The 54,351-nt window shown below is 74.2% G+C and carries 56 protein-coding genes, 1 pseudogene and 1 riboswitch (2 of these 58 only partly in view); of the genes and pseudogenes, 25 read left to right on the top strand and 32 right to left on the bottom strand.

Translation table 11 applies throughout. From position 1 onward, the window contains the following. Both ACIGW4_RS07795 and ACIGW4_RS07790 read right to left on the bottom strand, forming a co-directional pair. On the bottom strand, window positions 1–172 hold the start of the coding sequence (locus ACIGW4_RS07795; protein WP_399579066.1) for a glycoside hydrolase family 5 protein. It extends 1,715 nt beyond the left edge of the window; the window shows 172 of its 1,887 coding nt (coding positions 1–172); its start codon is at window positions 170–172; its stop codon lies beyond the left edge, outside the window. 35 nt (window positions 173–207) lie between these two features. After that, on the bottom strand, window positions 208–1,479 hold the full coding sequence (locus ACIGW4_RS07790; protein WP_398713803.1) for a YncE family protein: 1,272 nt from the start codon (window positions 1,477–1,479) through the stop codon (window positions 208–210). A gap of 196 nt (window positions 1,480–1,675) precedes the next feature. Between ACIGW4_RS07790 and ACIGW4_RS07785 the strand changes: the two genes are divergently transcribed. After that, on the top strand, window positions 1,676–2,278 hold the full coding sequence (locus tag ACIGW4_RS07785; protein ID WP_123458464.1) for a CBS domain-containing protein: 603 nt from the start codon (window positions 1,676–1,678) through the stop codon (window positions 2,276–2,278). Between the two features lie 235 nt (window positions 2,279–2,513). On the opposite strand, the gene ACIGW4_RS07780 is transcribed toward ACIGW4_RS07785, so the two are convergent. The 3 genes from ACIGW4_RS07780 to ACIGW4_RS07770 all read right to left on the bottom strand — a co-directional run bounded on the left by ACIGW4_RS07780 (window position 2,514) and on the right by ACIGW4_RS07770 (window position 4,224). Beyond that, window positions 2,514–2,813, bottom strand: coding sequence for a DUF1876 domain-containing protein (locus tag ACIGW4_RS07780; protein WP_030692230.1), 300 nt, complete (start codon window positions 2,811–2,813; stop codon window positions 2,514–2,516). A gap of 100 nt (window positions 2,814–2,913) precedes the next feature. Continuing rightward, the gene (locus ACIGW4_RS07775) at window positions 2,914–3,741 is read right to left on the bottom strand and encodes a maleylpyruvate isomerase family mycothiol-dependent enzyme (protein WP_399579064.1); all 828 of its coding nucleotides are present in this window, start codon (window positions 3,739–3,741) and stop codon (window positions 2,914–2,916) included. A 48-nt stretch (window positions 3,742–3,789) separates the two neighbouring features. Continuing rightward, entirely contained in the window at window positions 3,790–4,224 is a 435-nt protein-coding gene (locus ACIGW4_RS07770) for a MerR family transcriptional regulator (RefSeq protein WP_398713800.1), read from the bottom strand. 118 nt (window positions 4,225–4,342) lie between these two features. Between ACIGW4_RS07770 and ACIGW4_RS07765 the strand changes: the two genes are divergently transcribed. Beyond that, window positions 4,343–5,155 carry a methyltransferase domain-containing protein gene (locus ACIGW4_RS07765; protein ID WP_399579063.1) on the top strand — a complete coding sequence of 271 codons (813 nt, stop codon included), beginning with the start codon at window positions 4,343–4,345 and terminating at the stop codon, window positions 5,153–5,155. 7 nt (window positions 5,156–5,162) lie between these two features. On the opposite strand, the gene ACIGW4_RS07760 is transcribed toward ACIGW4_RS07765, so the two are convergent. Then, window positions 5,163–6,101, bottom strand: a complete 939-nt coding sequence (locus ACIGW4_RS07760; RefSeq protein WP_398713830.1) for an NADP-dependent oxidoreductase — start codon at window positions 6,099–6,101, stop codon at window positions 5,163–5,165. Between the two features lie 88 nt (window positions 6,102–6,189). Here ACIGW4_RS07760 and ACIGW4_RS07755 point away from each other — a divergent pair, with 88 nt between their 5' ends. The 4 genes from ACIGW4_RS07755 (at window position 6,190) to ACIGW4_RS07740 (ending at window position 10,294) form a co-directional block, all read left to right on the top strand. Beyond that, entirely contained in the window at window positions 6,190–7,170 is a 981-nt protein-coding gene (locus tag ACIGW4_RS07755; protein WP_123458466.1) for a GlxA family transcriptional regulator, read from the top strand. Between the two features lie 10 nt (window positions 7,171–7,180). Then, a complete protein-coding gene (locus ACIGW4_RS07750; protein ID WP_398713797.1) occupies window positions 7,181–8,110 on the top strand; it encodes a LysR family transcriptional regulator in 930 nt (309 codons plus the stop codon). Window positions 8,111–8,151: 41 nt separating this feature from the next. After that, complete coding sequence (locus ACIGW4_RS07745; RefSeq protein WP_398713795.1) at window positions 8,152–8,511, top strand: DUF952 domain-containing protein; 360 nt, start codon at window positions 8,152–8,154, stop codon at window positions 8,509–8,511. A gap of 325 nt (window positions 8,512–8,836) precedes the next feature. Beyond that, complete coding sequence (locus ACIGW4_RS07740; protein WP_398713793.1) at window positions 8,837–10,294, top strand: multicopper oxidase family protein; 1,458 nt, start codon at window positions 8,837–8,839, stop codon at window positions 10,292–10,294. 22 nt (window positions 10,295–10,316) lie between these two features. Here the strand turns inward: ACIGW4_RS07740 and ACIGW4_RS07735 are convergent, their stop codons facing one another. Beyond that, a complete protein-coding gene (locus ACIGW4_RS07735; RefSeq protein WP_399579061.1) occupies window positions 10,317–10,802 on the bottom strand; it encodes a VOC family protein in 486 nt (161 codons plus the stop codon). A gap of 287 nt (window positions 10,803–11,089) precedes the next feature. Between ACIGW4_RS07735 and ACIGW4_RS07730 the strand changes: the two genes are divergently transcribed. After that, window positions 11,090–11,662 carry an antibiotic biosynthesis monooxygenase gene (locus tag ACIGW4_RS07730; protein WP_399579059.1) on the top strand — a complete coding sequence of 191 codons (573 nt, stop codon included), beginning with the start codon at window positions 11,090–11,092 and terminating at the stop codon, window positions 11,660–11,662. 10 nt (window positions 11,663–11,672) lie between these two features. Here the strand turns inward: ACIGW4_RS07730 and ACIGW4_RS07725 are convergent, their stop codons facing one another. Together ACIGW4_RS07725 and ACIGW4_RS07720 are read right to left on the bottom strand one after the other, a co-directional pair. Then, complete coding sequence (locus ACIGW4_RS07725) at window positions 11,673–12,458, bottom strand: SAM-dependent methyltransferase (protein WP_123458472.1); 786 nt, start codon at window positions 12,456–12,458, stop codon at window positions 11,673–11,675. A gap of 64 nt (window positions 12,459–12,522) precedes the next feature. Then, the gene (locus ACIGW4_RS07720; RefSeq protein WP_359590663.1) at window positions 12,523–13,503 is read right to left on the bottom strand and encodes a helix-turn-helix domain-containing protein; all 981 of its coding nucleotides are present in this window, start codon (window positions 13,501–13,503) and stop codon (window positions 12,523–12,525) included. 74 nt (window positions 13,504–13,577) lie between these two features. Here ACIGW4_RS07720 and ACIGW4_RS07715 point away from each other — a divergent pair, with 74 nt between their 5' ends. Next, window positions 13,578–14,423, top strand: a complete 846-nt coding sequence (locus tag ACIGW4_RS07715) for a dienelactone hydrolase family protein (protein WP_399579055.1) — start codon at window positions 13,578–13,580, stop codon at window positions 14,421–14,423. 15 nt (window positions 14,424–14,438) lie between these two features. Here the strand turns inward: ACIGW4_RS07715 and ACIGW4_RS07710 are convergent, their stop codons facing one another. After that, the gene (locus tag ACIGW4_RS07710) at window positions 14,439–15,005 is read right to left on the bottom strand and encodes a GNAT family N-acetyltransferase (RefSeq protein ID WP_399579052.1); all 567 of its coding nucleotides are present in this window, start codon (window positions 15,003–15,005) and stop codon (window positions 14,439–14,441) included. 194 nt (window positions 15,006–15,199) lie between these two features. Between ACIGW4_RS07710 and htpX the strand changes: the two genes are divergently transcribed. After that, window positions 15,200–16,117 (top strand): zinc metalloprotease HtpX, encoded by a 918-nt coding sequence (gene htpX, locus ACIGW4_RS07705; protein ID WP_399579050.1) that lies wholly within the window; start codon window positions 15,200–15,202, stop codon window positions 16,115–16,117. Window positions 16,118–16,122: 5 nt separating this feature from the next. Further along, on the top strand, window positions 16,123–16,836 hold the full coding sequence (locus tag ACIGW4_RS07700) for a hypothetical protein (RefSeq protein ID WP_399579048.1): 714 nt from the start codon (window positions 16,123–16,125) through the stop codon (window positions 16,834–16,836). A 25-nt stretch (window positions 16,837–16,861) separates the two neighbouring features. Here the strand turns inward: ACIGW4_RS07700 and ACIGW4_RS07695 are convergent, their stop codons facing one another. From ACIGW4_RS07695 to ACIGW4_RS07685, 3 genes are all read right to left on the bottom strand, one after another. After that, window positions 16,862–18,583 (bottom strand): PP2C family protein-serine/threonine phosphatase, encoded by a 1,722-nt coding sequence (locus ACIGW4_RS07695; protein WP_399579045.1) that lies wholly within the window; start codon window positions 18,581–18,583, stop codon window positions 16,862–16,864. A gap of 594 nt (window positions 18,584–19,177) precedes the next feature. Beyond that, window positions 19,178–19,300 carry a hypothetical protein gene (locus tag ACIGW4_RS07690; RefSeq protein ID WP_399579042.1) on the bottom strand — a complete coding sequence of 41 codons (123 nt, stop codon included), beginning with the start codon at window positions 19,298–19,300 and terminating at the stop codon, window positions 19,178–19,180. Between the two features lie 106 nt (window positions 19,301–19,406). Beyond that, the gene (locus tag ACIGW4_RS07685) at window positions 19,407–19,538 is read right to left on the bottom strand and encodes a hypothetical protein (protein ID WP_399579041.1); all 132 of its coding nucleotides are present in this window, start codon (window positions 19,536–19,538) and stop codon (window positions 19,407–19,409) included. 139 nt (window positions 19,539–19,677) lie between these two features. Between ACIGW4_RS07685 and paaI the strand changes: the two genes are divergently transcribed. After that, window positions 19,678–20,121: a hydroxyphenylacetyl-CoA thioesterase PaaI gene (gene paaI, locus ACIGW4_RS07680; protein WP_399579038.1), complete on the top strand. Its 444-nt coding sequence runs from the start codon at window positions 19,678–19,680 to the stop codon at window positions 20,119–20,121. Window positions 20,122–20,161: 40 nt separating this feature from the next. On the opposite strand, the gene ACIGW4_RS07675 is transcribed toward paaI, so the two are convergent. The 10 genes from ACIGW4_RS07675 to ACIGW4_RS07630 form a co-directional block, all read right to left on the bottom strand. After that, window positions 20,162–21,418: an AMP-binding protein gene (locus ACIGW4_RS07675; protein WP_123458478.1), complete on the bottom strand. Its 1,257-nt coding sequence runs from the start codon at window positions 21,416–21,418 to the stop codon at window positions 20,162–20,164. Beyond that, entirely contained in the window at window positions 21,418–22,317 is a 900-nt protein-coding gene (locus tag ACIGW4_RS07670; RefSeq protein ID WP_399579035.1) for an SDR family NAD(P)-dependent oxidoreductase, read from the bottom strand. Before ACIGW4_RS07670 ends, ACIGW4_RS07675 begins: the two co-directional genes overlap by 1 nt. Further along, window positions 22,314–23,615, bottom strand: a complete 1,302-nt coding sequence (locus ACIGW4_RS07665) for an MFS transporter (RefSeq protein WP_185094875.1) — start codon at window positions 23,613–23,615, stop codon at window positions 22,314–22,316. Before ACIGW4_RS07665 ends, ACIGW4_RS07670 begins: the two co-directional genes overlap by 4 nt. Then, a complete protein-coding gene (locus ACIGW4_RS07660; RefSeq protein ID WP_399579122.1) occupies window positions 23,612–24,829 on the bottom strand; it encodes a phenylacetate--CoA ligase family protein in 1,218 nt (405 codons plus the stop codon). Before ACIGW4_RS07660 ends, ACIGW4_RS07665 begins: the two co-directional genes overlap by 4 nt. A 5-nt stretch (window positions 24,830–24,834) precedes the next feature. Further along, window positions 24,835–25,920, bottom strand: a complete 1,086-nt coding sequence (locus ACIGW4_RS07655) for a RimK family alpha-L-glutamate ligase (RefSeq protein ID WP_399579032.1) — start codon at window positions 25,918–25,920, stop codon at window positions 24,835–24,837. Further along, on the bottom strand, window positions 25,917–27,347 hold the full coding sequence (locus tag ACIGW4_RS07650; RefSeq protein WP_123458482.1) for a KamA family radical SAM protein: 1,431 nt from the start codon (window positions 27,345–27,347) through the stop codon (window positions 25,917–25,919). Before ACIGW4_RS07650 ends, ACIGW4_RS07655 begins: the two co-directional genes overlap by 4 nt. A gap of 11 nt (window positions 27,348–27,358) precedes the next feature. Continuing rightward, window positions 27,359–29,017, bottom strand: a complete 1,659-nt coding sequence (locus ACIGW4_RS07645) for a class I adenylate-forming enzyme family protein (protein WP_399579029.1) — start codon at window positions 29,015–29,017, stop codon at window positions 27,359–27,361. A gap of 517 nt (window positions 29,018–29,534) precedes the next feature. Then, complete coding sequence (locus tag ACIGW4_RS07640) at window positions 29,535–30,845, bottom strand: flavin monoamine oxidase family protein (RefSeq protein WP_399579027.1); 1,311 nt, start codon at window positions 30,843–30,845, stop codon at window positions 29,535–29,537. 62 nt (window positions 30,846–30,907) lie between these two features. Continuing rightward, window positions 30,908–31,204: a phosphopantetheine-binding protein gene (locus tag ACIGW4_RS07635; protein WP_123458484.1), complete on the bottom strand. Its 297-nt coding sequence runs from the start codon at window positions 31,202–31,204 to the stop codon at window positions 30,908–30,910. After that, window positions 31,194–32,744, bottom strand: coding sequence for an amino acid adenylation domain-containing protein (locus ACIGW4_RS07630; protein WP_398713765.1), 1,551 nt, complete (start codon window positions 32,742–32,744; stop codon window positions 31,194–31,196). Before ACIGW4_RS07630 ends, ACIGW4_RS07635 begins: the two co-directional genes overlap by 11 nt. A gap of 397 nt (window positions 32,745–33,141) precedes the next feature. On the opposite strand from ACIGW4_RS07630, the gene ACIGW4_RS07625 reads away from it, so the two are divergent. After that, window positions 33,142–33,282 (top strand): hypothetical protein, encoded by a 141-nt coding sequence (locus tag ACIGW4_RS07625; protein WP_185094876.1) that lies wholly within the window; start codon window positions 33,142–33,144, stop codon window positions 33,280–33,282. Window positions 33,283–33,293: 11 nt separating this feature from the next. Here ACIGW4_RS07625 and ACIGW4_RS07620 read toward each other — a convergent pair whose 3' ends face one another. Then, window positions 33,294–34,112 carry an SDR family NAD(P)-dependent oxidoreductase gene (locus ACIGW4_RS07620; RefSeq protein ID WP_399579025.1) on the bottom strand — a complete coding sequence of 273 codons (819 nt, stop codon included), beginning with the start codon at window positions 34,110–34,112 and terminating at the stop codon, window positions 33,294–33,296. A 185-nt stretch (window positions 34,113–34,297) separates the two neighbouring features. On the opposite strand from ACIGW4_RS07620, the pseudogene ACIGW4_RS07615 reads away from it, so the two are divergent. Both ACIGW4_RS07615 and ACIGW4_RS07610 read left to right on the top strand, forming a co-directional pair. Next, window positions 34,298–34,609, top strand: a pseudogene (locus ACIGW4_RS07615) (GNAT family N-acetyltransferase); the annotation flags it as partial. Window positions 34,610–34,679: 70 nt separating this feature from the next. Continuing rightward, complete coding sequence (locus ACIGW4_RS07610) at window positions 34,680–35,738, top strand: substrate-binding domain-containing protein (RefSeq protein WP_399579022.1); 1,059 nt, start codon at window positions 34,680–34,682, stop codon at window positions 35,736–35,738. A 28-nt stretch (window positions 35,739–35,766) separates the two neighbouring features. On the opposite strand, the gene ACIGW4_RS07605 is transcribed toward ACIGW4_RS07610, so the two are convergent. From ACIGW4_RS07605 to ACIGW4_RS07575, 7 genes are all read right to left on the bottom strand, one after another. Then, entirely contained in the window at window positions 35,767–36,477 is a 711-nt protein-coding gene (locus ACIGW4_RS07605) for a sulfite exporter TauE/SafE family protein (RefSeq protein ID WP_123458488.1), read from the bottom strand. Next, entirely contained in the window at window positions 36,474–37,895 is a 1,422-nt protein-coding gene (locus ACIGW4_RS07600) for an amidohydrolase family protein (protein ID WP_399579019.1), read from the bottom strand. Before ACIGW4_RS07600 ends, ACIGW4_RS07605 begins: the two co-directional genes overlap by 4 nt. Next, window positions 37,892–39,220: a uracil-xanthine permease family protein gene (locus ACIGW4_RS07595; protein ID WP_399579120.1), complete on the bottom strand. Its 1,329-nt coding sequence runs from the start codon at window positions 39,218–39,220 to the stop codon at window positions 37,892–37,894. Before ACIGW4_RS07595 ends, ACIGW4_RS07600 begins: the two co-directional genes overlap by 4 nt. Window positions 39,221–39,772: 552 nt before the next feature. Further along, on the bottom strand, window positions 39,773–40,450 hold the full coding sequence (locus ACIGW4_RS07590; protein ID WP_399579017.1) for a hypothetical protein: 678 nt from the start codon (window positions 40,448–40,450) through the stop codon (window positions 39,773–39,775). Further along, window positions 40,443–41,018 carry an RNA polymerase sigma factor gene (locus ACIGW4_RS07585; RefSeq protein ID WP_399579117.1) on the bottom strand — a complete coding sequence of 192 codons (576 nt, stop codon included), beginning with the start codon at window positions 41,016–41,018 and terminating at the stop codon, window positions 40,443–40,445. Before ACIGW4_RS07585 ends, ACIGW4_RS07590 begins: the two co-directional genes overlap by 8 nt. Before the next feature lie 2 nt (window positions 41,019–41,020). Further along, on the bottom strand, window positions 41,021–41,260 hold the full coding sequence (locus ACIGW4_RS07580; RefSeq protein WP_185094878.1) for a hypothetical protein: 240 nt from the start codon (window positions 41,258–41,260) through the stop codon (window positions 41,021–41,023). A 204-nt stretch (window positions 41,261–41,464) separates the two neighbouring features. After that, window positions 41,465–42,199 (bottom strand): translation initiation factor IF-2, encoded by a 735-nt coding sequence (locus ACIGW4_RS07575; RefSeq protein WP_399579014.1) that lies wholly within the window; start codon window positions 42,197–42,199, stop codon window positions 41,465–41,467. A 192-nt stretch (window positions 42,200–42,391) separates the two neighbouring features. Between ACIGW4_RS07575 and dhaK the strand changes: the two genes are divergently transcribed. The 9 genes from dhaK to ACIGW4_RS07530 all read left to right on the top strand — a co-directional run bounded on the left by dhaK (window position 42,392) and on the right by ACIGW4_RS07530 (window position 50,471). Further along, window positions 42,392–43,384, top strand: coding sequence for a dihydroxyacetone kinase subunit DhaK (gene dhaK, locus ACIGW4_RS07570; RefSeq protein ID WP_123458493.1), 993 nt, complete (start codon window positions 42,392–42,394; stop codon window positions 43,382–43,384). Between the two features lie 26 nt (window positions 43,385–43,410). Beyond that, complete coding sequence (gene dhaL / locus ACIGW4_RS07565; RefSeq protein WP_123458926.1) at window positions 43,411–44,031, top strand: dihydroxyacetone kinase subunit DhaL; 621 nt, start codon at window positions 43,411–43,413, stop codon at window positions 44,029–44,031. Further along, window positions 44,028–44,453: a PTS-dependent dihydroxyacetone kinase phosphotransferase subunit DhaM gene (locus ACIGW4_RS07560; RefSeq protein ID WP_398713750.1), complete on the top strand. Its 426-nt coding sequence runs from the start codon at window positions 44,028–44,030 to the stop codon at window positions 44,451–44,453. Before dhaL ends, ACIGW4_RS07560 begins: the two co-directional genes overlap by 4 nt. A 50-nt stretch (window positions 44,454–44,503) precedes the next feature. Next, window positions 44,504–44,740: riboswitch (cobalamin riboswitch) on the top strand. A gap of 28 nt (window positions 44,741–44,768) precedes the next feature. Then, the gene (locus ACIGW4_RS07555; protein WP_123458495.1) at window positions 44,769–45,467 is read left to right on the top strand and encodes an energy-coupling factor ABC transporter permease; all 699 of its coding nucleotides are present in this window, start codon (window positions 44,769–44,771) and stop codon (window positions 45,465–45,467) included. Beyond that, complete coding sequence (locus ACIGW4_RS07550; protein ID WP_399579011.1) at window positions 45,464–46,087, top strand: energy-coupling factor ABC transporter substrate-binding protein; 624 nt, start codon at window positions 45,464–45,466, stop codon at window positions 46,085–46,087. Before ACIGW4_RS07555 ends, ACIGW4_RS07550 begins: the two co-directional genes overlap by 4 nt. A 5-nt stretch (window positions 46,088–46,092) precedes the next feature. Further along, a complete protein-coding gene (cbiQ, locus tag ACIGW4_RS07545; protein ID WP_399579009.1) occupies window positions 46,093–46,842 on the top strand; it encodes a cobalt ECF transporter T component CbiQ in 750 nt (249 codons plus the stop codon). Then, a complete protein-coding gene (locus ACIGW4_RS07540) occupies window positions 46,839–47,741 on the top strand; it encodes an ATP-binding cassette domain-containing protein (RefSeq protein ID WP_399579007.1) in 903 nt (300 codons plus the stop codon). Before cbiQ ends, ACIGW4_RS07540 begins: the two co-directional genes overlap by 4 nt. A 128-nt stretch (window positions 47,742–47,869) precedes the next feature. After that, entirely contained in the window at window positions 47,870–49,885 is a 2,016-nt protein-coding gene (locus ACIGW4_RS07535) for an NADPH-dependent 2,4-dienoyl-CoA reductase (protein WP_359590692.1), read from the top strand. Between the two features lie 46 nt (window positions 49,886–49,931). Then, window positions 49,932–50,471 (top strand): PadR family transcriptional regulator, encoded by a 540-nt coding sequence (locus ACIGW4_RS07530; RefSeq protein ID WP_398713743.1) that lies wholly within the window; start codon window positions 49,932–49,934, stop codon window positions 50,469–50,471. Between the two features lie 542 nt (window positions 50,472–51,013). Here the strand turns inward: ACIGW4_RS07530 and ACIGW4_RS07525 are convergent. Next, window positions 51,014–52,918, bottom strand: a complete 1,905-nt coding sequence (locus ACIGW4_RS07525) for a heavy metal translocating P-type ATPase (protein WP_399579003.1) — start codon at window positions 52,916–52,918, stop codon at window positions 51,014–51,016. A gap of 149 nt (window positions 52,919–53,067) precedes the next feature. On the opposite strand from ACIGW4_RS07525, the gene ACIGW4_RS07520 reads away from it, so the two are divergent. Together ACIGW4_RS07520 and ACIGW4_RS07515 are read left to right on the top strand one after the other, a co-directional pair. After that, window positions 53,068–53,445 (top strand): metalloregulator ArsR/SmtB family transcription factor, encoded by a 378-nt coding sequence (locus ACIGW4_RS07520; RefSeq protein WP_123458502.1) that lies wholly within the window; start codon window positions 53,068–53,070, stop codon window positions 53,443–53,445. A 23-nt stretch (window positions 53,446–53,468) separates the two neighbouring features. Continuing rightward, on the top strand, window positions 53,469–54,351 hold the 5' portion of the coding sequence (locus tag ACIGW4_RS07515) for an NAD(P)/FAD-dependent oxidoreductase (protein WP_399579000.1). Its footprint extends 512 nt past the window's final position; only the first 883 of its 1,395 coding nucleotides appear in the window; the start codon lies at window positions 53,469–53,471; the stop codon falls past the right edge of the window.

Here is a 54,351-nt window from a genome sequence, read left to right as displayed (position 1 = left end):
GGTCACCGTTCGCGTCGACGATGTAGCGGCCCTGGGTACGGAGCGGGGGCTGCCAGTCGGCGGCGAGGGCGGGCCCCGCCGGGGCGGGTGCGGTCGCGGAGGCGGGTGCGGCCGGTGTTCCGGCGGCCAGGAGGGCCGCGGCGAGCGCGGCCCCCAGGAGGGTTCTCTTCACGATGTCCTTCGAGGGGTGAGGGGGCTCGGCGGCGCTCAGCCGCCGGTGGGGCCGGTCCAGTCGGCGGGGACGCGGGCGAGGCGCACGCGCTGGGGGTGGTCGCCGACGTCCACGCTCGCCACCCGCCTGCCGGTGGCGAAGTCGATCGCGGTGACCCGGTCGGCGCCGCTCTCGGAGACGACGCAGGACCGGCCGTCGCCGCTCACGGTCGCCCAGTAGGGCTTGGAGGCCGGGACGAGCGGACCCTCCTGGAGGGTGGCGCGGTCGACCACGGTGGCGTAGTCGTCCATCGTCCCGGCGACGCAGAGCTTGTCGCCGTCCGGGCTGATCGAGAGGCCGTGGTGGCGCGAGTCGTTGACCCAGGTGGTGCGGTCGGGGTCGGTCGCCGGGTTGCCGGGGAGGTTCTTGAGGCGGGTGATGCGGTCGGAGTCGACGTCGTACTCCAGGAAGCCGTTGAAGAAGGAGACCTGGAAGTAGATCTTCTTCTCGTCCGGCGTGAAGACGAGCGGGCGGACGGCGTCGGAGAGGTCGCCGCGCCCGAAGGCGTCCAGGCGGGTCCGCATGTCGATGACGCGGACGGTCTCGAAGGTGTCGGCGTCGACGACGGTGATCTTCCGGTCGCCCTTGCTCCAGTCGAGCCAGGGGGCGTCGAGCGCGGTGGTGACCTCTCCGATGGACATGTTCCAGAGGAGGCCGTCGGAGGTGAAGACGTTCTCGTGGGGCTTGTCGCCGGTCTTGAAGGAGCCCAGTTGGCGTCCCGTCGCGACGTCCAGGACGTGCACGGTGTTCGCGGTGGAGGCGGATACCGCGACGCGGGTGCCGTCGGGCGAGACGGCCATGTGGTCGGCGCGGTACCCGGCCACGGGGAAGCGCCAGTTGATCCGTCCGGTCCTCAGGTCGAGGGAGACGACGTCGGCGAAGCTGGGACGGGAGACCACCATGGCGGAGCCGTCGGGGGTCGCGTACATGTCGTCGACGAACTGGTCGTGCCCCTCGCCCGGACCGCTGCGGACGCCGAGGAAGAAGGCGAGCCTGACGGGGTTCAGGTAGATCTCGCGGAGGCGCTCCTCCTTGTCGGGGATCACGTTCACGCGGCCGACGCGGTGGAAGTCGCCGCGGGAGGCGATGACGTCGGCGGTGCCGTCCCAGTTGTTGCCGACGAACATCACCTCCTCGAGCCCGGCGGGGGAGGCGGCCGGTCCCGGGACGGAGGCGGTTCCGGCGCCGGCGGACGCGGTGACGAGGGCGAGGGAGGCCGCGAGGGCTCCGAGGAAGCGGCGGGTCCCGGACGTGCGGGGAGAGGGCATGGGGGTCCTTCTTCCGTGGCGCGACGACGACTTACCGGAGGTAACCACGGTCGTGTCATGCTCACAAGCCCCTGTCGCCCCCCGTTTCCCGCCGCGTTTCCCGCCGCGTTTCCGGCCGCCCCTCGGCCCCCTCGCGCCGCGAGGAGCCGCGGTGCGGGATCATGGAATCCGGAACGCCGAAGGGACGGAACGGACGATGAGGCACCGCAGTGTCGCGGACCTGATGACGCCCACCGCGGTCGCGGTACAGCGCGGGACGTCGTTCAAGGAGATCGCGCGGCTCCTCGACGAGTACGGCATCACCGCGGTCCCGGTGGTCGACGAGGAGAACCGGCCGGTGGGCGTCGTCTCCGAGGCGGACCTGCTGCGGCGGCACACGGCCAAGGACGGACCGAGCACGGCCGAGGCCATGATGTCGAGCCCGGCCGTGACGGCCCGGCCCTCCTGGACGGCGGTCGAGGCCGCCCGCCTGATGGAACGGCACCGGGTGAAGCGGCTCCCCGTCGTGGACGCGGACGGCCGGCTGATCGGGGTGCTCAGCCGCAGCGATCTGCTCCAGCTGTTCCTGCGGAGGGACCGCTCGATCCAGGAGGAGATCCGCGAGGACGTGATCGTCCGCATCCTGCGCCTCTCCCCCTCGGCGGTGCACATCGACGTCGACGAGGGCCGGGTGACGCTCAGCGGCACCCTGGAACGCCCCGGCCTCGGCCCGATCCTGGTCCGCCTGTGCGAGACGGTCGACGGGGTGGTGGAGGTCGTGGACCGGATGACGTACGAGGAGGGCGGGGGCACGCCTTAGGTCCAGTCCGGCGGATCAGGGCCTGAACGGGCCGGGCGGACACGTCAGGCCACTCCGACGGGCGGCCACTTCGATCGCTTCGGTGCCGGCGGGTCGTCCCGGCCCGGCGGGTCGTCCCCGACCGGCAGGACGCCCCGGCCGGCGGCTTTCCCCCGCGGCTGCGGCTCGGACACGTGCCGGGAGCCCGGCGGGGCCGTCACGGTCCCGCGGGCTCCCGGTGCGGGTGACGGTTCCGTCAGGAGACCGCCTCCGGCCAGCCGTACCCGGGGCCGGTGTGCTGCGGCACGGTCCCGGCGCCCACCGCCTCCATCTCCCGGTTGGCCTCCCGCATGAGCTTGCCCGCCAGGTCCTTCATCGCCCGGCTCGCGGCGAGTTCGTCGCCGATCGCCGGCACGTCCACGTCCGCCGGGTTGCACCGCGCGGAGCCGTGGCCCGTGAGGGTCGAGGTGCCGGTGCTCAGCCGGGCCTCGGCCTTCGTCCTGCCGCTGTCCTCGGTCAGTTCCAGGCCGACCGTCCATTCCAGCGTGCGGCTCATGGTCCGCCTCCTCGCATCGCCGGGCCGCGCGGAATCGGGGTGCGGCCCCTTCCGATACCTCCAGGATCCATCGGCCGCGACGGGAACGCGCGGGGACGGGTCAGGGGGCGCGGAAGAGGCGGGGGAAGCGGGGTGCCAGCCACGGCTTGCGGCCCCAGCCGAGCGCCTTGCCGCGCGCGATCACCGGCCAGGGGTCGACCCGCCCGAGGCCGAGGAGGAGGAAGGCGACCGGCTCCGTGAGGATCGTGCAGTCGGGACGGGCCGGCGGCTCGTGGCCGGTCCGGACCGCGCCGTCCGTGACGGTGACGCCGAAGCCCGGACCGCCCCGGAGCCGTACGGCGAAGCTCGCGGTCAGTCCCGCGACGGCGGCCGGGTCGGCGACCCGGGGCATCGCCTCGATCATGAACGGCAGGGTGAGCCCGACCCGGCGCGCGTCGAGCATGTGGGGCCGCTTCACGGCCAGGGCGAGGTCGTAGCCGTGGCCGAGCATGTGGGTCAGCAGGTACGAGCCGAGGACGGCCGGAGCCATGGGGCCGAGCGGCGTGGAGAGCCGCTCGGCCGGGTCGCGCTCCTCGACGTCGGTGAGGAACGCGGCGGCCCGGGCCGTGATCATCTCGGCGAGCGGGCCGGGCGACCGCTCGCCGAATCCGGCGAGGGCGCGTTCGTTGGCCTCGGCCAGGCTGCCGGGGGTGCCGTCGCCGTAGGGGCGCTCGTGCCCGGCGGCCAGGTCGGCCATGAGGGCGTTGGCCTGTGCCAGGTGGGCGGCGGCCTCGCCGACCGTCCAGGTGGAGCGGGGGACGGGGAGCCGCGCGACGTCCCCGGCGCGGGCCGGCGCCCCGGTGCGAAGGACCGCCGCGATGTCGTCGGCGGTGCCCCGTATCGCCTCGGCCAGCCCCTCGGGGAGCACCCCGCCCGTCCGTCGTGCCATGGCTCCGCCCCTCCCGGTTCCGGCGGCCCCCCGTGGAGCACCGGTAGGTCAGGGACCGTACCAGCGAGTAGGCCTTTCGGCACCGGTCGCGTCCGGGAGGTCCCGGCCCTCGGCCGTGGCGGCCACGAGGTCCTGGAACCGGGGGCAGTCGGCGAGGTCGTCATGGGCGCAGCCGAGCGCGCATTCGACCAGGTCGAGACAGGCCCGCGCCTCCGCCATCCGGCGCCGGAGCTCCTCCCGGTGGGCTTCGAGCCGCCGCCGGCGGGCCGCCGGGTCGCCGGCCCGCAGCAGCTCCCGGATGTCGTCGAGGGCGAGGCCCGCCCGCTTGGCCCGGAGGACGACGGCGACGCGGGTGACGTGGCCGTCGTCGTAGCGGCGGCGGCCATGGGGGTCGCGGGCGGGTGCGAGGAGTCCCGCTGACTCCCAGTGCCTCAACACGTGGGTGGCGAGTCCGAACCGGCCCGCGAGTTCGCCGATGCTCATCGTGGGAGGTGTCGGAGACATCGAGGGTGTGGGAGGCGTCAGAGGCCCGGGCGGCGCCAGAGGCTTCGGGGACGTACCGCTTGACTTCATGTCGGCATTAACCACGAGCGTGGGCGTCATGTCCATCACGCCTACGGCCCGTTCGGGCCGCGACACGTCCGACACTCCTGCGGCCCCCTCGGGCCCCGACCACGGTCCTTCCCTGCTCGCCGTCCTCGACGCCGTCGACCGCGTCCCGGGGGCGGCCGCCCTGCGCGCCCGCTCGTACGAACTCCTGGGGGTGGCCCCGGGTGTCCGTCTGCTCGACGTGGGCTGCGGCGGCGGCCTGGCCGTCACGGAGGCCGGTGCGCTCGGGGCCTTCGCCGCCGGGGTCGACCGGGACGAGGAGATGATCGCCGCGGCCCGCCGCCGTCACCCGGGGCGCGCGTTCGCCGTCGCCGACGCGACGGCGCTCCCCCACGAGGACGGCGCGTGGGACGCGTACCGCGCGGACAAGGTGTTGCACGAGCTGCCCGATCCGGGGGCGGCGCTCGCGGAGGCGCGCCGGGTCCTCGCGCCGGGCGGGCGGGCCGTGTTCATCGGGCAGGACTGGGACACCTGTGTCCTCGACGCCGAGGACGGCGCCCTGACGCGGACGATCGTGCACGCGCGGGCCGACCTGGTCGCCGGACCGCGCGTCGCGCGCCGCTTCCGCGGTCTGCTCCTGGACCACGGCTTCGTCGAGGTGACGGTGGAGGTCTCCACCGCCGTCCTCACCGACGCCCGTCTGCTCCCCCTGGCGACGGGCCTGGCGGAGGCGGCGGCGCGGACCGGGGCCGTCACCCCCGAACAGGCGGCGGCCTGGACGGCCGATCAGGCCGCCCGCGCCGCCGCGGACCGCTTCTTCCTGGCGATTCCCGTCTTCACGGCGTCTGGAACACGGGCCCCGTGAGCCGGGCTCAGGGGCCGTCCACCGTGAGGACGAGCTTGCCGGTGGTGCGGCAGGTCTCGCCGAGCGTGTGGGCCTCGGCGGCTTCGGCGAGGGGGAAGACGGCCTCGACGTGGGGGCGGAGGGCGCCGGAGGCCACGAGGGCGGCGATGGCGTTCATCCCGGCGTGGTCGGCCTCGACGAGGAGGGTCTCGACGCGGACGCCCTTCGCGGCCGCCCGGGCCGGCTCGTCGGGGTCGGTGGGCGGGAGGAGGGAGACGAGCGTGCCGCCGGGGCGCAGGACGTCGAGGGAGCGGGTGCGGGTGTCGCCGGACATCGGGTCGAGGACCATGTCGACGTCCTGGACGGCCTCGGCGAAGTCGGTGGTGCGGTAGTCGATGACCTCGTCCGCGCCCAGGGAGCGGACGAACGCGTGCTTCGGGGCGCTGGCGGTGCCGATGACGTACGCGCCGCGCGCCTTGGCGATCTGCACGGCGAGGTGGCCGACGCCGCCGGCGGCCGCGTGGATCAGGACCCGCTGCCCGGGTCCGACCCCGGCGGTGTCGACGATCGCCTGGTACGCGGTGAGGGCGGCGAGCGGCAGGGCGCCGGCCCGCACGTGGTCGATCCCGGCCGGCTTGTGGGCGAAGGCGCGGGCGGGTCCGGTCACGTACTCGGCGTAAGCGCCCACGCCGTGGGGGTACGGCAGCATGCCGAAGACCTCGTCGCCGGGCTTGAACACGGTCACGCCGTAGCCGACGGCCTCGACGACGCCGGAGACGTCCCAGCCGAGGACGAGGGGGAGGCGGTCGAGGAAGAGGGGGCCGGCGCGGTGCTTCCAGTCGGTCGGGTTGACGCCGGCCGCGCGGACGGCGACGAGGATCCGGCCGGGACCGGCCACGGGCCGCGGGACCACGACCTCCTGGAGGACCTCGACGGTGCCGTGGGTGTCCTGGCTGATGGCGCGCATCGTGGGGTGGTTCGTCATGCGTCCGAGCCTCGTCGCCCGCCCCTCCGCCTACCATGGCACGAACGCCATCTTTCGAAGGGATCCTGCCATGAGCCCTGTCACGGGGGACCGTCATCGCGTCGTCGTCCTCGCCCTGGACGGCGTCTACCCCTTCGAACTCGGCATCCCCAGCCGCGTGTTCGAGTCGGCGGCCGAGCACTACGAGGTCCTGACCTGCTCGGTGGACGGCGGGCCCGTCCGCACCAACTCCGACTTCTCGGTGGCCGTCGAGCACGGCCCCGAGGCGCTCCGCACGGCCGACACCGTGGTCCTTCCGCCCTTCGACATGTCCCTCCTCTCCCGCGAACTCCCCGCCGGGGTCGCCGAGGCGCTGGCGTCCGTGCCCGCCGGGGCGCGCCTCGTGTCCATCTGCACGGGCGCGTTCGTCCTGGCCGCCGCCGGGCTGCTGGACGGCCGTCCCGCCACCACGCACTGGGCGCTCGCCGCCGTCTTCCGCCAGTGGTTCCCGCAGGTGGCCCTGGACCCCGACGTGCTGTTCGTCGACGACGGGGACGTGCTGACCTCGGCGGGCGCCGCGTCGGGCGTGGACGCCTGCCTGCACCTCGTGCGGAAGGACCACGGCACCGCCGTCGCCAACCACGTGGCGCGCGCCTGCGTCGTACCGCCCTGGCGGGACGGCGGGCAGGCCCAGTACATCGAGCAGCCCGTGCCGGAGGCCACCGCGAACGGGACCTCGGCGACCCGGCAGTGGGCGCTGGAGAACCTGCACGAGCCGCTCACCCTCGGCGAGCTCGCCGGCCACGCCCGGATGAGCCTGCGGACCTTCGCCCGCCGGTTCGACGAGGAGGTCGGCATGAGCCCCGGCCGCTGGCTGATCCAGCAGCGGGTGGCCCGGGCCCGGCACCTCCTCGAGTCCACGGACCTCGCCGTGGACGAGGTCGCGCGCCGGGCGGGCTTCACGACCGGCACCTCGCTGCGCCAGCACCTCCACGCGGCGATCGGCGTCTCCCCGCTGGCGTACCGGCGCACGTTCCGGGGAGAAACCGCCCTCCCCTCACCCGGTCGATAGGCTGGGGCGGGTGAGACACGGGGATTCCGACGGCGTGGTGCAGCCGGTGACCGATCTGAACCTGCTGCGGACGTTCCTCGCCGTCCACCGCTCCGGTTCGTTCACCGCGGCGGCGGGGCTGCTCGGTCTGTCGCAGCCGACGGTGACCACCCAGATCCGCGCCCTGGAGCGGCAGACGGGCCGCGAGCTCTTCGAGCGGCTGCCGCGCGGCGTCGCCCCGACGGCCGTCGCCGACGACCTCGCCGCCCGGGTCGCCGGGCCCCTCGACGCGCTGGCCGCGGTGACCGGGCGCGAGGCCGCGCCCCACGAGCGGGCCGCTCCCGTCCATCTGGCGGGCCCCGCCGAACTGCTCTGCGCGCGCGTCCTGCCCGCCCTCGCCCCGCTGGCGGCCGAAGGCGTACGGCTGAGGGTGAGTCCGGGCCTGACCGAGCCGCTCCTCGACGAGCTGCGCGCGGGCCGGCACGACCTGGTGATCGCCACCTTCCGGCCGCGCGGGCGGGCACTGACCGCCGTACCGCTGACCGACGAGGAGTTCGTCCTCGTCGCGGCCCCCGGCTGGGCCGACCGCGTCGGGGGGCGACTGGCCCTGGAGGGGCCGACGGCGCTGTACCCCGTCCCCCTGGTCGCGTACGCCGAGGACCTGCCCATCGCCCGCCGCTACTGGCGGCACGTGTTCGGGGCGCGGCTGACCCGCCCCGCCGCCGTGACCGTCCCGGACCTGCGCGGGGTGCTCGCCGCCGTCGTCGCCGGAGCGGGCTTCAGCGTCCTGCCGCGCTACCTCTGCCAGGCCGAACTGGCCTCCGGCGCGCTGGTGGCCCTCCACGAACCGGAGGATCCGCCCCTCAACACCGGCTACCTCGTCCAGCGTCCGGGGCGCCCCGACAACCCCGACGTCACCCGGGTCCGGGACCTGCTGATCGAGGCCGGGCCCACCTGGTGAGCGGTTCCGGGGGCGCCGAGCGCCCCTGCTATAACCGGAACATGATCTACCACGTGGTGACGCCCACCGAATGGTCCGCCCGTCCGGAGGAGCCGTACGCCCCCGCCTCCCTCACGGAGGAGGGTTTCGTCCACTGCTCCCCCGACGAGCCGACCACGCTCGCCGTCGTCGACGCCTACTTCCGGGGCTCCGGCCCCCTCCTGGTGCTCCTCCTCGACGAGAACCGGCTCACCGCCAGGACGGAGTGGGAGGCCGCCGCGCCGACCCCGCCGCCCGGCGTCCCCGAGGAGACCCTCTTCCCCCATGTGTTCGGGCCGATCGACCGCGCCGCCGTCGACGAGGTCCTGGAGGTCGTCCGGGACGCGGACGGCCGGGCGACGGGCCTGGCGAAGACCGGCTGACGACGCTCTCCGTCCCGGGCACCGCCTTCCCGTGACGACGTCCTCCGTCCCGCGCACCGCCTTCCCGCCGGGGCCGGGTCCCCGGCCCGGCCCTCCCCGCACGGAGTACCTGGTCCGCCCCGAGTTCGCGGAAGACGGCGACGGGCCGGGGCGCCCGGCCGAACCGGCCACGAAGCAGGAACCGCGCGCGGCGGGCCGCCCCGTGACGGCGTGTCGCGGGCCGCGGGGGCGCCGTCGCCGTGTGCGGTTCCTCCCGCTCTCGGTTAGACCTGGATCACAGCGCCCGCCGACGGCCCGGTGGCGCCCCATCTCCGGGAGGAAGTCGATGATCACCCGTCGCAGCGTGCTCGGCGGGGCCCTCGCCGCCGCGGGCCTCCCGCTCCTCGCCCCCGGCGCCTTCGCCGGGGGCGAGGCACACGCGGCGCGGGGCGGCCCCCGCCCCGCGTCCGCCTCCACACCGCCCGCCTTCACCACGGCCATGCCGGTCCCGCCCGTGCTGCGCCCCCTCTCCTCGACCGGCGACGTGGACTGCTACGAGCTGACCATCCGCAAGTCCACCGCCGAGATCCTCCCCGGCGTCGCCAGCGACGTCCTGACCTACGACGGGCACTTTCCCGGCCCCGTCATCCACGCCCGCTCCGGGCGCCGCGTCCTCGTCCGCCACCACAACGGCCTCCACATGCCCGTCACCGTCCACCTGCACGGCGGGAGCGTCCCGCCCAGCTCCGACGGCAACCCGATGGACGTCTTCGCCCCGGGCACCGCGCGGACGTACGTGTACACCAACCGGCAGCCCCACGCCTCGCTCTGGTTCCACGACCACGCCCACCACATGGAGGCCGAGCACGTCTACCGCGGCCTGTCCGGCGGCTATCTGCTCACGGACGACCTCGAACAGAGCCTTCCGCTGCCCAAGGGCCGGTACGACGTGCCCGTCACGATCCGCGACGCCCGCTTCGACGAGCGGGGACAGCTGGCGTACACGATGAGCGACCGGAACCGCACCACCATCCTCGCCAACGGCAAGCCCACCCCGTACTTCCAGGTCGCGGCCCGCAAGTACCGCTTCCGGCTGCTCAACGGCTCCAACCTGCGGCTCTTCTCGCTGAGCCTGTCCGACGGCACTCCGCTCATCCAGATCGGCTCGGACGGCGGCCTGCTCGAACGCCCCGTCGCCGTGCCCGTGCTCACGCTCTCGCCCGGGGAACGCGCCGACGTGGTCGTCGACTTCTCCCGCCACCCCGTCGGCACCCGGCTGGTCCTCGCCAACACCGGGCCGGGCCGGCCCGAGCAGGTCGGCCGGGTGCTCCGCTTCGACGTCGTGCGCACCGCCGACGACCCCAGCCGCGTCCCCGCGGTCCTGCGGACGCTGCCGCCCGCCGCCGCGCTGCCCAGGGCCGCCGTCACCCGCCACATCGAGCTCAGCATGGACGAGGACGGGCGCCCCGACCCCCGGGGGTTCGTCAACGGGCGGCTGTTCGACCCCGATCGCGTCGACACCACCGTGGCGTTCGGGTCCTCCGAGATCTGGAACGTCACCAACACCAACAAGCGCGCCCCGCACAACTTCCACGTGCACCTGGTCCAGTTCCGGGTCCTCGAACGCGGCGGACGGCCCGCGGGCCCGACCGAGGCGGGTCTGAAGGACACGGTGCGGGTCATGCCGGGCGAGACGGTGAAGCTGCACATGACGTTCGACGGCTTCCGCGGCGACTACGTGTACCACTGCCACATGCTCGACCACTCGGCCATGGGCATGATGGCCACCTTCCGGGTCCGGTGAACCGGCCCGGAAGGCGGGCGGCTCAGTCGCCGTCCCGGGGGAACTCCATGGCCCGCACGGCCTCCCCGGCCCGCTTCTCCATCTCCTCCGGGGAGACGTCCTCGACGTGCGTGGAGATGTTCCAGCGGTGTCCGAAGGGGTCCTCGAACTGTCCGGTGCGGTCGCCGTAGAACTCGTTCTTCACCGGTGACAGCTCCGTGGCGCCCCGGGCGAGGGCCTCGGCGAAGACCGCGTCGACGTCCTCGACGTACACGTGCAGGGTGACGGGCGTGCCGCCCACCGTCCTCGGCGAGCGGAAGCCCATGCTCGGGAACTCGTCGGCGAGCATGACGAGCGCGTTCCCGAGCTCCAGCTCGGCGTGGCCGATCGTGCCGTCGGGCGCCGGCATCCTCATCCGCTCGGTCGCCCCGAGCACGGAGACGTAGAAGTCGATCGCCTCCGCGGCCCCGTCGACGCAGAGGTACGGCGTGACGCGCGGATATCCCTCGGGGATGGCCTTGACGGTCACCGGGCTCCCGCCTTTCCGGACAGGGCGGTCACCGCCGACCGCCGTCTGCGACCACTGATATCCCGAACCCGTCGGCCCGCTCCGACGCCGCGCGGCGGCCCGGCACCGAATGCGCTGAAGGAGCGACCACCCCTCCGGGCCGCTCCCGGCGGCTCGGCGGACTGGCGAACCGGCGGCTCGGCGGACTGGCGAACCGGCGGCTCGGCGGACGGGCGGACCGGCGGACCGGCGGACCGGCGGACCGGCGTAGAGTGGGCACGGGCGCGGCGTGATCATGAGGAGTGCCCATGACCGTGGCCGGCCTTGAACACACCACCGTCCCCGCCGACACCGGCGAGGTGACCCTGCTGATAGCCCGCCGGGTGGAGCCCGGGTACGAAGCCGCCTTCGAGCTGTGGGCGAAGGGCATCCTCGACACGGCGGCCGGCTTTCCCGGTCACCTCGGGCACGGCCTCTTCCGCTCCTCCGGCGGCGACGCCCCCTGGTTCCTCGTCCACCGCTTCCGGAACGCGGAGGCCTGCCGGGCCTGGCAGGGGTCCCCCGAGCGGGCCGCCTGGTTCGCCGACTGCGAGGGCCACCACCACACCGAGATCGCCCGGCGCGAACTCACCGGCATGGAGACCTGGTTCGCCAAGCCGGGCTCGACCCGGCCCGCGCCGCCCCGGTGGAAGATGGCGATCAGCGCGACCCTGGCGATCTACCCGATCTCCGTGCTCGGCAGTCTCTTCCTCGTCCCCCGCCTCACCGCGCTCCCCCTCCTGCTGAGCAGCGCGGTCGTCGCCTGCGTCTTCAACGTGCTGATGACCTACGTGGCGATGCCCGCCGTGAGCAGGCTCCTGCGCGGCTGGCTGACCCCGTAGCCCCGCGCCCTCACGCCTTGCGGCCGACGCCGGCGTACATCGCGACGTCCGGCGTCGGCGTCCGCGGCCGCCACGCGGAGCAGGACACCACTCCGGGCTCCAGCAGCTCCAGGCCGTCGAAGTAGCGGGCGATCGCCTCGGGCGTGCGCTGGGTGAGCTTCGGGGTGCCGTGCTCGTTCCAGAACGCCACCGCCGCGTCGACGTCCGGCATGTCGGGGTGGGTGACCGTGTGGGACAGGACGAGGTGGCTGCCGGGGGCGAGCGCGTCCATCAGGCGGCGGACGATCGCGTACGACTCCTCGTCGTCCTCGACGAAGATGACGACCCCGAGCAGCATCAGCGCGACCGGCCGCGAGAGGTCGAGGGTCTTCGCCGCGGCGGCCAGGATCGTGTCGACGTCCCGCAGGTCGGCGTCCAGGTAGTCGGTGCGGCCCTCGGGCGTGCCGACCAGCAGGGCGCGGGCGTGCGCGAGCACGAGCGGGTCGTTGTCGACGTACACGACCCGCGCGTCGGGGGCGACCCGCTGGGCGACCTCGTGGGTGTTGTCGGCGCTCGGCAGCCCCGTGCCGATGTCCAGGAACTGCCGGATGCCCTCCTGCTCGGCCAGGTGCCGCACCGCCCGCCCCAGGAACAGCCGGTCCGCCTTCGCATACTCCCCGATGCCGGGGTGCAGTTCGCGGATCCGGTCGCCGGCCTCCCGGTCGACCGGGTAGTTGTCCTTGCCGCCGGTCCAGTAGTTCCATATCCGGGCGGTGTGCGGCCGGGAGGTGTCGATGCGCGATTCGATGTCGGTCACGCCGTCAACGTATCGCAGCGCTCCTGCAACTCCCTTGGCAGAACGCCTCTTTGCCCCCTGTCGTTCACGTCTCCGCTGCCCGGCGGGAACGGAAGGCCGCGCGGTGGGCGCTCGGCGGACGGCCCGTGTGGCGGGTGAAGAGGGCGGTGAAGGTGCCGGGGTCGCGGTAGCCGACGGAGGCCGCGACGGCGGCGACGGTGCGGTCGGTGGTCTCCAGGAGGTGGCGGGCGCGGCGGACGCGGGAGGACTGGAGGTGGGCGAGGGGGGTGCGGCCGGTCTCGGCGGCGAAGCGGCGCAGTAGGGTCCGGGTGCTGACGCCGAAGGCGGCGGCGAGGGCCGGGAGGTCGTAGCGGGCGGCGAGGTGCTGGTCGAGGTGGCGCATGACCCGCTCGGAGAACCCGTGGCCGGGCTGCGGGAGGAGCCGGGCGTCCACGTAGGGGGCCTGCGAGGTGCGGGCGTCGTCGACGAGGGCGAGGCGGGCGGTGGCGCGGGCCACGCGGGGCCCGCCGTGCCGGCGGATCAGGTCCAGCGCGAAGTCGTACATGGCGCTGAAGGCGGCCGTGGTCGTCACCCCCGTGTCGGTGACGACGAGTTCTTCGGGCCGGACGTCGACGGCCGGGCGGCGCCGGGACAGGGCGTCCGCGTGGAGCCAGGAGGTCGTGGCGCGGCGCCCGTCGAGCAGCCCGGCGTCGGCCAGCAGGAACGCGCCGACGCAGAGGGAGACGACGGCGGTGCCGGTGGCGAAGTGCGCTCGGATCGCCGCGATCTCGGGCGCGAGGGCGCCGAGCCGTGCGTCGAGGTCCGCGTCGGGGAGCAGTTCGAAGCCCGGTACGACGAGGACGTCGACCTCGCGCAGCGGGCCGACGTCGAGGCGTGCGCCGCCGGAGGCGGTGACCCGGCGGCGCGGCGAGACGACCGACACGCGGTAGCCGGGACCGCCCGGTCCCGCGACGTGCCCGGCCATCGTCAACAGGTCCGGCACGCCGAAGACTTCGGACGCGAAGCAGTCCGGATAGGCCAGGACACCGACGCGCAGCGCACTCATGGTGGCGAGATTACCGGTGGAGTCGGCGATCTCGCCCCTCACCCGGTGCCCGGCCGACGGGCCACGCTGTGCCCATGACTTCTCCCGCCGACGATCCGACTCCCACCGGTGATCCGCTTCCCGCCGCCGATCCGATCGACGACTTCGACCACCGCCTCGTCGACGTGGACGGCGTGGTGAAGACGGTCCACACGGCCGGTTCCGGGCCCGCCGTCGTCGTCCTGCCCGAGATGCCCGGCATCAGTCCCGACGTGCTGCGCCTCGCCCGCTGGGTGCGGGACGCCGGCTTCACCGTCCACGTGCCGTCCCTCTTCGGGACCGACGGCGCCTTCCCCACGCTCGAAGGGGGCATGGAGGTGGTCCGGCGGGCGTGTGTCAGCGCGGAGTTCCGGGCGTTCGCCGGGGGCGGTACGAGCCCGGTCACGGTGTGGCTGCGGGGTCTGGCGCGCCGGGCGCACGCCGAGTGCGGCGGCCCGGGCGTCGGCGCGATCGGCCTCTGCTTCACCGGCAACTTCGCCCTCACCATGGCCCTGGAGCCGGCCGTGATCGCGCCCGTGGTCAACCACCCCTCCCTGCCCCTCGACGACCCCGGCGGCCTCGAACTCGACGAGGCGGACGCGCGTGCGATCCGGGAGCGGGTGGCCCGCGACGGACTGACCGTCCTCTCCTACCGCTTCGAGGGCGACCGCTGGTGCACGGGCCGCCGCTTCGCCGCGTACCGCGCGCTGCTCGGGGACGCCTTCGACGGCCGTGTCCTCCCGGACGGCGCGGCGAACCCCGCTCCCCCGCCGTTCTTCGCCGAGCAGGTCGGTACGCCGCACAGCGTCGTCACCGCCCACCTCGTGGACGAGGCCGGCCACCCCACGGTCCGGGCCCGGGACGAGATCCTGGCCTTCCTGAGCGACCGCCTGCTCCCCTGAGGCGTGGCTCCCGGGTCAGGCCGGGCCGGGCAGGTCGAGCAGCATCACGTCGTGGAGGTCCGCGGCTCCGCCTCCCGGCCGTGTCTCGCCGACCTTGCGGTAGCCCCACGCCCGGTAGGCGGCCGTCGCCGCCCGGTTCTCCGGGTGGACGTTCAGCAGCACCCGCTCGGCACCGATCCCGTCGAGCAGCGCCGTGTGCAGGCCCCGCGCGACGCCCTGTCCGCGCCACGGCCCGCGCACCGCGAGCTCCATGAGCCCGAAGGTGCGGCGCCCGTCCTCGCGCCGCATGGCGTCGGGCACGGGCTCGGTGAGTTCGTCCCACCACACCGCGTCGGGCGGGAGCGGCCTGCCGTACGCCATGCCGATCGGCGCGCCGTCCCCGGCGCGGGCCAGGGCGGCGCGGAAGCCGTGGTCGCCGGCCTGGACGGGGAAGCGGCGGAAGGCGGCGGCGACGCCGTCCCCGGTCTCGTGGTACGGAGGGCCGGCGAAGGCTTCGGCGTAGACCAGCCTGAACGCGTCCTGGGCCCGCACCGCGGCCGCTCCGTCCATGGGCTCGATCGCTATGGTCCCTCGCCCCGTCATGTGGTCCCCCTCGAACGGTCACGTGTGTGCGTCCGTCGCGCACGCGCGGCCGCCGGACCCCCGGGATCGTACCCGGCGTCGCCCGCCCCGCCCCCGTTCCGGCGTACGCGGGAGCACACTGGCAGAAGGGGGCGGAAGGCCTGCCCCGGCCCGGGTCCGGCCGGTCCCGCCCACGTGTGGAAGAGGGTGCGCGGATGTCCGGAAGCCGGTCCTCGTCCCGCTCGCGCTATGCCCCCGACCGGGGGCTCGCGACCCGCATGGCGACGACGATGTTCCTCATCGGCCTGTTGTACGTGGTCTTCGTCGGCGTCCTGCTGGTGCTGCTGCGCGGCTCCTGGCCCGTCATCCTGCTGATCACGGGCGCGCTGTTCGTCGGGCAGTTCTGGTTCAGCGACCGGATCGCCGCGCTGGGGATGGGGGCCCGCGAGGTGACCCGCGAGCAGGCGCCCGAACTGCACGGCACCGTGGACCGGATCTGCGCGCTGGCCGACATGCCGAAGCCGAAGGTGGCGATCGCCGAGAGCGACGTGCCGAACGCGTTCGCCACCGGTCGCGGCGAGAGGACCGCGCTGGTCTGCGTCACGACCGGCCTGCTGCGGCGCCTGGAGCCGGAGGAGCTGGAGGGGGTCCTCGCGCACGAGATGTCGCACGTGGCTCACCGGGACGTCGCGGTCATGACCGTCGCGTCCTTCCTCGGCGTCCTCGCCGGGATGATGACGCGGGTCGCGCTCTACAGCGGTCTCGGCCGCAGCCGGGACAGCACCGCGGGCATCGCCCTGATCCTCGTCCCCGTGGTCAGCGCCGCCGTCTACGTCGTCAGCTTCCTGCTGACCCGGGTGCTGTCCCGCTACCGGGAGCTGTCCGCCGACCGTGCCGCCGCGCTGCTCACCGGCCGCCCCTCGGCGCTGGCCTCCGCGCTGACCAAGGTGAGCGGCGAGATGGCCCGGATCCCGACGGAGGACCTGCGCAAGGCGGAGCCGTACAACGCCTTCTGGTTCGCGCCCGCCTTCTCCTCCAGGGAGACCCTGAGCCGGCTGCTCTCCACCCACCCGCCCCTGGAACAGCGGCTCGAACAGCTCGCGCGGATCTCGGCGCGGCTCGGTGAGGCGTGACGGCGGTGGGGTTCCTCGACAGCATCCTCGGGCGCGACCGGCCGGTGCGGCCGGACCTGGACCGGCTCTTCGGGCTGCCGGCCGCCGCTCTCACCCTCCGGGCCGGTACGGGCTTCGTGCCGGCCGGCGCCGGATCGGTGTGCTTCGCGACGGTGGAGGGCGGCGCGTTCGCACGTCTGAAGGAGGAGGTACGTGACCTCCTCGACGTCGAGGCGGTGGCCGCGGCCGACCGGGGCGGGGCTGCGGACGCGTACCCCGTGACGTACGGCTCGGACGCGTACGGCTACACCTGGCTCACGGTACGGCGTCCCGCCGAGGACCTGATCACGCTGGTCAACGACCTGCACGCGGTCAACGCGCTCCTGGAGGAGGCCGGCTTCGGCCCGAACCTGCTCTGCTCGCTGACCGCGTTCCGTCCCCCGGGGGCGGAGGACGGGCCGGGAGCGGAAGCCGGTCCGGGGGCGGACGGCGGGCTGGGGGGCGACGGACGGGCGGAGGGCCCGGCGGGCGGCCCTCGCCGGGCCCGGGACCTCGCGCTCGTGTACCTCTACAAGCGCGGCACCTTCTACCCCTTCGCGCCGCGCGCGGAACGTGCCGAGACCCGCGACAACGCCCTTGAGCTCCAGGTCAGAGGGCTGCTCGCGGGCGACCTCCCGATGGAGCCCGACATGGAGCGGTGGTTCCCGGTCTGGGGCGCCCCGGGGCTCGGCGGGCCCTGACGGACGACGCGGCGGCGGGGTCGGCTCAGTCGAGACGGACGGCGAGCATGCAGGCGTCGTCCTCGTGGCCCGCCTGGTCGGGGTCGGCGAGGATGGCGTCGATCAGGTCCTGGGGTGCCGCGTCCGGCGAGCGGGCGACGAGGCGGGCGAGGCGGTCGATGCCCTTGGTGACGTCCTCTCCCCGGCGTTCGACCATGCCGTCGGTGTAGAGGAGCAGGAGGTCGCCCCGGCGCAGGGAGGTCGTGGTGGTCTCGTACGCGTAGCCGGGCAGGGCTCCGAGCAGCGGGCCGCGTTTGCCCGTGTGGAGGGGCTGGGCCTGTCCGTCGCGGAGCAGGATGGGCGCGGGGTGGCCGGCGTCGGCCCAGTGCAGGTTGCGGGCGTCGTCGATGTGACCGGCGACGACGGTGGCGGTCTGTTCCGAGGAGTCGCTGCAGACGAGTTCGTTGAGCCAGGTCATGATCTCGCCGGCGGACGCTCCGGTCTGGGCGAGACCGGCCAGGGCGTGGCGCTGCTGGGACATGCGGGCCACCGCGTCCAGGCCGTGGCCGGCGGCGTCGCCGATGGCGACCAGGACCCGGCCGTCGGACAGGAGGCGGCACTTGTACCAGTCGCCTCCGACGGCCGCGTCCGGTTCGACCGGCCCGTACGAGGCCGCCACGGTCAGACCGACCGCCGCCAGCGCCTCGGAGTGGGTCGGCAGCAGGGCCTCGCGCAGTGCGTCGGCCACCCGTCGCTCCGCCCATGTCTGGCGCCGGAGCCGGTCGGACTCGCGTTCCGTCTCGGCGAGCCTGCGGCGGCTGCGGATCTGTGGGGTGAGGTCGCGGGCCACGAGGTTCACCGCCCACGGCCGCCCGTCGGTGCCGACCACCGGCCGCCCGAGCAGATCGAGCGTCCGCACCTCCCCGAGGACCAGGAAGCGGATCCGGGTCCAGGCGGGCTCCTCGCCGGCCAGGACGGAGGTGAGGAACTCGGCGAACGCGGTGAGGTCGTCGGGGAGCAGGGCGTCACAGAGCTGGTCCAGCTGCCAGGGCATCCCGATGTCGGCGTGGAAGATCCGGCTCAGCCCTTCCGACCAGGTCACCTTCCCCGACAGCAGGTCCCAGTTGCCCCAGCCGAGGGAGGCGAGGTACTGGGCGTCGATCGTCATGAGTTCGGTCTGGCTCTGCACGGGCCGCCAGGTCGCGAGGACCTGTTCGCCGCAGAGCGCCGCCGAGTAGAGGAGCGGGGCGCGGTGGAGCCGGCCCAGGCGCTGCTCGGTGTAGTCGACGACCTGGCCTTCCAGCGGACCGCCGCCGGCGACGACGTCGGTGAGCGCCGCGAGGAGGCCGGTCGCCGCCGCTCCGGGCCGGGCCTCCAGGAACCGCTGTCCGACCTGCCGGTCGGGGGCCTCCAGCCATTCGGCGGAGCGGATGCGGTTGCCGGCGACGATGCGGAAGTCCCGTACCGCCCCGGTCTCGTCGTGGACCGGTTCGAGGAGGGCGGCGGAGGCGGGGATCGCGCCGAGGACGGCGCAGGTGCCGGTGGCGCCGCGGTCGTGGGTGCTGCAGAGACAGCCCGTCGCGGTGTCGTTGCGCGCCGGGAGGGCGGGGCCGGGGGCGAGCGTCTGGACGGGGGCGGTGACCTCGTCCCCGGGAGCGGGGGCGGCGGGCCGGTCCGCGCTGCGGCGGACGGCGGAGCGCAGGGCGGAGACCTCGCCTCCGATGAGGTCCTTGAGCTCTTCGACGGTGTCGGGCAGCGGAAATCCCATGATCGCCTCCCGGGGCCGGTGGTACGCCGCCGGGCCGGCCGGTTCCGGCCCTGCCGCCATCGGCCCGTCCTCTCGGCCCCCTGCCCGCTCGTCCCGGGACCATGCCCGGAACCGGCCCGCGGCCTCCGGCACGACGACGTCGGCCTTAAGGACACCGCCACGCAGACCCAGGCGACGGCGACCAGGACCAGCGCCACCGCCGCGCGGGGAAGGGGTTCGAGTCCGGAGCCCATGTGCCCGGGGCGCCACACCACCGCCACCAGGAGCGCGGCGGCCGCGATGAAGATCGAGACCCCGGCCCGGGCGCCGTGCCGTACACGTACCGCTGGAGCACCGTGCCCCGCGTCTCCCGGCGGGCCCAGGCGTGCACCCGTTCCGGAGACGCGGTCGAGAAGGCGACCACCGTGATCACGAGGTACGGGAGGAGATGGGCGAGCAGCATCAGCACGCACACGTCCGCGGCCGAGACCTGCGTCCAGCTGCCGTCCGAACCGAGGAGGAGCGCCGCCACGCCGGCGGCGACGAAGGTGCTCACCACCGATCGCCGGCGCTCGGAGAGCCACTGGTTCCGGCGGCGTGGCGCACGCGACCGGCTCACCGGGAAGCGGCCCGCTCGGCGCGGCCGGACACGAGCCCGTTCGCCGCGGGCGCGGCGAGGGGCGCGAGCGGCCCCGTGGTCCCGCCGCCGTCGGAGCCCGTCCCAGGCTTCCCGCTCACGGCTTCCTCTCCGCCTCCTCGACCACGAGCCCGGTCCCGGGGCACCAGCCTGCCCACCCCCGCACCGGGAGGCACCCCGGCGGGGCCACGAGGATGAGCCGGAACGTCACCCGCTCCCGAGCGGGTCGGCGGGGATGTCGCCGCGGAGGACGATCCCGGACACGGCGGGAGGGGGAGCCCCGTGACCGGTCAGCTCGGCGGTGGTGACCGCGAGCTGACGACGGGTGGGCTCGGGCATGGAGGTGAAGCGGACCGGCAGGCCGTTCCCGGTCGTTTCCCGTCGTTTCCCGTCGTTGACAGCTGTCTGCCGTGGTCGGTCTAATGCGGACGCGTGGCCATCGGACCCTCCGGTCCGGTCGTGGAAGAGGGGCGCAGTCGTGGGTGTGCACATCGGCGTGCCGGATGACGCACCGGCCGGGATCGCTGAGCTGTACGAGCGGGACCGCACGTGCCGGACCCTGGGGATCGCCCTGGAGGAGGTCGCGCCGGGCCGGGCGTTGATGCGCATGCGGGTGGGCGAGGACATGGTGAACGGCCACGGCACGGCCCACGGAGGGTTTCTCTTCCTCTTCGCCGACGCGGCGTTCGCCTATGCCTGCAACGGCTACGGGCCGGTCACCGTGGCGCAGTCCGCACAGGTCACCTTTCTGCTGCCGGCCGCGGTGGACGACGAACTGCTCGCCGAGGCCGTGGAGCGGACGCGCTCGGGCCGCAACGGGATCTACGACGTGACGGTCCGCCGGACGGACGGGACGGTCGTGGCGGAGTTCCGCGGACAGAGCGTCATGCTCGCCGGCAAGGCGCGGCCGCGGTCCGGGTGACGGGCGCGCGGCGCCCGTCACCCGCCTGTCGCGTGCCCGGTCAGTCGGCCGGGCGCTCGTCCACCACCTGCCTGAGCTTGCCCGTCCGCGGGTTGGTGGCCAGCTCGGAGCGCGGCACCCACTCGATGCCCAGCTCGTGGATGGCGCCGTCCGCGACCTCCGCGGGGAAGAGCGGCCGGGCCGCGTAGACCGCCTCGACGAGCCGGGCGCCCAGGTCCGCCGGGGGTTCTTCGACGTATCCCAGGCGCAGGATCAGGCCGTCCCGTCCGTCCCAGCGGCGCTGCACCATCTGCATGCCGGCGATGTACCGGTCCGGGTCCGCCTCCACGAGCACCGCGCGGACGTCCTCGATCGGCATCGAGACCGTGCCGACCCGTCCGCCCTCCAGGGACCGGCCGAGGAGACGGAACCGCCGGCACCGCTGGTCGACCCACTCGCCGCGGTCGCCGGTCGGGAACCTGATGACCGGCATGAGGGTGCGGAACAGGTTGGTGACCATGACGCGGCCCGGCACCCCGGGCGTGGTGATCGGCTCGCCGGTGACGTCGTCGACGAGTTCCACCACCGTCCGGTGCGGGAACGCCTCGTGCACCCGTACGTCGTCCCCGGGTACGGGTCGTCCGACGAGCCCCGCGTCGATGGAGGCGTAACCGACGGAGGCGACGGCCGCCTTGGGGAAGGCCCGCAGCAGGATGGGCCGCAGGTCGGTGAAGAGCAGGTCGCCGCCGAAGAGCAGCAGTTCCACCGAGTCGGCGGTCCGGCCCCGCCGGACGAGGCACTCGGCCACGGCGGCCAGTTTCATCGGGACGCCGGCGAGGACGTTCACGCCGAAGTCGTCGATCAGGTCGGCGACGAACTCGTTGGGGGCGCCGGCGCCGACGGGCAGGCGGACGTTCTCCACGGGGGCCGCGTGCAGGGCGTGTTCGATGTAGAGCATTCCGCCGTACAGTTCGCCGGCCCAGAAGAGGTTGGCCACCCGGTGCCCCGGCTTCAGTCCGGCCCGCACGATGCCGGCGCCGAACGCGGTGACCGAGTCGGCGTGTTCCGACCGCGACCAGACGGACAGCTTGGGCGTGCCGGTGGTCCCGCCGGTCCGGTAGACCCCGGCGTCCGTCAGCGGACCGGTCAGCACCCGGTTGTCCGGCCAGGTGTTGGCCGCCCAGAACTCCGCGTGGTCGATGACGGGGAGCTGGGTGAGGTGCGAGACCGTCCGCGGCACGTCCCGGTACGCCTCCGCGTAGAAGGGCGAGTGGGCGCGGACGAAGTCGACGAGTTCCTGAAGGGATTTGGCGGGCACTACCTCTCCTGCTCTGTGTCGTCGGATTCCGGCCGGCCCCCGATCCACGTGCGTGCGAGTTCCCGCACGACGGAGCCGTCACGGTCGGCCAGTTTGTTCTCCAGGTACGCGGCCGCCCAGGGGTTGGTGGGGACGCGGAAGGCCGGTCGCTCGGCCCGCAGCGTCCGCACCACGACCTCCGCCACTTCGGACGCCTCCTGCCCGGCGCCCTCCCAGCCGTGGTGGACGACCCAGTCGATGTAGTCGGCGAAGGTGGGGGCGTAGGGGCCGGAGGCGGCCTCGATGGTCTTGCGGTCGACGTCGGGGAAGATCCCGAACGAGGTGTTCCTGACGAAGCCGGGGACCACAACGGACACCTTCACCCCGTGCGCCTCCGCCACCGGGGCGAGGCTCTCCATGAACCCCTCGACGGCGAACTTGGCCGCGCAGTAGGCCTCGTTGAAGGGCTGCCCGACGACTCCGTGAACGCTGCCGATGGTGACGAGACGCCCCCGGGCGGCCCGGAGCAGCGGCATCGCGGCCCTGCTCACCTCGACCACTCCGAAGAAGTTCACCTCCAGGTTGGCCCGCAGCGCTTCCGTGGTGGACATCTCCAGGGTCGGGTCGAAGTTGGAGACGCCGGCGTTGTTGACCACGGCGTCGAGTCGTCCGTGCGCCCGGCGCACGCCGTCGACGCAGCGGGCGACGGAGCCGGGGTCGGTGACGTCCAGTCGGCGGATGTCCAGGGAGACGCCGGCCCGGTCCGCCTCCTCCCGCAGTGCCCCGGCGCGGTCGGGCTCGCGCAGGGTGGCGACGGTGGTGAAGCCGGCCCGTGCCGCGGCGATCGCCGTGGCCTTGCCGATGCCCGAGGACGTTCCGGTGATCAGCACGACCTGGGGTTCCCGGTCCGCCGTGCTCATGAGGTGCCCTCGGCCAGGGCCGGTTCGGCGTTCCCGCCGTCCGCCTCCGCCGTCCGCCCCCGCTCGGCCGCGTCCAGCAGGCGCTGGATCCGCAGTGCCGGCAGGAAGGAGCAGGCCGCGAGGAGCGTGCCGCCGGCCATGGTGACCCGGGCCGCGTCCAGGATGCCGAGCGGGCCGGTGAGCAGGCTGACCGCCACGCCTCCGGCCAGGGCGGCCAGCGGGATCACGCCCCAGGTCGCGGTACGGAAGGCCGCGTGCATCACCCCCTGGTTCCGTGCGGACATCCGGGACTGCCGGATGGGCGCGCTGCTCACGTTGATGAAGGACATGAAGAAGCCGTAGCAGCCCATGGTCACGGCGATCACGGCGCCGGCCGGGAGGGCGGGTGCCGCGAGCACGCCGAGGCCCACCAGACAGTGCAGGAGCAGCGCCCAGGCCAGCATCCGCCCCGTCCCCAGCCGTTCACCGGCCTTCGGCGCGAGGGCCGCGCCGGCCAGGGCGCCCACCGCCGCCACGGACATGGCGGCGCCGAAGACGCCGACGGAGACGCCGAGCCCCTGGTAGGCGAGGATCGGGAGCACGGTGACGAAGACGGGGCCGCCGCAGTTGAGCGTCACGGCCGCCACCACGACCCGGCGCAGCACCGGGTCGGACCAGTTCAGCCGGAAGCCCGCCGTCAGCCGCTCCCCCACCGAACCCTCGGCGACGGTCCGCTCGCCCCAGGGCCGCATGGAGCGGATGCACAGGGCGGAGACCAGGTAGCTGGCGGCGTCGACGAGCAGGGCGGCGACGCCCAGGGCGCCGTAGAGACCGGCGGCCAGGGAGGGGCCGGAGACCTCGGAGACCGAACGGCTGCCCTCCATCCGGGAGTAGGCGCGCACCAGGTGGTCCTTCGGCACCACGGCGGGGACGGCGACGAGGTAGCCGACGGTGAAGAAGATCGTGGCGCCGCTGATCACCGCCACGCAGGCGAACAGCAGGGGGGTGGAGAGCCATCCCTGCCAGTACGCCAGGGGGATGACGGCCACCGCCGCCAGGCGGGCGAGGTCGCAGACGAGCAGGGTGCGGCGGTTGTCCCACCGGTCCACCAGGACTCCGGCCAGCGGACCGAGGAGCGGGATCCCCAGGTACTGCGCCATGGCGACGACGCCCACCTGGAACGCGGAGGCGTCCAGGGCGAAGATCATCACGGTCGGCACCACGAAGACGGTGATGCGGTCGCCGACGGTGCTCACCGACTGACCGATCCAGAACCGGTTGAACTCGGCGCCCAGGGACACCGGCCGTGAGAGCCTCACCGCTCCTCCAGCACCACGAGGCCGGAGGTCTTGCCGGTCCGGTCGTTGCTGATCAGGTCCGTGACGGGGCGCACGCGGAAGTTCTCCGGATCGTGCTGGAAGGCGGTGCTCAGGGTGAAGGTCCCGGTCAGGAGTTCCTTGCGGAGCCGTTCGGCGTCCACGGTCGCGCCCGGGGCGGTGAGCAGCAGCACCTCCACGGATCCGGCACGCCCGCCGGTCTCGGAGATCACCACCTGGGCGCGCGAGACGCCCGCCTCCCGCTCCACGCGCGTGATCACCTCGTCGACGTGCAGGCCCAGGCCCCGGACCTGGACCACGCTGTCGCGGCGGCCGAGCACCCGCATGGCCCGCCCGGGCCGGCCGCACGGGCACTCCACCAGTCGTCCCGCGTCCCCGGTGCGGTAGCGCAGCACCGGGTTGAGCACGTCGGGGTCGAGAGCGGTGAAGTCGAGGAGCTGGTCCTCGCCGACGTGGACCAGCTGGTCGGGCAGGGTGTGGAACGTGTCCGCGGGGCAGTCGGGCGTGTTGGTGCCGACCACCCAGGTCTCGGTGCTGCCGAACATGCCCCAGCGGCGGGCCTCCGGCGCGACCGCGGCCATGTCCTCCTCCAGCTGCGGCTGCCAGGCCTCGCCGAGCCAGAGCACCTTGCGCAGGTCCGGCAGTTCCAGGCCTGCGGCCCGGGCGTGGGCGAACCAGAGCCTCAGCACGCTCGGGGTGCCGCCGATCGCCGTCACCCCGCGTGCCACGAAGAAGGCCAGCCACTCGGCGTACTCGTCCTTGGTGACGGAGCCCAGCGCGATCACCTGGCAGCGGGAGAGGTCGGACAGGGCGGCGACCAGGAAGTGCGCGCCCCACATGCGGCCGGCGCCCCAGGCGTTGACGAAGACGTCCTCGCGGTCCAGCGGCTGCCAGTGGGCGTGCACCCCGGCCATGTAGAAGCCGGTGGGCGCGTGGCCGAGTTTGGGCGCGCCGGTGCTGCCGCCGCTCTGGAAGAGCCAGGTGGCGCCGTGCTCGGCGCGCGGTCGCAGGTGGGCGAGGGCGGCGTTGAGGTCGTCCTTGAGCAGCGGGGGGAGGGCGGCGATGTCGTCGAGGGTGCGGATGTCCTCGGAGTCGCGGTAGCGCGAGGCCAGTTCCGGGACCTGTCGCAGGCGTTCCAGTGTTCTGCGGGCGACCGTCAGCCGTGGCTCGGCCGCCTCCGGGGTGAGCGAGAACATGGTGGTCAACTCGTTTCCGTCGGGGAGGGGGACGGGGAGGCTCCGCCGTCGGCGTCCGCCTCGGTGCCGGTTTCGGTGTCGGTGCCGGTTTCGGTGTCGGCGAGGTGCCTGGCGTGGGCGTCCCGGTAGGCGGTGAAGCGGGCCAGGGTGATGTCCCGTTGGACCTTTCGGTCCGGGTCGCCGGGGACGCGGGGGATGACGCCGTCGGGCTCCAGCTCGGAGAACCAGAACCGCTGTCCGTCGTGGAGGAAGTCGAGGCAGAAGAACGGGATGCGCAGCCGCTCGGCGAAGTAGGCGGTGGCCTCGGCCAGTTCCTCGGGCACGGGGGTGAACTCCATGGTGCCGCCGTGGCTCATGTTGGCGACCGCCGAGCCGGGTTGCGGGGTCCGCTTCAGGACCGTGTGGGGACGGCCGTCGATCACGTACACCCGGTGGTCGACCGTGCCGTCGCCGAGGTACGGCTGGACCACGAGCGTGGTGTCGCCGCCCTGGGCGAGGCTGGCCAGGCCCCGGATGTCCTCCCTGCCGCGCGCCAGGTTGACTCCCCCGCCGCCGCACCAGCCGGCCGGTTTGACGATGGCCGGGTACGCCATGTTCCCGAGGGCCACCTCGTACAGGTGCCTGCTCACGTCGCGTCCCGTGCCGATGCGGACGGTCGGGATCGGGGGGATCGGGGAGCCGCCGAGGTGGAGCAGGGTGGCCAGCTTGTCGTTGCCGATCAGCGAGGTCTCGGGCGGGAAGGGCAGGTAGAAGCCGGCCTGTTGCAGCACCGTGCACAGGGCGTACTGGTTGAAGACGTCCATCTGCTGGTACGGCAGCGAGTAGAGCGCGGTGATGAAGAGCGTGTCCCGGGGTGTGACGGGCTCGTCGTCCACGTGGACCCGGGGACGTCCGGGTTCCGTGCAGTCCACCGTCACCGCGTCGGGGGAATGCCGGGTCCAGCGGAGGCCCAGGTCCTCGGCGGCCTCGGCGTACAGGTCCCAGAACACGGTGTGCCACGTCTCGGCCGTCCGGGTCGATTCCCGGTCGGGGAAGATCCAGCACATCCGGCGCAGCGGGCCGGTGTCGGTGCGGTCCGGGGAGGGGTTCACGGGGTGGCCTCCGGTGCGGTGGGTCGGGGGTGCGGGGCGCCGGTCCGTCCGTCCTGTGCGGAGGCTCGCTCCGCCCACCAGCGGCGGCCGGACTCGGGAAGGGTGTCCAGCGGGTCGTAGTACGGGTGGCGCCGGGCCAGCGCTTCGTCGAGGTCCGCGTCGGGCGACTGCCGGACTTCGAGCTCGGTCCGGTAGTTCTTCGTCCAGTACGAGATGCCGCGTTCGCGCTCGTAGGCGACGGCCTGGTGCACCCAGCGCTTGCCGACGTGCGGTACGTCGCAGACGATCCGCGGGGTGGCGTAGCCGGGGAGGTATCCCATGATCGCCTCCTGGAGCCGCTGGGCCTGGTGGAGGGGGGTCCGCCAGTGCTCGGCGTGGGGTATCACGTCGCAGAGATAGAAGTAGTACGGGAGGATGTTCGCTTCGCCCTGGAGCGCGAAGCAGAGGTCGAGGAGGTCCTCGGGGGTGGCGTTGACCCCGCGCATCAGCACCCCCTGGTTGCGGACGTCCCGGACGCCCGCGTCGAGGAGGGCCCGGGCGGCCTCGGCGACCAGCGGGGTGACGGACTGCGCGTGGTTGGCGTGGGTGTGCACCGCGAGGTTGACCGCCCGGCGGGCGGCGACCGAGGCGACCCTCCCCACGCCTTCGACGACCTCGGGCCGGAGCCAGTACTGGGGCAGGCCGACCACGGCCTTGCTGGCCAGGCGGATGTCACGGACCGATCCCAGGTCGAGGAGGCGCATGAGGAACGCCTCCAGCCGGGGCCAGGGCACGTTGGCGACGTCTCCGCCGGACACCACGACGTCGCGCACGGCGGGGGTCCGCTTGAGGTAGTCCAGCATCTGCTCCTGCCGGTCCCGCGGGCGGAGCGCGAGCCTGGCCTTGGTGACCTGGGGGGTGGAGGTGCCGACGAGGTCCATCCTGGTGCAGTGCCCGCAGTACTGCGGGCAGGTGGCGACCAGCTCGGCCAGGACCTTGTTCGGGTAGCGGTGGGTGAGTCCCTCCACCACCCACATGTCGGCCTCGTGCAGCGAGTCCCGTCCCGCCTTCGGATGGCTCGGCCACCGCGGGTGCCGGTCCGAGCGCACCGGCAGCATGTACCGGCGGACCGGGTCGGCGAGGAACGCCTCGGTGAACGCTCCCGGCGCCAGGGCGGCCCGGGGCGCCATGGTGTTGAGCATCTGCGGGGTGATCAGCATCGCCATCGTGGCGAACTCCGCCCGGTCGGCGGCGAGATCGCCGTAGAAGTCGTCGGTGAGCAGGTCACCGACGACGTCCTTGAGCTGGCGCGGGTTCTTCACGCAGTGGGCCCTCTGCCACTGGGCGTCGCGCCACTCGCGTTCCGTGACGCGACGCCAGCCCGGCAGCCGTCGCCAGTCCGGCTCGGTCAGCGGGGTCCGCGCGTACCGGTACGGCTGCGGGATCATTCCGGGCCCGCCTAACGGCCGGTCAGGAAGGTCGCGAAGCGGGTCCGGAGCTCTCGCTTGAGCACCTTTCCGGTGGGGCCGAGCGGGAAGTCCTCCGGCGTGCGCGCGATGCTCACCGCGGCCAGCGGTGTCAGCCCGGCGGCGATCAGGGCCTTGTTGGCCGCCTCCTGGACCTCCTCGGCGGTGCTCGCGGCCGCTTCCGCCTGCAACCGTACGACCGCCAAGGGGAGTTGACCCCGCCCCGGCCCGGCGGGGACGCCGACCACCGAGCAGTCCTGCACCAGCGTGGCGCAGTCGGCGAGCAGCACCTCCTCGATCGGCAGGCTGTACGCCGGACCGTCCACGGTGTCGATGACGTCCACCGTGCGGTCGAGGTGGTAGAACCGCCCCTCGGCGTCGCGCCTGGCCACGTCGCCGGTGAGCCAGTAGCCGTTCCGTTCGAACGTGCTGGTGAGCCTGTCGTCGTTCCAGTACCCGGGGGTGCGGGAGGGCGTGATCACGCCGAGCAGTCCCACCGTGCCGTCGGGGACCTCCCGGCCGTCCTCGTCGAGCACCGCGGCCTTCTCCACCACCTCCAGGGGCTTTCCGACGCAGCGGTCGTCGCGGGTGCTCTCCGGTGTGGTCATCTGCCCGAACAGGGCCATGCCCATCTCGGACGAGCCCAGGCCGTCGATGAACTGCGAGCCGGGCAGGGGCGGCTGCTCCTCCTTCTCGCTGGGCAGCAGCCAGGGCCTGATGAGGCCGGCGGGCCGCTCGCCGAGCCGCACCAACCGGCGGATGTGCCCGTAGTGGGCGCTGTCGCCGGTGTTGAACCAGGAGTGGACCTTCGCCGCGCCCTTGACCGGGAGTTCGCCGGTGGCCAGTTCCACGAAGGTGCGGGGGAAGGAGGCGACCATGGTGGGCTGGAAGGCCTCCATCACCGGCTCGACGACCGTGCGCCGCCAGTCGGACATGACCACGGTCGGCAGGCCGAGCAGGGTGGCGGTGAGGAAGTAGCTGAGTCCGCCCGCGTGGGTGTGCGGCATGAGCGACATCAGCCGGTCGTCGGCCTCGGCGGGGAAGCGCACCATGCGCGGCTGCTTGCCCTCCCAGAACTGGCGGTGCGCCAGCTTGGTGGACTTCGGGGTCCCGGTGGTCCCGGAGGAGTGGATGAGCGCGACCACGTCGTCGGCGGCGTGCCGGTGCGGGTAGACCTCGGGGAGCTCGGCGGACGCGGAGTCGAAGGCCTGGAGTTCGGCGGCCATGGCGATGAAGCGGGGGCGGCGGTGCGGGGTCTCGCGGTAGGCGGAGGCGAGCCGCGTGGGGTCGTCCGCGACCACTCCCACGACGCCCACGTGGTTCAGGTAGCGCACCATCACCTCGTGCGGCATGGCGTCGTTGACGAGGGCGGGTACGGCTCCCAGGGCGGCGAGCGCGAGGAAGTGGAGCAGGGGCTCCAGGCCTTCGCGGACCACCACGCCGACCGGGTCGCCGGGCCGGACGCCGTTGGCCCAGTACCACTTGGCGTGGTGGTCGCGCAGGGCGGCGAGGTCGAGCAGGCTGTGTCCCCGCAGTTCGACCGTTCCCCGGTGGTCGACGCGGTGGGTGTAGGCGTACGGGACCGCGCGGTTCGGGTTGACGGCGATGGCGTGGTCGAGGAAGTTGCCTGCTCCGAGCGTGGGCTCGGTCATCAACCCTTGTCTGACTGCGAGAGGCGCGATGGACGTGCGGTCGCTCATGAGGGTCTCCCGTCGGGCGTCGCCGGGACGGACCCTGGTGGGGCCGGGGCCCGGCGACTGTTCGAAGGCTTGCTGTTCTCGGCGGAACGTGCGGAACTCGTGGTTCGGCGGCCTTTCCCGTGCGGTCGTGGGGTGCGGCGCACGGCCTGGGCTCGGGCGGGTCGTGAGGCCTCGTGGTCGGCTCGGGAGGGAAGGGGGCGGCGGATCCGGACGGCGGCGGCGGGGTGACCACCGGCAGGGGGGTGACCGGCGGCGGTTCGGAGCGCGTGTGCGTGTGGGGCCGGGGTCCCGGCAGGGGTGGCGGGCGGCGGGCTCCGGCGGAACGGGTTCCCCCAGACGGCTGCCGGAGGGGCGCCGACCGGCGGGGCGGAGACGGACGGGGCGGATACGGACGGGTCGAGCGGTTCACCGGCGCCGCGGGCCGGTCCGCGCTCCGGTCCGTGACCGTGCCCCGGTCCGCGCCCCGGCTCTACCGGCGGGCGAGGACCTCCTCCGCCGCCCGGCGGCCGGAGCGGATCGCGCCCTCCATCAGCCCGAAGAACTCGGTGCTGGTCTCCGTTCCGGCCCAGTGCACCCGCAGGTGGGGCGCCGTCAGCCCCGGGCCGTGCCGCACCCAGTCGCCGGGCCCGAAGAGAGCGGCGTAACAGCCCTGGCTGTACGTCTCGTTGACCCAGTCGGTCACGTGGAAGCCCACGGGTTCGGGAAGCATCGGGAACAGTCGGGCCGCCTGCCCGACCGCCGCCGAGCGCTGCTCCCGCGGGTCGAGCGCCGCGAAGCGGTGGGCCTCGGCGCCCGTGACGAAGCCGGTGAGGACGCCGACTCCGGCTCCGGCCGGAGAGTCGTCCACGGTGGACAGCAGCGGCCCCTCGGCGTTCACCGACCAGCCCGACAGACCGTGGTCCCGCCAGACCGGTGCCGGGTACACCAGGTGCACCTTGACCGCGCAGCCCCGTGCGGTGCGGTCGCCCGCCCGGCGGGCCGGCGGTTCGGGCCGGTGGTCGACGGCGTCGGCGAGCAGGGGCGGCAGGGCCATGATCGCGACGTCGGCCCGGTACTCCCCCTTCGCGCTGCGGACGGTGACCCCGTCGTCGTCCTGGTGCACGGCGTGGACCGGCTCCCCGAGCCGCACCCCGTCCCCCAGCCGAGCGGCCAGCCGCTCGCACACCTGGTGGGCGCCTCCGTCGATCCGGTCCTGCTGGGCGCCGCCCTCGAAGGCGTTCAGGTAGCGCAGCCCGCCGCCCGACCGCAGGTAGACGGCCACGTGCAGGATGGACACCTTCGCCGGGTCGGCCGCCATCATCTCGCCCAGGAAGAGCGGGAAGAAGAGCCGGGCGTCCGGGTGCGTGAGGTGCCGTTCGGCCCACGCCCCGGCGGTCAGGGCGTCCAGTTCCCCGGCGCCCGGCGTGAGCCACGGGGCGTCGGGGCGGACGGTCGCGGTGAGTTCGTCGAGCCGCTCGAAGAGGTCGCCGAGGGCCACGGCGTTGAGCGGCGGGAACCGGCCGTCCCGGGTGGTCGCCTCGGTCCCGAGGGCGAAGCGGCTGGCTCCCCGCATGACGGTGGGCGTCGTCTTGAGGTCCAACTCGGCGATCAGAGAGTGGAGTTGCGTGTGCCGGTCCCCCAGGTAGGCGGCGCCCGCGTCCACCCAGTCCCCGGCGGAGACCTGGAGTCCGCGCGCCCGGCCGCCCACCCGGTCGCGTGCTTCCAGTACGGTCACGTCGATCCCGGCGGCGGCGAGTTCGGTCGCGGCCGTCAGTCCGGCGAACCCGGCTCCGACCACCACGGCGCCGGTGACTCCTCCGGGACGTCCGGGAGCGTCGTCGGCCGGGGCCCCGTCGCGCGCGGTCACCGGGCGTCCGCGATCTTCTCGGCCAGCCGTTCGGGGGTCGGGGCGGCGAGGAAATCCTCGAAGGTCAGCTCCACCCCGTAGGAGCGGGCGACGGCGCTGAGCACCCGCGTCGCGACCAGCGAGTCGCCGCCGAGGAGGAAGAAGTCGGAGTCCGCCGAGACGTCCTCGCTCTCCAGGACGCGCCGGAACATCGCCACCACGGCCTCGGTGTCGGCGCCGGCACGGGGGCCGGCGGGGGCGCCCGGGCCGGCGGGCGGGTCCCCGGCGGCTGCGGCGGTGGTGTCAACGCTCATCAACGGTCTCCTTTGACCTGTTCACGGTTGCGTAACGCTGGTGCGAGGCTCTCCTGTCGACCTTGCCGCTCGTGGTCAGCACGAGGTGCGGGACGACGGTGATCCGGCTCGGCACGAGATGGGCGGGCACCCGCTCGCGGAGGTAGGCCCGTAGTTCGCCGTCGAGGTGCCGCGTCTCGGCGTCCGGTCCGGGCACCACGTAGGCGACGAGTGCGGCGCGGCCGACGCTGACGGCTCCGGTGACGGCCACCGCGTTCACCGCGGGGTGGCCGGAGAGGTGCGCCTCCACCTCGGCCGGGTCGACGCGGATGCCCCGGATCTTGATCTCGTCGTTCAACCTGCCCTCGTGGGTGAGGAGGCCGTCCGGCGTCCTGCCGACCCGGTCGCCGGTGCGGAACCGGCGTTCGCCGCCCACGACCGCGTACGCCTCCTCGGTGGCCCGGGGCATGCCCAGGTAGCCGAGGGCCACCGCCGGGCCGCCGATCAGCAGTTCGTCCCGGTCCCCGACGTCCTCCACGACGTGGGCCAGGGGCCGCCCGATCGGCGCCCTGGTGCCGCTCGCCCAGTCCCGGCCCGGGACCGGGGCGCCGGGGCCGTGCAGGTCGACGGCGTGGGTGATCAGGGTGGTCTCGGTGCATCCGTAGGTGTTGAGCAGGCGGACGCGGCCCGTGTCGAGGCGGCTCCAGTCGGCCAGTCGGGCGGGGCTGACGGCCTCCCCGCCGATCACCGTCAGCCGGACGCAGTCGGGAAGTGCCGTCCCCTCCTCGGCGAGGTGGAGCACGAGTTCGTGCCAGAAGGCCGTGGGCAGGTCGAGGACGCTGACGCGTTCGCGCTCGACCATCCGCAGGAACCGCGGGAAGGACCCCGAGTGCGCCTCGCGGTCGAACACCAGGGTGGCTCCGGCGGTCAGCGCCGGGAGGATCTCCTCCAGCGAGGTGTCCCAGTTGAGCGAGGCGAACTGGAGCACCCGGTCCTCCTCCGTGAGGGAGAAGAGGTCACGGAGCGAGCGGACGGAGACCGAGATGGCCCGGCGCGGTGTCACCACCGGTTTGGGGCGGCCGGTGGAGCCCGAGGTGAAGAGGATGTACGCCGGTGCTTCGGGGTCCACGTCCCGCCCGGGGCCGACGGTGGTCGCCGCCGTGGCCCGCCCCGTCTCCTCGCCGTCTAATCGGATGACCGGCAGGCCGAGTCGGGGGTCGAGGGCCGTGCCGGTGTCGATGACCGTGCGGCAGCCGGCCGCGGACGCCATCTCCTGCTGCCGCGCCGGCGGGAAGGCCGGGTCGACGGGGCAGTAGACGCCTCCGGCCGTCAGCACGGCGAGCATCGCGACCACGGTGTCCGGGGTGTGCGCGGCCGGGACGGCAACGGCTCCGCGCCGTGGCCCGAGCCGCTCCGCGAGGCCGTTCACGAGCTCGTGCAGCCGGCGGTACGTCACGACCCGCCCCTCGTGGACGAGTGCCGCGCGCTCCGGGTTTCGAAGAGCGGCTTCCGTGAAGACCTGGATGAGGTCCGGGGTGGTTCCGAGGGTCTCGCACTGCATCGACTTGATCGCCCCAAATAAGCTTGAAAGCGCCTGTCCGTGCCCGACGAACGGGGACTCTACAGGCGAACTAGTGTTGCCACAATGGGAGTTGTGGAGAATCGGACGACCTCTGTGAACCCGGCGTGAGGGCGTGCACTCCAGCAGGTCAGAGCCCCTGCGAAGGTTCCGCTTCCGCTTCGGCGCGGGGCGCCACCGGAAGCGCCGCCACCGCGGGCGGCGATGCCGGGCCCTCTCCCCCGAGGGGCCGAAAGTGAGGGGTGGGCGACCGGGGCCGTCGCGTCGTCAGGAGGCCGGACCGGTCACCCCGTACCACCGCGAGAACGGCGGATCAGGCCTTTCCCGGCCACCGGTACGAGGCGGCCGTGTCGCCCGCCCGATTGACGTCGCGGTCGACGTGACCTGGATCAACGGCCGTCACGTGGGCCGGAAGGCCGATCACCGCGGGCTCATGAAGGCCTGCCGCGCCCTCGGTGCCACCCTGGTCCTCGGGCCGGGCGACAAGGACCACGGGACCCACGTGCACTGCCAGTGGTGACCCGCGCCCGGTCAGGCTCGCGGGGCGCGCGGCTCCAGCCGGAACTCGAAGCCGAGGGTTCCCGGGTCGAGCGCGGTCGCGCCCCCGTCGACCGTGAGCACCGCGCCGTTCACGAACGAGGCGGCGGGTGACAACAGCCAGGCGACCGCCTCCGCGACCTCCTGCGGCTCGCCGGGCCGCCCGGCGGGCAGGACCCGGGTGACCTCCTCGTACGCCGCCTCCAGACCGTCCCCGCCCAGGCCCGCCTCGTCGGCGAACCGGTTCATCCGGCGGTCCGCCATGTCGGTGCGCACCCAGCTCGGGCACACGGTGTTGGCGCGCAGGCCCGCGCCCCCGTAGTCGACCGCGAGCGAGCGGCACAGCTGGAGCAGCGCCGCCTTGGAGGTGGCGTAGGCGGCGTTCCCGACGCCGTTGCGCAGGGCGGACACCGAGGCCACCGCCACCACCGCGCCGCGGGCTTCGAGCAGGTGCGGGAGCGCGGCGCGCAGCAGCAGGAACGGGCCGGTGAGGTTGGTCCGCATGACCTCGTCCCAGTCCTCCGGGGTCACCTCGCCCACCCCGCCGCCCCGCCCGATGCCGGCGTTGAGCACCAGGCCGTCGAGCCTCCCGTACGCGCCGACCACGGTCTCGACGAGCGAGGCCACCGCGGCGGGGTCCCCGATGTCCGACGGCACGGGCAGGGCGCCGGTCTCCTCGGCGACCAGCCGCAGCGGCTCGGTGCGGCGCCCGGACACCGCCACCTTGTGTCCCGCCCGGGCCAGCGTCCGCGCGGTCGCGGCCCCGATCCCCGTCCCGCCCCCGGTCACCAGGTACACGCGCTCGTCCGCCATGTCCGCCGCCTCTCCCGTGTCTCGTCCGCCGTCCCCGTCCCGGTGATCTTAGGCACGCGCCGCCCGGGGCCGGGCCGGCCGACGGCCGCGCGGCGGGACGCGGGGAGGGTGCGGTCGGGGCCGGGGTGAGGGCGGTCGGGGCCGGGGAGGGTACGGCCGGTGCCGGAGCGGGTGCGGTCGGGGCCGGGGCGGTCGTCGCCTCCGCCTCCGTACGCCCCGACTACGGCGGTCCCGCCAGGGGCGTGGCCGACGCCGGCTTCATGGTCGACCCCGCCCACGCCGGCCGCGGCATCGGGCGCCTCCTGGCCGAACACGTCCTGGACGAGGCCCGCCGCGACGGCTGCACCGCGACGGTGTTCAACGCCGTCGTGGAGACCAACCCCGCCCTGCGCCTGTGGCGGTCCCCCGGCTTCACGGTCCTGGGCACCGTGCCGGAGGCGTACGACCATCCCCGACGCGGCCCGGTCGGCCTGCACATCCCGCACCGCCGGCTCTGAGCGTCGGCGAAGATAGGACGACCACCACCCCGCCCCGTGCCGTGCGGCACGACCAGAGGAGCGACGACAGATGCCCCCTTCCGGGTCCGGAGCGAGCCCGCGACCGCCGACGATCGCCGACGTCGCCCGTACGGCGGGGGTGTCGCGGACCACCGTCTCGCACGCCCTCAACGGGCTCGGCAAGGTCGACCCCCGGACCCGTGAACGCATCAAGCAGGTGGCGGCCGAGCTGGGTTACCGACCCAACCTGCGGGCCCAGCGGCTGCGGCGCGGCGAGGCCCGGGCGATCGCGCTCGCCTCGTCGATGCCCTTCGCGGTGGCCGGCGGCCCGTCCCGGCTCGGCTTCTACATGGAGGTCGCCGCCGCGGCCGCCGAGAGCGCGCTCCTGCACGACTACGCGCTCGTGCTCGTACCGCCCGTGCAGTCGGGCGCCGCCCTGGACTCGGTCGACATCGACGGCGCCATCGTCGTGGAGCCCGACGTGGGCGACGCCGCCGCGGCCCGGCTGCGGCAGCGCGGCCTGCCGTACGTGGCGCTCGGCCGGCCCGTCTCACCGGACGAGGCCGTCCCGTACGTCGACCTGCGCGGCGCGGCCGTCGCCGAGGCGCTCCTCACCCATCTGCGCGAGCAGGGCGCGAGGCGGCCCGCCCTGCTCGTCGGTTCGGGTGACCGGCACTCGTCGGTGGACGCGCGCGCGGCCTACGAACGGCTCGCCGCCGAGCACGGCTGGGAGCCGATCGTGGCGAGCGCCCCGGAGACCGGGGGTGAGCAGGCCGGCTACGAGCGGTGCGCCGCCCTGCTCGCCGAGCACCCCGGCATCGACGCGGTGTGCGCCCTGGTCGACGCCTTCGCCGTGGGCGCGCTGCGGGCCGTCCGGGACAGCGGGCGTGCCGTCCCCGACGACGTCATGGTCGTCACCCGTTACGACGGTCTGCGCGCCCGTACCGCGCAGCCGCCGCTGACCGCCGTCGACCTGCACCTGGACCGGGCGGCGGCGGCCGCCGTGGACCTGTTGCTCGGACGGTTGCGGGGGGACACCCCGGCCGGTGCCGTGGTGACGGTGCCGCCTCCGGCGGTGATCCCGCGCGCGTCGTCGCTGCGGACGCCCCCGCCGGCGACGGGCCGGTGAGCCGGGGCCGGCCGCGAGGGCGGGCGGATCAGACGCCCGCCATGAGCACCACCCCCGACACCAGCGCGAAGACCAGCACGAACAGGCGCATCCTGCGGGCGTCGATCCGGTGGTGCACCAGCCGGCTCAGCCACGCGCCCACGCCGATCGCCGGCACCAGCGCCAGGGCGAGGCCGAGATCCGCCGTGTCGCCCCGACCGGTCGCGAACAGCAGTGCCAGCGAGGCGACTTCACCGACGAGGAAGCAGGCGGCCACGGTCGAGCGCAGCTCGGCCGGCGGCCGGTGCTGGTAGACCAGCGCCAGCGGCGGGCCGCCGACACCCGTCGCCGTCTCCGTCAGACCGGTCACCGCGCCCGCGCCGACGTAGGCGGCCCTGCCCGGCGTGAAGGCCGGTGCCGCCAGGCTCACCACGGCCGCCAGGACGGTCGCGAGGCCCACGTACAGCCCGAGTCGGCGGTCCGGGATCACCCACAGCAGCGCCAGGCCGGCGGGCGTGGCCGCGAGCCGCGCGGCGGTGATCCAGCCCGCGCCGCGCAGGTCGAGGGAGGCCCGCTCGCGCCAGGCGACGTACAGGTTGAGCGGCACCATCGACGCCAGGACGAACACCGGCAGCAGCCCGGGGTCGAGGATCCCGGCCACGGGGGCGACGATCAGCGCGAAGCCCAGGCCGCTGCTGCCCTGGACGAAGGCGGCGGCGGTCACGGTCAGCGCGAGCACCGTCAGGGTCTCGCCGGTCATCGCGCCGTGCTCCGTTCCCGGCCGGCCACGGCCGCGCGGGCCCGGGCGGACGTCGGGTGGGCACGGGTGACCGCCGCCTGGGACACGGTCGCCTCGGCCAGCGCGGCGGCGCGCCGGACCAGTGCGGACCCGTCCCACCCGACCGGTCCGCCGCACCAGGTTCTGAGGCGCCCCGCGACGAACACGGCCGTGATCTGGTCCCTGTTGCCGCGCCGGACCAGCTCCCAGGGGAGGTCGCGGGAGAGCGCGAGTTCGGGGGTGGTGACGTCGACGAGGAGGAAGTCGGCCGCCAGGCCCGGGGCGATCGTGCCGGTGCGCGCGCCCAGGCCCACGGCGTCGGCGCCGCCCCGGGTGGCGTGCTCCAGCCAGGTCCAGCCCGCGCCGCACGAGGAGTCCCCGGCGGCGAGGCCGTAGGCGATCCGCTGGGCGAACTCGGCCGCCTCGGCGAGCCGGAAGCCGTCCCCGCGGGTGCCGTCGGTGCCGAGGCCGAACCGGATGCCGCGTTCGGCCATGGCGGTGGCGGGCGCGACGGCGTTGCCCTTCCACGCGCTGGCCACGGGGTTGTAGCTCACGGCGGCCCCGGTGGTGGCGAGCAGGGTGAGTTCGCGCGGGGTGAGCAGGGTGGCGTGCGCGGCGAGCAGCTGGGGTCCGAGCGCGCCGATCGCGTGCAGGTGCTCCAGCGGCCGCAGGCCGTGGGTCAGGAGGGACCGCTCGACGGCGGCCAGGTGCTCGTTGACGTGGATCTGGACGACGGCCCCGGCCTCCGCGGCGAGCGCGGCGGTCCGGCGCAACGTCTCCTCGGTGGCCGCCTCGGGGATGGAGACGGCGAGGGAGGCGTGGACCAGGGGATCGCCCTCGTACCGTACGAGGTGCTTCTCGGCGCGCTCCAGGACGCCGGGGCCGGCGGGAGCCGGGCCGTCCTGGTCGTTGCAGACGAGGCCCAGGACGCAGCGGAGGCCGGCGTCGCGGGCGGCGGTCGCGATCACGTCCACGTCGACGTCCGCGCGGGTCCCGGCGTCCGTGACGGTGGTGAAGCCGCCGCGCAGCGCTTCGAGCGCGGCCAGCTTGGCGGCGACGTACGCCGATTCCTCGTCCAGTGCGCCCTCCAGCGGCACCCACACCCGGCGGAAGATCTCCGACGGCTCGCCGAAGGCGAGGGCGGCGCCGAAGCTCTGGGTGAGGTGGTGGTGGGCGTCGACGAAGCCGGGCATGAGGAGGTGGCCGGGGAGGCGCACGGGGGTGGTGTCCGGGTGACGGCCGACCAGTTCCCCGGTCGGTCCCACCGCGGTGAAGACGCCGTCGGCGACGACCACGGCGTGGTCGGCGGCGGGGCCTTCGGGCAGGAGGACGGCGTCCGGGACGAGGAGGAGCGGGCCGGAGGAGTCGAGCAGGTCTCGCAGGGGGGTGTGCTGGTTCATCGGTCGCTTTCCGCGCGGGGGCCGGCCAGCCGGGCGACGAGGCCGGGCCGGACGTGGTGGAAGAGGATGTTGAGGACGGCGGCGACGAACGCGCCGACGGCGACGCCGCTTTCGAGGAGGATGCGGAGGTTGGGCGGGAAGCCGCCGTACACGCCGGGGACGAGGATCGGCAGCAGGCCGAGGGCGAGGGCGACGGCGCAGACGAAGGTGTTGGTGTGCCGGTCGAGGTCGGAGCGGCCGAGCATCTGGACGCCGAGGACGGTGATCACGGCGAACACGACCATCGCGGTGCCGCCGACGACGGCGGACGGGATGACGCTGATCGCCCGGGTGACCGGGGCGAGGAAGCCGATGGCGATGAGGGCGACGCCGGCGGTGGCGGTGACGAAGCGGCTGCGGACGCCGGTGACCCGGACGATGCCGATGTTCTCGCCGCTGGTCACCATGAGCGGCAGCCCGAAGAACCCGCCGAACAGGGAGGTGAGGGCGTCGCCGCGGACGGTCCTGGGCACGTGGACGCGCCGGTCGATCTCCTTGCCGACGGCCTGGGCGTTGATGACGGTCTGGCCGGTGGCCTCGGCCATCGAGGCGAGGCTGTAGAGCATCAGGGGCAGCGCGGCGAGCAGGTCGAAGCGCGGGGTGCCGAAGGGCATCAGGTGCGGCAGGCTGAGCAGCCCGCCGTCGGCGGCGTGGCCGAGGGGGACGCGGCCGAGCGCGGCGGCGAGCGCGGTGCCGGCCAGCAGGCCGAGCATGACGGCGAGTTGGCGTACGACGCCGGAGAACAGCAGGTAGAACGCGACGGTGAAGCCGATCGTCGCGATGCCGAGCAGGAGGTTCTGCGGCTGGGCGAAGCCCTGCTCGCCGGGGCGGCCGGTGACCAGGACGGCGCCCACCTTCACCAGGTTCACGCCGACGATGACGATCATCGTGCCGATCACCAGGCCGGGGAAGAACGCGAGCAGTCGTGAGAAGAGGGGCAGCACGACGAAGGTGAACAGCGCGGTGAGGACGACCGCGCCGCAGGCCGTCGGCAGGCCGTGCTGTCCGGCGATGGCCAGGAACAGCACGAGCGGGGCGCCGCCCGGCAGCATCACGAAGGGCAGCCGGGGCCCGAACTTCCAGGGTCCGAGCGACTGGACGAGCGAACCGACGCCGGACAGCACGAAGGCCGCGGACAGCAGATCGACGGTCAGCCGGGCGTCGAGCCGCAGGGTGGCGCTCATCAGGAAGATCGCGGAGATGGGCGTGGCGGCCATCACGAGCACGTGCTGGATCCCGAACAGCAGGATCCGGCCGAGCGGCCGGCACTCGTCGACGGGGTGCACCGCCGGCCGCGGGGGTCCGTCGGCGAGGGGGGTGTCCGGCGCCTCGTCCGGCGACGCGGCCGGACCCGGGAGCGGAGTGGGGGGCGTGGGCGGGGCGGGGGACGTGGGCGGGGCGGGGGACGTGGGCGGGGGCAGGGACGGGCGGGGGCGGGGACTGGACACGTTCGAGCTCCGTTCGGCGTTCGATACGTCGTGGTTCAGCCGCGATCCGGCCCCGGACGGGGAGCCAAATCGATTTGGCCAAATCGATTTGGCCGCCAGTATGGGAGGGCGCGCCGGAGCCGTCAAGAGATCCGGCGCGAGCGAGCGCGAGGACGACGCGCCCGCCGGCGCGCACCCTCTCCCCGTCGATCACGCCCTCCCCCGGCCACGCCGTCGATCGCACCGCCCGGGCCGCACCGTCGATCGCGCCTCCCCCCGGTCACGCCGTCTGTGCGACCTCGCCGTGGCCGCACAGACCGCCGGCCGCCTCGCCGGAACGAACGGACGGGAAGCGCTCGCCCCCTGGCCGGGGGGTGAGCGCTTCCCGTCTGCCGGGCCCTTGCGGTTCGATCAGCTGAACTGGAAGACGCCGGCCCCGGAGTCCTCGAACAGCCTCACGACCTGCTCCCTGAGCCCCAGCAGGCCTTCGAGCCGGGCACCGAAGTTGTCCTCCATCCAGGCCAGGTCCAGCGACGGCGCGAGCCGGGCGCGCGCCTCGCTCCACGTGGCGAGCTGCTCCTCGACGAGCTCGACGGCCAGGGCGAACTCGGAGGCGGCCGACTCCTTCGTGACCTCTCCGAGGAGGAGCAGCCCCAGGATGCGGCCGAGTTCGTCCCGGGCGAGGAGAACGGCGACATCAGGCGGTCGTGTCGCCGTCAGGGGCAGACCCTCCTCCTCCCACAACCGGCGGATCTCCTCCGCGAAGGCGTCCAGGGCCTCGATCTCGTACCGGCCGGCGGCCAGGACACCGTTCAGGGACGCGCTCTCAAGGACCGGCGACCGGTGTCCGTCCTCCTCGGACGCGGGCCGCGTCACGTCGTACGGCGCCTCGCACGTGATGGCCGCCGACACCCTGTGGTCCTTCGAGTGCCCGGCGAACGGGTCGTCGGCCGTGATCGTCCCGCGCAGTCCGGCGAACACGTCCAGAGCGGGCCCGACCGTCGCCGTGAGACCGCGCTGGTGCCGAGCGAGCAGCGCATCGAGCGCCTCCTCGGCATCGGCGTCGAACCCCTCGTGCAGATCACTCACCGGACTCCGCCTCCCTCTTCAGCCCCAGAAGGGTGATCAGCCGCTTCCTGGCCCGCACATACGCCTGCCGCACCGCCTCCGGACTCTTCCCCAGCACCCGGGCGGTCTCCTCGTGCGTGAAGCCGTCCAGCTTCCAGGCCATCGCCTCCCGCTCCGCCGGCGACAGCCGGCCGAGGGCTCGGAGGACCGTCGTCTGTTCCTCGGTGAGCAGCACCAGGTCCACCGGGCAGGTCCCGCCGGGACGGTCCGGCACGGAGTCGAGCGGGTGGGTCAGGCGCGTGGCCTGGCGCAGGTACGTGCGGTAGGCGACCGTGCGGAGCCACGCCCTGGGGTGCTCCAACTCGCGCCACTTGTCCGGGAGCAGCGTCAGGAACGCTTCGTGCGCGGCATCGGCCGCCTCGTAGACGCTGGCTCCCAGGTTCATCAGGAAGACGGTCACCGCACGCATCTCGCCGGTGTACAGGGCCTCGAACCCGTCCTGATCCCGAGACCGCGTCCGGTCGTGGCCGCGCCGACCCGGTGCCGGTAAGAACCACGCGGCCGTGCCGGGGGCCGGAACCTCGGTCACGATCACCTCTCCCCGACGTGGTCGGCGCCGCCGACCAGGATCTCCACGGCCCGCTCGGCGGACCGCTCCGAAAGTCGACTGCCCGGCGGCAGCAGCCTGACCCGCTCCGAAAGCCCCTGCTGAGCAAGCTCGGCGCGACGCACCTCGGCCCGGTCCCGGACCGCTTTGTACCCCAGTCGCGCACAGAGCCCCAGGAACGAGAGCGTCCCTGTCACGATCATCGTCACCAGTGTCGGATCCACGACCCACTCCTCGACCTACGCGGCGCTGTCGCCCGCATCCGGGTCCTAGAGCAACGAGCGGGCCCGAGTGTGACATCCCGGCGGCGAGGACTTTCCGTCCCTCCGGCCCGCGGACGCGGTCACGCGCCGGATCGCGACGGGTGCCGCCCGCCCGGGACGCGCGTCACCGACTCCCGCGGGCCGGGGCGGTCGGAGCCCGGGCGTTCAATGCGGTGAGGGCTTCGGGTTCAGGGCGTCGGCGACGGTGCACCCGCCCTCTCCCGGCATCCGGTGGATCCGGGGCGGCGCCCACACCTCGGTGGCGCCGGGGTCCACGCGGGCGAGCAGGCAGTCCTGCGCGTCGAAGCCGTTGCCCGGTACCAGCAGGAGGACGCCGACCCGGCCGTCGTCTTCCTTCACCTCGGTACGGATCGCCGGATCCATGTCCAGGGCCGCGAGCGCACGGCGCACCTCGGCCTCGTCCACCCGGCCGCCCGCGGGCACTCGGGGAAGTTTCGCGCGGAGCTCGTCGTACGGCAGCCGAGGTGGTTCGGGCGGCGGAGGGAAGGTCAGCGCCGGACCGTCCGGGCAGTCCACCTCACGGGGGTCCTCGTCCCACTCCGACGTGGGCGACACGCGCACCTCGTAGCAGTCCCGCACGACGTACTGCTCGGGGAAGACCAGTCCCTCGTACGCGAAGCCGGAGGTGCGGACGACCACTTCGATGCCGTCCCCGTCGTGCGTCGAGGTGCCCGTCACCCGCAGCACCTCGACCCCGTCGACGAGGGAGGCGGAGCGGCCGACCTCCTCCGCCGTGCGCGGGCGCTGACCGTACAGTTGCCGGCCCGCTTTCCTGGCCACCTCCCGGGTGGCGGCCGCCCCCTCGTCCTCGGCGGACCGCACCACCCCGCAGCCGACGGCGAGCAGCAGCGGCGGGACGAGCAGCAGTGATCGACGCATGCCCCCACCCTCACGGCATCGCCCCCGGAGGCCAACCGCTCTCCTACCCGGACCGGCGTAGGCGATCGTACTCAGACGGCCACCCACGAACCGCACATATGTCAGATCTGCGTGACCTTCACCGCCTCAAGGTCGATACTGCCCGCAGACGCAGGTCGCGGATCCATCTACCAGCCTCGCGAGGAGACACCGTTGAGAATGCTGATCAACGTTCCGGAGACCGTCGTCGCCGACGCGCTGCGGGGGATGGCCGCGGCGCATCCCGAGCTGACCGTGGACGTGGAGCGGCGCGTGGTGGTGCGGCGGGACGCGCCCGTGGCGGGGCAGGTGGCGCTGGTGTCCGGCGGCGGGTCCGGGCACGAGCCGCTGCACGGGGGGTTCGTGGGCCCCGGGATGCTGGCCGCCGCGTGTCCGGGCGAGGTGTTCACCTCGCCCGTGCCCGACCAGATGGTGCGGGCCGCCGCCGCGGTCGACAGCGGCGCCGGGGTGCTGTTCGTCGTCAAGAACTACACCGGTGACGTGCTGAACTTCGAGATGGCCGCGGAGCTCGCCGAGGACGAGGGCATCCAGGTCGCCAAGGTCCTCGTCGACGACGACGTGGCGGTGACGGACAGCCTGTACACGGCGGGCCGGCGCGGCACCGGCGGCACGCTGTTCGTGGAGAAGATCGCGGGCGCGGCGGCCGAGGAGGGCGCCCCGCTGGAGCGGGTGGAGTCGATCGCCCGGCGGGTGAACGAGCGGTGCCGCTCCTTCGGGGTGGCCCTGAGCGCCTGTACGACCCCCGCCAAGGGCAGCCCGACCTTCGACCTCCCGGAAGGGGAGCTGGAGTTGGGGATCGGCATCCACGGCGAGCCCGGCCGGGAGCGGCGGCCCATGATGACCTCGCGGGAGATCGCGGACTTCGCCGTCGACGCCGTCGTGGAGGACCTGCGCCCGTCCGGGCCGGTGATCGCCCTGGTGAACGGGATGGGCGCGACGCCGCTCCTGGAGCTGTACGGGTTCAACGCCGAGGTGCAGCGGGTGCTCGCCGAGCGGAGGGTCCCGGTGGCCCGGACGCTGGTCGGGAACTACGTGACCTCGCTCGACATGGCGGGGTGCTCGGTGACCCTGTGCGAGGTCGACGAGGAGCTGCTGCGCCTGTGGGACGCGCCGGTGCGGACGCCCGCGCTGCGCTGGGGCCGGTGAGCCCCGGGATGGGAGTGGGGAGCGGAATGACGGAGACCCTGGACGCCGGGTTCCTGGTGCGCTGGCTGGCCGCGGTGGCCGAGGACGTCGACCGGGAGGCGGACCGGCTCACCGAGCTGGATTCGGCCATCGGCGACGCCGATCACGGCGTCAATCTCAAGCGGGGGTTCGCCGCCGTGACGGAGGCCCTGGCGAAGGAGCCGCCAGCGAGTCCGGGCGCGGTGCTCGTCACCGCCGGACGACAGCTCATCTCCACCGTCGGCGGCGCTTCGGGACCGCTGTACGGGACGCTGCTGCGGCGCGCCGGGAAGGCCCTGGGCGAGGACGCGGAGGTCACCCGGGAGCGGCTGGCGGAGGCGCTCGGCGCCGGTGTGAGCGCCGTGTCGCAGCTGGGCGGTGCCCAGCCGGGCGACAAGACGATGCTGGACGCGCTCGTGCCGGGAGTGGAAGGGCTGCGGAGCTCGTACGAGGCGGCCCGCGCCGCCGCCGAGGAGGGCGCCCTCGCGACCGTGCCCCTCCAGGCCCGCAAGGGCAGGGCCAGTTACCTCGGGGAGCGGTCGGTCGGGCACCAGGATCCGGGGGCGACGTCGTCGGCGCTGCTCTTCGCCGCCCTCGCCGGGACCGCGCGGGCGGAGGAGGCGCGATGAGCCCCGTGGCCGGAGGCGCGGCGACGCCCGTCGGCATCGTGCTCGTCTCGCACAGCGCGGCGGTCGCGACGGCGGTCGCCGAACTGGCCCGTGGCCTCGCGGGCGGCGGCGACCTCGCGCCGGTCCTGCCGGCGGGCGGGACGCCGGACGGTGGCCTCGGGACGAGTTCCGAGCTGATCTGCGAGGCCGCGAAGGCCGTCGACCGGGGGGCCGGGGTCGCGCTCCTCGTCGACCTGGGCAGCGCGGTCCTCACCGTGAAGGCGCTGCTCGCCGAGGGCGACGAACTGCCCGGGGGCTCCCGCCTGGTGGACGCGCCGTTCGTCGAGGGCGCGGTGGCCGCGCTGGTGACGGCGAGCGCCGGCGGGGACCTCGACGCGGTGGCGGCGGCGGCCTCGGAGGCGTACGCCTACCGCAAGGAGTGACCGCGGGGACCGAGTGCGCGGAGTGACCGGAGGGACGCGTCGCGTGGTGGCCGTGTTGTGATCCAGCAGGTCAACCCACTAGTGTCGCAGGGCCTTGGTGTACGGGAAACCGGTGCAGTACCGGTGCGGCCCTCGCCACTGTGATCGGGAGGTCCGGCTCCACCCCCGGGGGGGGAACACCCCGGGGAAGCCACTGGACCGTCGTGGGAGACCGCGGCGGTGTGGGAAGGCGGAGTCGGGCCGCATGACCGTCAGCCAGGAGACCGGCCAGGGTGCGTTGTCCATCCACGAGGTGCTGGAGAGGGTCTCCCGATCATGCATATAGCCGAGGGGTACCTGCCCCCTGCGCACGCCGCCGCCTGGGGCGTCGCGGCCGCTCCGTTCGTCGTCCACGGGGTGCGCGCGCTGACCCGCGAGGTGCGGTCGAACCCCGAATCCACTCTGCTGCTCGGCGCCTCCGGTGCCTTCACCTTCGTCCTGTCGGCGCTCAAGTTGCCTTCGGTCACCGGCAGCTGTTCGCATCCGACCGGTACGGGGCTCGGCGCGATCCTGTTCCGGCCGCCGATCATGGCGGTCCTCGGGACGATCACCCTGCTCTTCCAGGCCCTGCTGCTCGCGCACGGCGGGCTGACCACGCTCGGCGCGAACGCCTTCTCCATGGCGATCGTCGGACCCTGGGCGGGGTACGGGACGTACCGGCTGCTGCGGCGGTTCGGCGCGCCCCTGATGGTGGCCGTCTTCTTCGGCGCGTTCGTCGCCGACCTGTCCACGTACTGCGTGACCAGCGTGCAGCTGGCCCTGGCGTTCCCCGACCCCGGCAGCGGCGTGCCCGGCGCGCTGGCCAAGTTCGGCGGGATCTTCGCCGTGACGCAGATTCCGCTGGCGGTGAGCGAGGGCCTGCTCACGGTGCTCGTGATGCGGCTGCTCACCCAGTCCAGCAAGGGCGAGCTGACGCGCCTCGGCGTCCTCGGCCGGCCGCGGTCGGAGCGGCCCGAGGAGGTGGCCGCGCGATGAGCCGGAACGCGAAGGTCAACACGCTGCTGCTGCTCCTCGTCGCCGCGCTCGCGGTCCTGCCGCTCGCGCTGGGCCTCGGCGACCACAAGGAGCAGCCGTTCAGCGGGTCCGACAGCGAGGCGGAGACCGCGATCACGGAGCTCCAGCCGGACTACGAGCCGTGGTTCAGCCCGCTGTACGAGCCGCCGTCCGGCGAGATCGAGTCGGCGCTCTTCGCCCTCCAGGCGGCGATCGGCGCCGGTGTCCTGGCGTACTACTTCGGCCTGCGACGCGGTCGCCGCCAGGGCGCGGCCCGCGCCGAGGCCGCCGCAGCCGCCGAGGCGGCGAAGACGGCTGAGACGGCGGGGGCGGCCGAGGCGAAGGACGCGGCGGGAGGCGGTCCCGGCTCCGGCACCGCGAGCGGCGGGCCGGGGGCCGCTGCCGCGAGCGCCCGTGCCGGATCCGGTGCCGCGGACCCCGGTGCCCCGCGTGCCGGGTCAGGAGCCGGCGCGGCCGGCGCCGGCGCGGGATCCCGTGCCCGGGCCGCCGGCCCCGGTGCGCCGGGTCCCGGGGCCGGCGGTGGGGCGGAGGCCCCCGGGGGCGGTGACGGTTCCGTTCCGTTCGACGGTACGGGCGCGTAGCGCCGATGCTGCCGATCGACGCGGCGGCGCACAGCAGTCGCTGGCGCCGCCGCCATCCCGTGGAGAAGGCCGCCCTCGGCTTCGGCCTGACGCTGTGCGCCGTGTCCCTGCCGCCGTGGCCGGGTGCCGTGCTCGTGGCGGCGGCCACGCTCGCGGTGCTGCTCGGTCCGGCCGGGGTGCCGGGCCGTCAGCTGTGGCGGGCGTTCCGCATCCCGCTCGGCTTCTGTGTCACGGGGGCCGTTCCGCTGCTCTTCGAGGTGGGCGGCACGCGCGGGCTCGTGGCCCTCGCGCCCGACGGCCCCGCGCACGCGGGCGAGCTGCTCCTCCGGACCGCCTCGGCCTCGCTGGGGGTGCTGCTCTTCGCCTTCACGACACCGGTGTCCGACGTGCTGCCCCGGCTCGTCCGGGCGGGCGTCCCGGCGCCCGTGGTGGACGTGGCGCTCGTGATGTACCGGATCATCTTCCTGCTGCTCGACTCACTGGCGAAGATCCGGCAGGCCCAGGCGGCCCGGCTCGGGCACACCACCCGGGCCGCGACCTGGCGTTCGCTCGCGGGCCTCGGCGCGACGACGTTCGTGCGGGCCTTCGACCGGGCACAGCGCCTGCAGTCGGGGCTCGCCGGGCGCGGTTACGACGGGACGCTGCGGGTCCTGGTGCCGCCGTGCGCGGTCTCCCGGCGGTTCCTCACGGCGACGGGCGCGCTCCTCGCGGGGCTCGTCGCCCTCACCCTCGTACTGGAAAGGTTCCTTCCGTGACGTCTCCGACGCCGACGCACCCCGTCGTGGAGCTGGTGAAGGCGGGTTTCGCCTACGAGGACGGGCCCGCGGTCCTGTCGGGCGTGGACTTCCCGGTGGCGGAGGGGCGCGCGATCGCGCTCCTCGGCCGCAACGGCAGCGGCAAGACGACGCTGCTGCGGCTCCTCAGCGGGGGGCTGCGGTGCGGGAGCGGCTCGCTGCTCCTGGACGGGGCCGAGGTGGCGTACGACCGGAAGGGGCTGACCCGGCTGCGGACCACCGTGCAGCTGGTCGTGCAGGATCCGGACGACCAGCTGTTCGCGGCCTCGGTCGGGCAGGACGTGTCGTTCGGTCCGACGAACCTGGGGCTGGCGGAGGAGGAGGTGCGTCTCCGGGTGCGGGAGGCCCTGGAGGCGCTGGACATCGTGGCCCTGGAGGACCGGCCGACGCACCTGCTGTCGTACGGGCAGCGGAAGCGGGCCGCGATCGCGGGCGCCGTGGCGATGCGGCCCCGGGTGCTGATCATGGACGAGCCGACGGCGGGGCTCGACCCGCACGGGCAGGAGCGGCTGCTCGACGCCCTCGCCCGGCTGCGGGAGGCGGGGACGACGGTGGTGATGGCGACGCACGACGTGGATCTGGCGCTGCGCTGGGCCGACGAGGCCGCGGTGCTCTCGCCCGCCGGGCTGCGCACCGGTCCGGTCGCCGAGCTCCTCGCGGACGACGACCTGCTGGCCGCGGCCCGGCTGCGCCGGCCCTGGGGCACGTCGGTGGCCCGGCTGCTGCGGGCGCACGGTCTGCTGGGCGCGGACGGGGTGGAGCCCCGGACGCCGGAGGACCTGGACGCGTGGGTCGCGGCCGGGGCGGCCGGCCCTCGTCGGTCTTTCCGGGGTTCCGCCCGGGCCCTTGCTACCGAGTAGTACACATCACTCCCGGATTCTTCTGCAACTAGTTGCAGAAGGCGCGCGGGGTCGCCTAGAACTAGGTCGACGACCCCTGAGGCCGGCGACCCCCGCGGTCGACGACCGCTGCGCGAGGAGGCGCCCCCATGACCCCGTACCCGCATCTGCTGAGCCCGCTCGACCTCGGGTTCACCACCCTGCCCAACCGGGTGATCATGGGGTCGATGCACGTCGGCCTGGAGGAGACCGAGCACGGCTTCGAGCGCATGGCCGCCTTCTACGCAGAGCGCGCCCGGGGCGGCGTCGGCCTCATCGTCACCGGGGGCATCGCCCCCAACGAGGCCGGCCGCCCCTGGGACGGCGGGGCCAAGCTGACCACCGCCGAGGAGGTCGCCGAGCACCGGCTGATCACCGACGCCGTGCACGCCGAGGGCGGCCGGATCGCCATGCAGATCCTCCACTTCGGCCGCTACGCCTACCACCCCGGCCTCGTCGGCCCCAGCCCGATCAAGGCGCCCATCAGCCCCTTCGTACCGAACGAGCTGACCGACGCCGAGGTCGAGCAGACCGTCGAGGACTACGCCCGCTGCGCCGAACTGGCCAAGGAGGCCGGGTACGACGGCGTCGAGGTGATGGGCTCCGAGGGCTACCTCATCAACGAGTTCATCGCCGCCGCCACCAACCGGCGCACCGACCGCTGGGGCGGCTCGTACGAGAACCGGGTCCGCTTCCCCCTGGAGATCGTCCGCCGGATCCGCGAGCGCGTCGGCGAGGACTTCATCCTCGTCTACCGCCTCTCCATGCTGGACCTCGTCCCCGGCGGCTCCACCCTCGACGAGGTGATCTCCCTCGCCAAGGAGATCGAGGCCGCCGGCGCCACCATCATCAACACCGGCATCGGCTGGCACGAGGCGCGCATCCCCACCATCGCCACCTCCGTGCCGCGCGGCGCCTACACCTGGGTGACGAAGAAGCTGATGGGCGCGGTCTCCGTGCCGCTCGTCACCTCCAACCGCATCAACACCCCCGAGGTCGCCGAGGAGATCCTCGCCGACGGCCGCGCCGACCTGGTCTCGCTGGCCCGCCCGTTCCTCGCCGACCCCGCCTTCGTCGCCAAGGCGACGGCCGGCCGCGCCGACACCATCAACACCTGCATCGGCTGCAACCAGGCCTGCCTGGACCACACCTTCAACCTGAAGATCACCTCCTGCCTGGTCAACCCGCGCGCCTGCCACGAGACCGAGCTGGTCCTCTCCCCCACCCGCCTCGCCAAGCGCGTCGCCGTCGTCGGCGCGGGCCCGGCCGGGCTCTCCTGCGCGGTGTCCGCGGCCGAACGCGGCCACTCCGTCACCCTCTTCGACGGCGCCGCCGAGATCGGCGGCCAGCTGAACGTCGCCAAGCGGGTGCCGGGCAAGGAGGAGTTCGACGAGACGCTGCGCTACTTCCGCGTCCAGCTCGCCGAGCGCGGCATCGACGTCCGCCTGAACACGTACGTGACCGCCGCCGACCTGGAGGGCTACGACGAGGTCGTCGTCGCCACCGGCGTCACCCCCCGCACCCCGGGGATCGCGGGCGAGGACCACCCGAGCGTCCTCAGCTACCTCGACGTGCTGCGGGACGGCGCCCCCGTCGGGGACCGGGTCGCGATCATCGGCGCGGGCGGCATCGGCTTCGACGTCGCCGAGTTCCTCACGGACGGCGGCGAGGGCGCGAGCCAGGACCCCGAGACGTACTTCCGCCAGTGGGGCGTCGACACCTCGTACGAGAACCGCGGCGGACTGCGCGCGCCCGAGCGGAACGCGCCGCCGCGCCAGGTCCACCTGCTCCAGCGCAAAACCACCAAGGTCGGCGCCGGCCTCGGCAAGACCACCGGCTGGATCCACCGCACCGAGCTCAAGCACCGGGGCGTCACCATGGTGGCGGGCGTGTCGTACGAGCGGATCGACGACGCGGGCCTGCACCTCACGATCGACGGCGAGCCGCAGCTCCTGCCGGTGGACACGGTCGTCCTCTGCTCCGGACAGGAGCCGAAGCGGGACCTGTACGAGGAGCTGGTCGCCGCGGGGCGCTCGGCGCACCTCATCGGCGGCGCGGACGTCGCCGCCGAGCTGGACGCGAAGCGGGCCATCGACCAGGGCACGCGGCTCGCCGCCACCCTGTGACGGCCGCTCCGTGATCGCCGTGGCCGGCCGAACCTAGGATGCGAGCATGTCCCTCCCGCACGCGATCCTCACCGCGCTGCTCGAAAAGCCGTCCTCCGGCCTCGAACTGACGCGCCGCTTCGACAAGTCGATCGGCTACTTCTGGTCGGCCACGCACCAGCAGATCTACCGCGAGCTCGGAAGGCTGGAGCAGGCGGGGCACATCCGCGCCCTGCCCGCTCCGGTGCCCGCGCGGGGGCAGAAGAAGGAGTACGAGGTGCTGCCCGCGGGCCGGGCGGAGCTGACCGACTGGGTCGCCCGGTCCGAGGACCCGAAGCCGCTCCGGTCCTCCCTGCTGCTGCGGATGCGGGCCGCGGCGATGGTGGGGGCGGCGGGGCTGCGGGCCGAGCTCTCGCGCCATCTGGCCCTGCACCGGGCCCAGTTGGACGAGTACCTCGTGATCGAGGCCCGCGACTTCCCGCCGGAGCGCCGCCGCGCCGAAGCGGACCGGTTGCGGCATCTCGTCCTGCGGGGCGGGGTGGAGCTGGAGCGGTTCTGGGTGGAGTGGCTGACGAACGCGCTCACGGAACTGGGCGCGGAGGAGTAACCCGCACGCTGCGGACCGCCGCCCTCCCGCACCTCCACGCGGGACCCGCACGCTGCGGGACGGTGCCCCCGCCCGTGGGACCCGCGCCTGCCGGGGCGGCGCCCCCTGCCCGTGTGGGCCCGCACCCGTGCTGGGCGTTGCCCCTGCCCGTGCGGGGCCCGCGCCCTGCGGGGCGTTGCCCCCGCCCACCTCCGTGTGGGCAATCGTCCCGCAGGGCGGGACGGGTGGGCACACGGGACGGCGCCCATCAGCGGCGCCTCCGCGTCCCGCGCCTGAACCCGCACCCCGTGTGCGGCGCACCTGGGGGTGCGGGTCCAGGCTCAGCAGCCTCGGGCGCCGGCAGGGCGCGGGTCCGTTGTGCCCACCCGTTCCGCCCCAGCGGAACGATTGCCCACAACGGGGGCGCGAGGGGCGGGCACCGCCCCGGCGGGGCACCGCCCGGTGGGCGTGCCCACAACGGGGGCGACGGGGGGCACCGCCCGGTGGGCGCGCGCAGAACCGGGGCGGGCTTCGTCCGGCCGTGCGCGCGCAGCGGGGTGGCCCTACGGCTCCCCCGCCGACGCCCTCCGCCACGCCGACTCCCTGAGCAGTCGCAAGCCGTTCAGGCCCACCAGGACCGTCGAGCCCTCGTGGCCCGCGACGCCCAGGGGGAGGGGGAGGTGGCCCGCGAGGTCCCAGGCGACGAGGGCGCCGATGCAGACGCCCGCGATCACCAGGTTCTGGACGACCAGGCGCCGGGCCCGGCGGGAGAGGGCCACCACGGCCGGGATCGCGCGGAGTTCGTCGCGGACCACGACCGCGTCGGCGGTCTCCAGGGCGAGGTCGGAGCCGGCCCGGCCCATGGCGATGCCGGCGTGGGCGGCCGCGAGGGCCGGGGCGTCGTTGACGCCGTCGCCGACGAGCAACACCTTGGCGCCCGCCCGCTCCCACTCCCGTACCGCTTCCGCCTTCTCGTGCGGGAGGAGACCGGCGCGGACGTCGGTGAGTCCCGCCTCGGCGGCGATGCGCGCGGCCGCGCCCGCGTTGTCGCCCGTCAGCAGGACGGGCGCGGTGCCGGTCAGTCGGGCCAGGGCCGCGACCGCCTCGGGGGCGCCTTCGCGGAGCCGGTCGGAGAGGTCGAGGACGGCGGCGACGGCACCGTCGACGAGGACCTCGACGGCGGTGTCGGCGTGGGGCCCCGCCGCCCGGCGGACCCGCACCTCGTGGCCGCCGGCCACCGCCCGTACGCCCCGGCCCGGTTCGGCGGTGAAGTCGCTCGCCTCGGGGATGTCCAGGCCGCGGGCGCGGGCCTCGGCCACCACGGCGCGGGCCAGTGGGTGTTCGCTGGGGAGTTCGGCCGCCGCGGCGAGGGCGAGCGCCGAGTCGTCGCCGTGGACCGCCGTCACCCTCGGCCTGCCCTCCGTGAGGGTGCCGGTCTTGTCGAGGGCGACCCGGTCCACCGTGCCGAGGCGCTCCATGACGACCGCCGACTTGACGAGGACCCCGTGGCGTCCGGCGGTGGCGATCGCGGAGAGCAGCGGCGGCATGGTGGCGAGGACCACCGCGCAGGGCGAGGCGACGATCATGAAGGTCATCGCCCGGAGCAGGGCCTCGGTGACGTCGGCGCCGAGGGCGACGGGCAGGCCGAAGAGGGCCAGGGTGGCGGCGACGACGCCGACCGAGTAGCGCTGTTCGATCTTCTCCACGAAGAGCTGGGTGGGCGCCTTGGTCGCGCTCGCCTCCTCGACGAGGGCGACGATCCGGGCGATGACGGAGTCGGCCGCGTCCTTGTCGACGCGGACGTGGAGCGCGCCGGAGCCGTTGAGGGTGCCGGCGAAGACCGTGTCGCCCGCCGTCCTGGGGACGGGGAGCGGTTCGCCGGTGATGCCCGCCTGGTCGACGTCGCTCGTGCCGCGCAGGACGGTGCCGTCGGCGGGGAGCCGTTCCCCGGGCCGTACGAGGACGGTGTCGCCGATCGCGAGGGCGGTGGCCGCGACGGTCTCCTCGTGGTCGGGTCTCCCGGCCGTGAGCCGGACGGCGGTGGCGGGCGCGAGGTCGAGCAGACCGCGGACGGAGTCGGCGGTGCGGCGGGTGGCGAGGGCCTCCAGGGCGCCGGAGACGGCGAAGATGACGATGAGGAGGCCGCCGTCGAGGTACTGGCCGATGGCCGCGGCCCCGAGCGCGGCGACCACCATGAGCAGGTCGACGTCGAGGGAGCGCTCCTTCAGCGCCCGGAGTCCGGCCGCGGCGGGTTCCCAGCCGCCGGCGGCGTAGCAGATCGCGTAGAGCGGGCCCCAGAGCCAGGCCGGGGCGCCGGTCAGGTCGAGCGGGAGGGCGGCGAGGAAGGCCAGGGCGGCGAGTGCGGCCCACCGCACCTCGGGCAGGGCCGTGGCCGGGGTGCGGTGCGCGGGCGCGGGCGGAGGTGACGGGGCGGGGGCCCGCGGGGTGTCGAGCTCCGGGAGGGCCATGGGGGGACACCTCTTTCGAGTCTTTCGAGGCCGTTCTTCGAGGCCGGCGGGGAGGGCGGCCACACGTCGGTGGCGGAGGACCCCCACCATACCCGAACACATGAAGAGGTCTTCACGTATTGACATACGAGCGCCGCTACGATGAGCGCATGGGACACGGAGCGAACGGCAGGACCACCCCCGCACCCCACCTGGACGCCGAGTCCGCGGCCGCCATCGCCGCCACCCTCCAGGCCCTCGCCACCCCGTCCCGGCTGATGATCCTCACCACGCTCCGCCAGGGCCCGTGCGGCGTCACCGAACTGGCCGCCGCCGTCGAGATGGAGCAGTCCGCCGTCTCCCACCAGCTCCGGCTGCTCCGCGCGCTCGGGCTGGTCACCGGCGTCCGTCAGGGTCGCCGCATCGAGTACAGCCTCTACGACAACCACGTCGCCCAACTCCTCGACGAGGCCGTCTACCACATCGAGCACCTGCGGCTCGGCGCACGAGACGGCGCCCGCACCGACGTGGATACTGGTCAGTCGTAGTTCCACGACACGAAAGGGCGGGTATGGCCGACGACTTGGGGCGCCGCGCGACACGTCACGCGGTGGTCATCGGGGGAAGTCTCGCTGGACTGCTTGCCGCTCGGGTGCTCGCCGAGCACGCCGAGAAGGTGACGGTCGTCGAGCGCGACCGCTACCCGGAGGGACCCGACGCCCGGCCGGGCGTCCCGCAGGGCCGGCACCTCCACGTGCTCATCGCGGGCGGGCAGGAGGCGTACGACGAGCTGCTCCCGGGGTTCACGAGGGAGCTGCGGGAGCTCGGCGCGCCCAAGGTGGGCGTGCCCGAGGACATGGTGCAGTGGCAGAACGGCAAGTGGATGCACCGCTGGCCCGCCACCGTCCACTTCTACTCGGGCTCGCGTCCGCAGCTGGAGTGGCTGGTGCGCCGGCGGGTGTCCGCCGATCCCCGGATCGAACTGGTCGAGGGCCACGAGACGGTGGGCCTGATCGGCGACTCCTCGCGCGTCCGCGGCGTCCGGCTGCGGGAGCGCGGCGCGGGAGCCGGGAAGGAGCCCCGCGTCCTGGAGGCCGATCTGGTCGTCGACGCCTCCGGCAGGTCGACGAAGGCGGCGGACTGGCTGGCGGCGATCGGCGCCGAGGCCCCGCACGAGGAGACCATCGACACCGGTCTCGCGTACAGCACCCGGGTCTACCGCGCCCCGGCCGGGGCGCTGGACAGCGACACCATGGGCTACTTCATCGTGCCCAACCCCGGGCAGGAGTACGGGGCCGTCGTGCTGCCCGTCGGCGACGGGACGCACCTCGTGACCCTCTCGGGGCTCCGGGGCAACGAACCGCCCACGGAGGAGGGGGCGTTCGAGGAGTACGCGAAGCGGATGCCGCACCCGCTGATCAGCGAGTGGCTGGCGGGGGCGGAGCCGGTGTCCC

The sequence above is a fragment of the Streptomyces sp. NPDC053513 genome (genome assembly GCF_044544765.1).
GTDB lineage: Bacteria > Actinomycetota > Actinomycetes > Streptomycetales > Streptomycetaceae > Streptomyces > Streptomyces litmocidini.
Note: the sequence above shows the minus strand (reverse complement) of the source record. Positions and strands in the feature narration are given on the sequence as shown.

Bases quoted from the DNA above. Each gene is read 5' to 3' on its own strand.
- ACIGW4_RS07775 (WP_399579064.1), bottom strand. From the start codon at position 3,741: ATGGCACGACGGACGGGCGGGGTGCTCCCCGAGGGGCTGGCCGAGGCG.
- ACIGW4_RS07730 (WP_399579059.1), top strand. From the start codon at position 11,090: ATGACCGTGGCCGGCCTTGAACACACCACCGTCCCCGCCGACACCGGC.
- ACIGW4_RS07535 (WP_359590692.1), top strand. From the start codon at position 47,870: ATGACCCCGTACCCGCATCTGCTGAGCCCGCTCGACCTCGGGTTCACC.
- ACIGW4_RS07715 (WP_399579055.1), top strand. From the start codon at position 13,578: ATGACTTCTCCCGCCGACGATCCGACTCCCACCGGTGATCCGCTTCCC.
- ACIGW4_RS07575 (WP_399579014.1), bottom strand. From the start codon at position 42,199: ATGCGTCGATCACTGCTGCTCGTCCCGCCGCTGCTGCTCGCCGTCGGC.
- ACIGW4_RS07685 (WP_399579041.1), bottom strand. From the start codon at position 19,538: ATGCCCGAGCCCACCCGTCGTCAGCTCGCGGTCACCACCGCCGAGCTG.
- htpX (WP_399579050.1), top strand. From the start codon at position 15,200: ATGTCCGGAAGCCGGTCCTCGTCCCGCTCGCGCTATGCCCCCGACCGG.
- ACIGW4_RS07610 (WP_399579022.1), top strand. From the start codon at position 34,680: ATGCCCCCTTCCGGGTCCGGAGCGAGCCCGCGACCGCCGACGATCGCC.
- ACIGW4_RS07550 (WP_399579011.1), top strand. From the start codon at position 45,464: ATGAGCCGGAACGCGAAGGTCAACACGCTGCTGCTGCTCCTCGTCGCC.
- ACIGW4_RS07630 (WP_398713765.1), bottom strand. From the start codon at position 32,744: ATGCAGTGCGAGACCCTCGGAACCACCCCGGACCTCATCCAGGTCTTC.
- ACIGW4_RS07720 (WP_359590663.1), bottom strand. From the start codon at position 13,503: ATGAGTGCGCTGCGCGTCGGTGTCCTGGCCTATCCGGACTGCTTCGCG.
- ACIGW4_RS07650 (WP_123458482.1), bottom strand. From the start codon at position 27,347: ATGATCCCGCAGCCGTACCGGTACGCGCGGACCCCGCTGACCGAGCCG.
- ACIGW4_RS07695 (WP_399579045.1), bottom strand. From the start codon at position 18,583: ATGGGATTTCCGCTGCCCGACACCGTCGAAGAGCTCAAGGACCTCATC.
- ACIGW4_RS07555 (WP_123458495.1), top strand. From the start codon at position 44,769: ATGCATATAGCCGAGGGGTACCTGCCCCCTGCGCACGCCGCCGCCTGG.
- ACIGW4_RS07635 (WP_123458484.1), bottom strand. From the start codon at position 31,204: ATGAGCGTTGACACCACCGCCGCAGCCGCCGGGGACCCGCCCGCCGGC.
- ACIGW4_RS07760 (WP_398713830.1), bottom strand. From the start codon at position 6,101: ATGCGCGCCATCAGCCAGGACACCCACGGCACCGTCGAGGTCCTCCAG.
- ACIGW4_RS07745 (WP_398713795.1), top strand. From the start codon at position 8,152: ATGATCTACCACGTGGTGACGCCCACCGAATGGTCCGCCCGTCCGGAG.
- ACIGW4_RS07710 (WP_399579052.1), bottom strand. From the start codon at position 15,005: ATGACGGGGCGAGGGACCATAGCGATCGAGCCCATGGACGGAGCGGCC.
- ACIGW4_RS07525 (WP_399579003.1), bottom strand. From the start codon at position 52,918: ATGGCCCTCCCGGAGCTCGACACCCCGCGGGCCCCCGCCCCGTCACCT.
- ACIGW4_RS07645 (WP_399579029.1), bottom strand. From the start codon at position 29,017: ATGACCGAGCCCACGCTCGGAGCAGGCAACTTCCTCGACCACGCCATC.
- ACIGW4_RS07520 (WP_123458502.1), top strand. From the start codon at position 53,068: ATGGGACACGGAGCGAACGGCAGGACCACCCCCGCACCCCACCTGGAC.
- ACIGW4_RS07770 (WP_398713800.1), bottom strand. From the start codon at position 4,224: ATGAGCATCGGCGAACTCGCGGGCCGGTTCGGACTCGCCACCCACGTG.
- ACIGW4_RS07620 (WP_399579025.1), bottom strand. From the start codon at position 34,112: ATGGCGGACGAGCGCGTGTACCTGGTGACCGGGGGCGGGACGGGGATC.
- ACIGW4_RS07780 (WP_030692230.1), bottom strand. From the start codon at position 2,813: ATGAGCCGCACGCTGGAATGGACGGTCGGCCTGGAACTGACCGAGGAC.
- ACIGW4_RS07740 (WP_398713793.1), top strand. From the start codon at position 8,837: ATGATCACCCGTCGCAGCGTGCTCGGCGGGGCCCTCGCCGCCGCGGGC.
- ACIGW4_RS07785 (WP_123458464.1), top strand. From the start codon at position 1,676: ATGAGGCACCGCAGTGTCGCGGACCTGATGACGCCCACCGCGGTCGCG.
- ACIGW4_RS07790 (WP_398713803.1), bottom strand. From the start codon at position 1,479: ATGCCCTCTCCCCGCACGTCCGGGACCCGCCGCTTCCTCGGAGCCCTC.
- ACIGW4_RS07605 (WP_123458488.1), bottom strand. From the start codon at position 36,477: ATGACCGGCGAGACCCTGACGGTGCTCGCGCTGACCGTGACCGCCGCC.
- ACIGW4_RS07670 (WP_399579035.1), bottom strand. From the start codon at position 22,317: ATGAGCACGGCGGACCGGGAACCCCAGGTCGTGCTGATCACCGGAACG.
- ACIGW4_RS07755 (WP_123458466.1), top strand. From the start codon at position 6,190: ATGAGCCCTGTCACGGGGGACCGTCATCGCGTCGTCGTCCTCGCCCTG.
- ACIGW4_RS07560 (WP_398713750.1), top strand. From the start codon at position 44,028: ATGAGCCCCGTGGCCGGAGGCGCGGCGACGCCCGTCGGCATCGTGCTC.
- ACIGW4_RS07765 (WP_399579063.1), top strand. From the start codon at position 4,343: ATGTCCATCACGCCTACGGCCCGTTCGGGCCGCGACACGTCCGACACT.
- ACIGW4_RS07530 (WP_398713743.1), top strand. From the start codon at position 49,932: ATGTCCCTCCCGCACGCGATCCTCACCGCGCTGCTCGAAAAGCCGTCC.
- ACIGW4_RS07600 (WP_399579019.1), bottom strand. From the start codon at position 37,895: ATGAACCAGCACACCCCCCTGCGAGACCTGCTCGACTCCTCCGGCCCG.
- cbiQ (WP_399579009.1), top strand. From the start codon at position 46,093: ATGCTGCCGATCGACGCGGCGGCGCACAGCAGTCGCTGGCGCCGCCGC.
- ACIGW4_RS07660 (WP_399579122.1), bottom strand. From the start codon at position 24,829: ATGTTCTCGCTCACCCCGGAGGCGGCCGAGCCACGGCTGACGGTCGCC.
- dhaL (WP_123458926.1), top strand. From the start codon at position 43,411: ATGACGGAGACCCTGGACGCCGGGTTCCTGGTGCGCTGGCTGGCCGCG.